The organism is Amycolatopsis sp. CA-128772 (genome assembly GCF_002904295.1).
In the GTDB taxonomy this organism is placed as follows: domain Bacteria; phylum Actinomycetota; class Actinomycetes; order Mycobacteriales; family Pseudonocardiaceae; genus Amycolatopsis.
In genome coordinates this window covers 171,205-228,260 of the sequence record NZ_PPHG01000087.1, presented here as the reverse complement: position 1 = coordinate 228,260, position 57,056 = coordinate 171,205, and the positions used below count along the sequence as shown (strand labels likewise).

Annotated in this window: 49 protein-coding genes (1 of these 49 running past the window's edge); 23 read left to right on the top strand and 26 right to left on the bottom strand. The window is 72.7% G+C overall.

Translation table 11 applies throughout. The features are described from left to right. Window positions 1–187: the final stretch of an amidohydrolase family protein gene (locus C2L59_RS38660; protein WP_103354542.1), read on the top strand. 995 nt of this gene lie to the left of the window's left edge; only the last 187 of its 1,182 coding nucleotides appear in the window; its start codon lies beyond the left edge, outside the window; its stop codon occupies window positions 185–187. A gap of 89 nt (window positions 188–276) precedes the next feature. On the opposite strand, the gene C2L59_RS38655 is transcribed toward C2L59_RS38660, so the two are convergent. Then, complete coding sequence (locus C2L59_RS38655) at window positions 277–1,740, bottom strand: MFS transporter (protein WP_103354541.1); 1,464 nt, start codon at window positions 1,738–1,740, stop codon at window positions 277–279. 189 nt (window positions 1,741–1,929) lie between these two features. On the opposite strand from C2L59_RS38655, the gene C2L59_RS38650 reads away from it, so the two are divergent. Further along, window positions 1,930–2,664, top strand: coding sequence for a hypothetical protein (locus tag C2L59_RS38650; RefSeq protein ID WP_103354540.1), 735 nt, complete (start codon window positions 1,930–1,932; stop codon window positions 2,662–2,664). 457 nt (window positions 2,665–3,121) lie between these two features. Here C2L59_RS38650 and C2L59_RS38645 read toward each other — a convergent pair whose 3' ends face one another. Continuing rightward, window positions 3,122–4,762 (bottom strand): FAD-dependent oxidoreductase, encoded by a 1,641-nt coding sequence (locus tag C2L59_RS38645; protein ID WP_103354539.1) that lies wholly within the window; start codon window positions 4,760–4,762, stop codon window positions 3,122–3,124. 210 nt (window positions 4,763–4,972) lie between these two features. Between C2L59_RS38645 and C2L59_RS38640 the strand changes: the two genes are divergently transcribed. From C2L59_RS38640 to C2L59_RS38595, 10 genes are read left to right on the top strand one after another with little or no spacing between them, the layout of a single operon-like run. Further along, window positions 4,973–5,797: a type 1 glutamine amidotransferase domain-containing protein gene (locus C2L59_RS38640; protein WP_103354538.1), complete on the top strand. Its 825-nt coding sequence runs from the start codon at window positions 4,973–4,975 to the stop codon at window positions 5,795–5,797. 25 nt (window positions 5,798–5,822) lie between these two features. Further along, window positions 5,823–7,439: a thiamine pyrophosphate-binding protein gene (locus tag C2L59_RS38635; RefSeq protein WP_103354537.1), complete on the top strand. Its 1,617-nt coding sequence runs from the start codon at window positions 5,823–5,825 to the stop codon at window positions 7,437–7,439. 13 nt (window positions 7,440–7,452) lie between these two features. After that, on the top strand, window positions 7,453–8,085 hold the full coding sequence (locus C2L59_RS38630; RefSeq protein WP_103354536.1) for a DJ-1/PfpI family protein: 633 nt from the start codon (window positions 7,453–7,455) through the stop codon (window positions 8,083–8,085). A gap of 46 nt (window positions 8,086–8,131) precedes the next feature. Then, a complete protein-coding gene (locus C2L59_RS38625) occupies window positions 8,132–9,952 on the top strand; it encodes an AGE family epimerase/isomerase (protein WP_103354535.1) in 1,821 nt (606 codons plus the stop codon). 27 nt (window positions 9,953–9,979) lie between these two features. Further along, window positions 9,980–10,315: an STAS domain-containing protein gene (locus tag C2L59_RS38620; RefSeq protein ID WP_003077073.1), complete on the top strand. Its 336-nt coding sequence runs from the start codon at window positions 9,980–9,982 to the stop codon at window positions 10,313–10,315. 26 nt (window positions 10,316–10,341) lie between these two features. Continuing rightward, window positions 10,342–12,477 carry a glycogen debranching protein GlgX gene (gene glgX / locus C2L59_RS38615; protein WP_103354534.1) on the top strand — a complete coding sequence of 712 codons (2,136 nt, stop codon included), beginning with the start codon at window positions 10,342–10,344 and terminating at the stop codon, window positions 12,475–12,477. A gap of 7 nt (window positions 12,478–12,484) precedes the next feature. Then, window positions 12,485–12,817: an STAS domain-containing protein gene (locus tag C2L59_RS38610; protein WP_103354533.1), complete on the top strand. Its 333-nt coding sequence runs from the start codon at window positions 12,485–12,487 to the stop codon at window positions 12,815–12,817. Further along, window positions 12,817–13,299, top strand: a complete 483-nt coding sequence (locus C2L59_RS38605; RefSeq protein WP_103354532.1) for an ATP-binding protein — start codon at window positions 12,817–12,819, stop codon at window positions 13,297–13,299. Before C2L59_RS38610 ends, C2L59_RS38605 begins: the two co-directional genes overlap by 1 nt. Beyond that, a complete protein-coding gene (locus tag C2L59_RS38600) occupies window positions 13,268–14,497 on the top strand; it encodes a PP2C family protein-serine/threonine phosphatase (protein WP_103354531.1) in 1,230 nt (409 codons plus the stop codon). The genes C2L59_RS38605 and C2L59_RS38600 overlap by 32 nt, the downstream gene beginning before the upstream one ends. Further along, window positions 14,494–15,681, top strand: a complete 1,188-nt coding sequence (locus C2L59_RS38595) for an FAD-dependent monooxygenase (protein ID WP_103354530.1) — start codon at window positions 14,494–14,496, stop codon at window positions 15,679–15,681. Before C2L59_RS38600 ends, C2L59_RS38595 begins: the two co-directional genes overlap by 4 nt. 175 nt (window positions 15,682–15,856) lie before the next feature. Here the strand turns inward: C2L59_RS38595 and C2L59_RS38590 are convergent, their stop codons facing one another. The 3 genes from C2L59_RS38590 to C2L59_RS38580 form a co-directional block, all read right to left on the bottom strand. Then, window positions 15,857–18,889: a type I polyketide synthase gene (locus tag C2L59_RS38590; protein WP_103354529.1), complete on the bottom strand. Its 3,033-nt coding sequence runs from the start codon at window positions 18,887–18,889 to the stop codon at window positions 15,857–15,859. Window positions 18,890–19,112: 223 nt separating this feature from the next. Then, the gene (locus C2L59_RS38585) at window positions 19,113–19,919 is read right to left on the bottom strand and encodes a helix-turn-helix transcriptional regulator (RefSeq protein WP_103354577.1); all 807 of its coding nucleotides are present in this window, start codon (window positions 19,917–19,919) and stop codon (window positions 19,113–19,115) included. Between the two features lie 208 nt (window positions 19,920–20,127). Further along, window positions 20,128–22,143 carry an ATP-binding protein gene (locus tag C2L59_RS38580; protein WP_103354528.1) on the bottom strand — a complete coding sequence of 672 codons (2,016 nt, stop codon included), beginning with the start codon at window positions 22,141–22,143 and terminating at the stop codon, window positions 20,128–20,130. A 258-nt stretch (window positions 22,144–22,401) separates the two neighbouring features. On the opposite strand from C2L59_RS38580, the gene C2L59_RS38575 reads away from it, so the two are divergent. Genes C2L59_RS38575 through C2L59_RS47630 form a run of 3 tightly spaced genes read left to right on the top strand, consistent with a single transcriptional unit; the run spans window position 22,402 to window position 26,359 of the window. Next, window positions 22,402–23,424, top strand: a complete 1,023-nt coding sequence (locus tag C2L59_RS38575; protein ID WP_103354527.1) for a hypothetical protein — start codon at window positions 22,402–22,404, stop codon at window positions 23,422–23,424. A 35-nt stretch (window positions 23,425–23,459) separates the two neighbouring features. Next, window positions 23,460–24,695 (top strand): transposase, encoded by a 1,236-nt coding sequence (locus C2L59_RS38570; protein WP_103354526.1) that lies wholly within the window; start codon window positions 23,460–23,462, stop codon window positions 24,693–24,695. A 5-nt stretch (window positions 24,696–24,700) separates the two neighbouring features. Then, a complete protein-coding gene (locus C2L59_RS47630) occupies window positions 24,701–26,359 on the top strand; it encodes an ATP-binding protein (RefSeq protein WP_158263136.1) in 1,659 nt (552 codons plus the stop codon). On the opposite strand, the gene C2L59_RS38550 is transcribed toward C2L59_RS47630, so the two are convergent. Further along, a complete protein-coding gene (locus tag C2L59_RS38550; protein ID WP_103354524.1) occupies window positions 26,325–26,924 on the bottom strand; it encodes a TetR/AcrR family transcriptional regulator in 600 nt (199 codons plus the stop codon). The two genes, C2L59_RS47630 and C2L59_RS38550, sit on opposite strands and share 35 nt — an antisense overlap. A gap of 76 nt (window positions 26,925–27,000) precedes the next feature. Between C2L59_RS38550 and C2L59_RS38545 the strand changes: the two genes are divergently transcribed. Beyond that, complete coding sequence (locus C2L59_RS38545) at window positions 27,001–27,369, top strand: DUF1330 domain-containing protein (RefSeq protein ID WP_103354523.1); 369 nt, start codon at window positions 27,001–27,003, stop codon at window positions 27,367–27,369. After that, window positions 27,369–28,115: an alpha/beta fold hydrolase gene (locus tag C2L59_RS38540; protein WP_103354522.1), complete on the top strand. Its 747-nt coding sequence runs from the start codon at window positions 27,369–27,371 to the stop codon at window positions 28,113–28,115. Before C2L59_RS38545 ends, C2L59_RS38540 begins: the two co-directional genes overlap by 1 nt. 3 nt (window positions 28,116–28,118) lie before the next feature. On the opposite strand, the gene C2L59_RS38535 is transcribed toward C2L59_RS38540, so the two are convergent. The 9 genes from C2L59_RS38535 to C2L59_RS38500 form a co-directional block, all read right to left on the bottom strand. Continuing rightward, entirely contained in the window at window positions 28,119–29,444 is a 1,326-nt protein-coding gene (locus C2L59_RS38535; protein WP_103354521.1) for a cellulose binding domain-containing protein, read from the bottom strand. A 162-nt stretch (window positions 29,445–29,606) separates the two neighbouring features. After that, on the bottom strand, window positions 29,607–30,167 hold the full coding sequence (locus C2L59_RS38530; RefSeq protein ID WP_103354520.1) for a maleylpyruvate isomerase family mycothiol-dependent enzyme: 561 nt from the start codon (window positions 30,165–30,167) through the stop codon (window positions 29,607–29,609). Between the two features lie 2 nt (window positions 30,168–30,169). After that, window positions 30,170–30,658 carry an SRPBCC family protein gene (locus C2L59_RS38525; RefSeq protein WP_103354519.1) on the bottom strand — a complete coding sequence of 163 codons (489 nt, stop codon included), beginning with the start codon at window positions 30,656–30,658 and terminating at the stop codon, window positions 30,170–30,172. Next, complete coding sequence (locus tag C2L59_RS38520; protein WP_103354518.1) at window positions 30,655–31,014, bottom strand: helix-turn-helix transcriptional regulator; 360 nt, start codon at window positions 31,012–31,014, stop codon at window positions 30,655–30,657. Before C2L59_RS38520 ends, C2L59_RS38525 begins: the two co-directional genes overlap by 4 nt. Before the next feature lie 113 nt (window positions 31,015–31,127). Beyond that, complete coding sequence (locus C2L59_RS38515) at window positions 31,128–32,528, bottom strand: cellulase family glycosylhydrolase (protein ID WP_103354517.1); 1,401 nt, start codon at window positions 32,526–32,528, stop codon at window positions 31,128–31,130. Window positions 32,529–32,625: 97 nt separating this feature from the next. Continuing rightward, entirely contained in the window at window positions 32,626–33,111 is a 486-nt protein-coding gene (locus C2L59_RS38510; RefSeq protein ID WP_103354516.1) for a hypothetical protein, read from the bottom strand. Then, a complete protein-coding gene (locus C2L59_RS47625) occupies window positions 33,090–33,236 on the bottom strand; it encodes a hypothetical protein (RefSeq protein WP_158263135.1) in 147 nt (48 codons plus the stop codon). The genes C2L59_RS38510 and C2L59_RS47625 overlap by 22 nt, the downstream gene beginning before the upstream one ends. A gap of 28 nt (window positions 33,237–33,264) precedes the next feature. After that, window positions 33,265–34,938, bottom strand: coding sequence for an alpha/beta fold hydrolase (locus C2L59_RS38505; RefSeq protein WP_103354515.1), 1,674 nt, complete (start codon window positions 34,936–34,938; stop codon window positions 33,265–33,267). Between the two features lie 150 nt (window positions 34,939–35,088). Continuing rightward, a complete protein-coding gene (locus C2L59_RS38500; protein WP_103354514.1) occupies window positions 35,089–35,607 on the bottom strand; it encodes a hypothetical protein in 519 nt (172 codons plus the stop codon). A 125-nt stretch (window positions 35,608–35,732) separates the two neighbouring features. On the opposite strand from C2L59_RS38500, the gene C2L59_RS38495 reads away from it, so the two are divergent. Beyond that, window positions 35,733–36,755, top strand: coding sequence for an LLM class flavin-dependent oxidoreductase (locus C2L59_RS38495; RefSeq protein WP_103354513.1), 1,023 nt, complete (start codon window positions 35,733–35,735; stop codon window positions 36,753–36,755). A gap of 33 nt (window positions 36,756–36,788) precedes the next feature. On the opposite strand, the gene C2L59_RS38490 is transcribed toward C2L59_RS38495, so the two are convergent. The 3 genes from C2L59_RS38490 to C2L59_RS38480 all read right to left on the bottom strand — a co-directional run bounded on the left by C2L59_RS38490 (window position 36,789) and on the right by C2L59_RS38480 (window position 40,421). Beyond that, a complete protein-coding gene (locus C2L59_RS38490) occupies window positions 36,789–37,556 on the bottom strand; it encodes a polysaccharide lyase family 7 protein (RefSeq protein WP_103354512.1) in 768 nt (255 codons plus the stop codon). A gap of 142 nt (window positions 37,557–37,698) precedes the next feature. Beyond that, a complete protein-coding gene (gene katG / locus C2L59_RS38485; RefSeq protein WP_103354511.1) occupies window positions 37,699–39,972 on the bottom strand; it encodes a catalase/peroxidase HPI in 2,274 nt (757 codons plus the stop codon). Further along, on the bottom strand, window positions 39,969–40,421 hold the full coding sequence (locus C2L59_RS38480; protein WP_103354510.1) for a Fur family transcriptional regulator: 453 nt from the start codon (window positions 40,419–40,421) through the stop codon (window positions 39,969–39,971). The genes katG and C2L59_RS38480 overlap by 4 nt, the downstream gene beginning before the upstream one ends. A gap of 108 nt (window positions 40,422–40,529) precedes the next feature. Here C2L59_RS38480 and C2L59_RS38475 point away from each other — a divergent pair, with 108 nt between their 5' ends. From C2L59_RS38475 to C2L59_RS38460, 4 genes are all read left to right on the top strand, one after another. Beyond that, window positions 40,530–41,327 carry a thymidylate synthase gene (locus tag C2L59_RS38475; protein WP_103354509.1) on the top strand — a complete coding sequence of 266 codons (798 nt, stop codon included), beginning with the start codon at window positions 40,530–40,532 and terminating at the stop codon, window positions 41,325–41,327. Next, on the top strand, window positions 41,324–41,782 hold the full coding sequence (locus C2L59_RS38470) for a dihydrofolate reductase (RefSeq protein WP_103354508.1): 459 nt from the start codon (window positions 41,324–41,326) through the stop codon (window positions 41,780–41,782). Before C2L59_RS38475 ends, C2L59_RS38470 begins: the two co-directional genes overlap by 4 nt. A gap of 98 nt (window positions 41,783–41,880) precedes the next feature. Next, on the top strand, window positions 41,881–43,509 hold the full coding sequence (locus tag C2L59_RS38465; RefSeq protein WP_103354507.1) for a GMC family oxidoreductase: 1,629 nt from the start codon (window positions 41,881–41,883) through the stop codon (window positions 43,507–43,509). Next, window positions 43,506–45,080, top strand: a complete 1,575-nt coding sequence (locus tag C2L59_RS38460; protein WP_103354506.1) for a succinic semialdehyde dehydrogenase — start codon at window positions 43,506–43,508, stop codon at window positions 45,078–45,080. The genes C2L59_RS38465 and C2L59_RS38460 overlap by 4 nt, the downstream gene beginning before the upstream one ends. A gap of 3 nt (window positions 45,081–45,083) precedes the next feature. Here C2L59_RS38460 and C2L59_RS38455 read toward each other — a convergent pair whose 3' ends face one another. The 7 genes from C2L59_RS38455 to C2L59_RS38425 form a co-directional block, all read right to left on the bottom strand. Beyond that, window positions 45,084–46,541, bottom strand: a complete 1,458-nt coding sequence (locus tag C2L59_RS38455; protein WP_103354505.1) for a phosphatidylserine/phosphatidylglycerophosphate/cardiolipin synthase family protein — start codon at window positions 46,539–46,541, stop codon at window positions 45,084–45,086. Window positions 46,542–46,632: 91 nt separating this feature from the next. Continuing rightward, a complete protein-coding gene (locus C2L59_RS38450) occupies window positions 46,633–47,550 on the bottom strand; it encodes a PDR/VanB family oxidoreductase (RefSeq protein ID WP_103354504.1) in 918 nt (305 codons plus the stop codon). Beyond that, complete coding sequence (locus C2L59_RS38445; RefSeq protein WP_103354503.1) at window positions 47,550–47,708, bottom strand: hypothetical protein; 159 nt, start codon at window positions 47,706–47,708, stop codon at window positions 47,550–47,552. The genes C2L59_RS38450 and C2L59_RS38445 overlap by 1 nt, the downstream gene beginning before the upstream one ends. Beyond that, on the bottom strand, window positions 47,705–48,736 hold the full coding sequence (locus C2L59_RS38440; protein WP_103354502.1) for an aromatic ring-hydroxylating dioxygenase subunit alpha: 1,032 nt from the start codon (window positions 48,734–48,736) through the stop codon (window positions 47,705–47,707). Before C2L59_RS38440 ends, C2L59_RS38445 begins: the two co-directional genes overlap by 4 nt. A gap of 70 nt (window positions 48,737–48,806) precedes the next feature. Beyond that, complete coding sequence (locus tag C2L59_RS38435; protein ID WP_199199489.1) at window positions 48,807–49,571, bottom strand: IclR family transcriptional regulator; 765 nt, start codon at window positions 49,569–49,571, stop codon at window positions 48,807–48,809. Between the two features lie 23 nt (window positions 49,572–49,594). Beyond that, entirely contained in the window at window positions 49,595–50,536 is a 942-nt protein-coding gene (locus C2L59_RS38430; RefSeq protein ID WP_103354500.1) for an acyl-ACP desaturase, read from the bottom strand. Between the two features lie 85 nt (window positions 50,537–50,621). Continuing rightward, on the bottom strand, window positions 50,622–53,204 hold the full coding sequence (locus C2L59_RS38425; protein WP_103354499.1) for an alpha-glucuronidase family glycosyl hydrolase: 2,583 nt from the start codon (window positions 53,202–53,204) through the stop codon (window positions 50,622–50,624). 165 nt (window positions 53,205–53,369) lie between these two features. Between C2L59_RS38425 and C2L59_RS38420 the strand changes: the two genes are divergently transcribed. Then, window positions 53,370–56,702 (top strand): TM0106 family RecB-like putative nuclease, encoded by a 3,333-nt coding sequence (locus tag C2L59_RS38420; RefSeq protein WP_103354498.1) that lies wholly within the window; start codon window positions 53,370–53,372, stop codon window positions 56,700–56,702. Here the strand turns inward: C2L59_RS38420 and C2L59_RS47620 are convergent. After that, complete coding sequence (locus C2L59_RS47620) at window positions 56,657–56,815, bottom strand: hypothetical protein (protein WP_158263134.1); 159 nt, start codon at window positions 56,813–56,815, stop codon at window positions 56,657–56,659. The genes C2L59_RS38420 and C2L59_RS47620 overlap by 46 nt on opposite strands. Between the last annotated feature and the right edge of the window lie 241 nt (window positions 56,816–57,056).

Here is a 57,056-nt window from a genome sequence, read left to right as displayed (position 1 = left end):
GGCCCTGGTGGCGGCGACCTCGGCCCCGGCCCGGCGGTTCGGGCTCGCGGACCGCGGGGAGATCGTGGTGGGGAAGAGGGCGGACCTGGTCCTGGTGGCAGGCAACCCGCTGGCCGAGATCGAAGCGACCCGGCGGGTGGTCGGCGTGTGCCGGGAGGGCGTGCTCCGGGCGGCGGGGGCCGGCTGACTGCTGCTTTCCCACCTCCCCAGGCAAAGAAGGAGGCGCCCGCCGGTCCCTGGGAAGACCGGCGGGCGCCTGCTCGGGGGGTGATCGGCTCAGTCGTTGACGCCCGCAGGGACCGGGACCGTTGCGGTCGCGGTCCGGCGGCCGCGCAGGAAGATCGTGGCCACCGCCGCGCCGAACAGCGCGATCAGGGCCGCGGTCAGCAGGCCCGCGTGCAGGCCGCTCGTCGTGGCCGCCACCGTGTCGCCGGTGACCTGCAGGCTCGCCGTGCGGGCCGTGACCACCGCCGCGAGCACCGGCAGCCACACCGCGCTGCCCAGCTGCTGCGCCGTCTGCGCCAGGCCGCCGGCCAGGCCCTGCTTGTCGTCCGGCAGCCCGGACGTCACCGTGATGTTGAACGCGATGACCGCCGTCACGTGGCCGAAGCCGAGGCCGATGTTGGTCAGCACCAGCAGCGTGAAGTTGCCGCTCTGGGGCAGCAGCACCATCAGGCCGGTCGACACCGCCTGCAGCAGCAGCCCGCAGACGAGCGCGCGCGGCACGCCGAGCGCGCCGATCGTCCTGTTCCCGATGAGCCCGCCGATCACCGCGGAGCCGCCGAGGGGGATCAGCGACAGGCCGGTGCGCATCGGGCTGTAGCCCAGCACGTCCTGCATGTAGAGCGTCTCGAGCACGGTCGCGCCGCCGCACATGCCGAACGTGATGAACCCGGCCAGGCCGCCCCACTTCACCGACCGCCGCCGCAGGACGTCCAGCGGCGCCAGCGGGGCCGGGTGTTTCGCCTCGGCGTAGAGGAACAGGCCGAGGAACACCACCCCGGCGGCGAGCGTGCCGATCGTCGCCGGGCTGCCCCAGCCGGCGCTGTCGCCGGTCGAGATGCCGTAGACGAGCGCCAGGATGCCGGCCGTCGCGAGCACCGCGCCGGGCACGTCGAGCCGGGCGGCGTTCGCGTCCTTGCTCTCCTCCAGCAGCGCGATCGCGGCGACGAACACGACGGCGCCGATGATCGCCAGCAGCAGCATGGTCCAGCGCCAGCTGAGGGCGCCGGTGATGATGCCACCGCTGATCACGCCGACGATGAAGCCGAGCATCAGGACCGCGCCGTTGACGCTGAGCGCCTTCTGGCGTTCCGGGCCCTCGCGGAAGGACGTCGTCAGCAGCGACATCGCCGACGGGCCGACCATCGCCGCGCCGATGCCCTGGCCGGCGCGGGCCAGGATGAGCAGCCACGGCGTTTCGGCGAGGCCGCCGGCGAGCGAGAACACCGTGAACAGCGCGACGCCGATGAGGAACAGCCGGCGGCGGCCGAACAGGTCGGACGCCCGCCCGAACAGCAGCAGGAACCCGGCGATGAACAGGATGAAGGCCGTCATCACCCACTGCAGGTCCGCGGTGGAGGTGAAGCCGAGGTCACGCCCGATGGCGGGCAGGGCCACGCTGACGATCGAAAAGTCGAGCGCGACCATGAACTGCGATGCGCAGAGCATGATGAGGAGGAGCCAGCGCCGGGCGCCGAAGCGCGTGGGCGGGTCCGGCCGGGATGCGTCAGTAGCCATGGGACCAGCCTGGGGCACCGATCGCGCGCGTGGAGAGCCTGAACCAGTCGTGGTATTGGCAGTACCAGCATGAGCCGGTTCTGGTTGACCGCGCCGGCCGGGGCGCATGCTGGCTCAGGGTCGTGCCGTCGCGGGGGTTCCCGCGCCCGGCCCCCGTCCCCCCAGCCCGCCTCCGAGAAGGAGACAGCCATGCATTCACTCGACGTCGCCGCGGCGACCGAGGACCCGATCCGCCGGATCCCGTCCGGCTTCATGCTCGGCAGCAAGACCCTGGCCCGCGGCGCGGAACTGGGGTTCGTCGAGTCGGACTTCTACTTCGTCGGCCGCGGCGGGGTACTGGGCGACGTCGACTCCGACGTGGTCGCGGCGGGGTTCACCTTCGTCAACGCCGAGTCGCTGCGGGTGGTGTGGGAACGCAGCCGCGACGTCCTGCCGCGCCAGGAGGCGTCGATCGAATTCGCGGCGTGCGCGGCCGGCTGGGCGCAGGAGCACATCCCGGACGAGTTCGACGCGGCCCGCCTGGCCGAGCTCCTGGACCCGGTGGTCGCCGCGGCGGGCCCCGAGCTGGCCCCGGTGTTCGCGGGCTGGCGGGCCCTGGAGGTCCCGGCCGAGCCGAAGGCGCACGCCCTGCACCAGCTGAACGTCCTGCGCGAGCTGCGCGGAGCCCGCCACATGGTCGCGGTCCTGGCCGGCGACCTGGCCCCGCAGGACGCGCTGCGCTACCACTCGCCGTCGGTGATCTGGGACCTGTTCGGCTGGCCCGGCCAGCTGGAGGCCTCGAGGGTCCGCCAGGTCGGCAAGCGCTGGCAGAGCGCGATCGACGTGACGAACCAGCTCCTGGCCCCGGTGTTCGACGTCCTGTCCGACGCCGAGCGCGGCGAGCTGGTGACGCTGCTGCAGTACCTGCTGACGGTGACGTCCTGACCTCACCGGAAGCGCGGAAAGGCCACCCGGGTCGCCCGGGTGGCCTTCTTCGTGGTCAGGATTCGGTGGATGAGCGAAGCGGCCATGCGCCTTCGCCGGCCTCGGTGAGCGGCTGGCTCGACGGAGCCCGCCGGGGCAGCGGCGAACATGCCGGCTCCAGCCGACCTCGGGAGCGGTCGGCCGGGGCGAGCTGCCCTGCGTGTCTCCGGCGGCGAACACGCCGGCCTCGGCCGACCTCGGGAGCGGTCGGCGGAGCCGAGCCGGCCTGCGTGTCTCCGGCGGGGAACACGCCGGCCTCGGCCGACCTCGGAAGTGGTCGGCGGAGGCGAGCCGGCCTGCGTGTCTCGGGCGGGGAACACCCCAGGCTTGTGCCGGCCCGGGAGCGGTCGACTTGACCGACCCCGCGCGACCCCGGGCCCGGCCACGCTTTCCCCAGCGAAACAGCCGGCGGCCGTGGTCAGGATTCGGCGCGGTAGCGGTGGATGAGCGAAGCGGCCATAGCCCCCTCACCCACCCCCGACGCGATCCGCTTCACCGACCCCGCCCGTGCGTCCCCGGCCGCGAACACCCCCGGCATGTTCGTCTCCAGCAGGAACGGGCGCCGCGGCAGGTCCCAGTTGTCGTCCGATGGCAGGTCCGGGCCCGTCAGGAGGAACCCGTGGCCGTCGCGGGAGACCGCGTCCGCCAGCCACTCCGTGCGGGGCCGGGCGCCGATGAACGTGAACAGGTACTCCGCGTCCTCTGTGGATACCCGGCCGGTCCGGCGGTCGCACAGGGTCAGGCGGCGGAGGCGGTCGTCGCCGTCCGCGGCCACCACCGTGGTGTCCAGGCGGACGTCGATCGCCGGGTGGCGGCGGATCTCGTCGACCAGGTAACGCGACATCGAAGCCTCCAGGGACGACCCGCGCACCAGCAGCGTCACCCGTGACGCGTGCTCGGCGAAGTGCAGCGCCGCCTGACCCGCCGAGTTCGCCCCGCCGACGATCCACGCGTGCCCCTGCGCGCACGTCGTCGTCTCCGAAGTCGTTGCTCCGTAATAGATCCCGGCGCCTTCGAACCGCTCGGCGCCCGCCGCCTCCAGACGCTGGTACGCCAGGCCCGTCGCCAGCAGCACCGCGCCCGCCGTGACTTCGCGGCCGTCGGAAAGGCACAGCACCCGGGCGCGGCCCGCCGCGCGCAACGCGACCGCCGAAACCGGCGCCAGGATGTCCGTGCCGAACCGGCGGGCCTGCGCCACCGCGCGCCGGGTCAGCTCCGCGCCCGACACGCCGGCCGGAAAGCCCAGGTAGTTCTCGATCCGGCTCGACGTGCCCGCCTGCCCGCCCGGCACGTAGGCGTCCACCAGCAGCGTGCTCAGCCCCTCCGACGAACCGTAGACGGCCGCCGCCAGCCCGGTCGGGCCGCCGCCGACGATCACCGTGTCGTAGTGCGGGCGGTCCACGGCCGGCGCGAGCCCGAGCACCTCGGCCAGCTCGCGGTGCGTCGGCTGGGACAGCCGGGTCCCGTCCGGCAGGTGCACGAGCGGCCACGCCGCCCCTTCGACGTCGTCGCCGCGAGCCGTCGTGACGTCGACGAAGCGGAACGGCTGCTGGTGGCGGGTCAGGAAGTCGCGCAACCGGTGCGTGGCCGGCGCGAACGGGTGGCCCACCAAGCGGATGCCGCCGTAGGGCGGGCAATAAGCCGCCTCCCACGACGCGAGCAGGTCGTCCAGCACCGGGTAGAGCCGCTCTTCCGGCGGCTCCCACGGCTTGACGAGGTAGTGGTCCAGGCGCACTTCGTTGATCGCGGTGATCGCGACGGAGGTGTCCGCGTACGCGGTCAGGAGCACCTTCTTCGCCGCGGGGAACCGCTCCCGGGCGTGCCCGAGGAACTCGGTGCCGGTCATCTCCGGCATCCGCTGGTCCACCAGCAGTAACGCCGCTTCGCTGCCCCGCTCGCGCAGCGTGTCGAGGATGCCCAGCGCCGCCCGGGGCGTGCCGGTGGCCAGGACGCGGTACCGGTCGCGGTAGCGGCCGAGGTCGCGCCGCAGCGCACTGAGCACGGTCGGGTCGTCGTCGACGACCAGCAGGGCGGGCGCGGACTGCTTGGCGGTCACCATGATCGCAGTGTCCGCACCGCACGCGCGCGGGTGCGATCCCGACGTCACGAAGTCCGCCGAGGTACCCCCGAATCGACGTCCGGGCGCCGGCCCGACTTGTCGAAGTGACGGTGCCGTAAGGCTTTTCCCTGGCTCCGCGGCGGATCCGGTTGCTTCACTGGGAAGCAGCCCGGATCCCGGGAATTCCACAGCACCAGCACGGGAGTGCCGATGTCCAAGAAGATCCTGTACGTGCTCTCCGAGTACGGCTACTGGGGTGAGGAGCTGCTCGGCCCGGTGACCGCCACCGATGCGGCCGGCTACGAGAGCGTGTTCGCCACCCCCAACGGGAAGCGGCCGCAGGCGCTGCCGCCGAGCCTCGACCCCGGCTACGTCGACCCGCCGCTCGGCCGGTCGGTCACCACGCCGGAGGTCGCCGTCGCCGCGCGCGAGCTCGACGAGTCCGCCCGGCTGGACGACCCGCTGAGCCTGGCCGAGCTGATTCCGGAGCGGCCGTACCACAGCGAGCCCGGGTTCCTGCGGCTGATCGAGGCGTACTACCGCGATCTGTCCACTCTGGACACCGAGGTCGCCCGCTACGACGCGCTGGTGATCGTCGGCGGCAGCGGCCCGATCGTCGACCTGGCCAACAACGGGCGGCTGCACGAGCTGATCCTCGCCTTCGTCCGGGCGGACAAGCCGGTGGTCGGCGAGTGCTACGGCGTCGCGCCGCTGGCCTTCGCCCGCGACTGGGAGGACCGGACCAGCATCATCCGCGGCAAGCACGTCACCGGCCACTGCAAGGAATACGACTACAAGGACGGCACCGGGTTCGTCGGCGTCGACTTCAACATGGGGCCGCCGCCGTACCCGCTCGAATACATCCTGCGCGACGCCACCGCCCCGGACGGGCGCTACCACGGCAACGTCGGCAAGGAGACCTCGGTGATCGTCGACTACCCGTTCATCACCGCCCGGTCCACCCCGGACTCCTTCCTCGCCGGCCAGAAGCTGGTCGAGGTGCTGGAACAGGGCCTGCGCCGCTTCGGCTGGTAGTCAGTCAAGAACAAAGGAGAGCACGATGACCGCACGCGCGGGCCGGGTGGCGATGCTCGAGCAGTTCGCCGCCGACGGCATCACCCGGATGTTCGGCAACCCGGGCACGGTGGAACAGGGCTTCCTCGACGAGCTCGGGAACTTCCCCGGCATCGGCTACGTGCTGGGCCTGCAGGAGGCGGCGGTCGTCGGGATCGCCGACGGGTACGCCCGGGCCGGCGGCCGGCCGGCGCTCGTCCAGCTGCACACGGGCGTCGGCCTCGGCAACGGGATCGGCATGCTGTACCAGGCCATGCGGGGCCATTCGCCGCTGGTCGTGATCGCGGGCGAGGCCGGCGTCCGCTACGACGCGCTGGACGCGCAGATGGCGGCCGACCTGGTCGCCATGGCGCGCCCGGTGACGAAGTACGCGACGCGGGTGCTGCACCCCGGCTCGCTGCTGCGGGTGCTGCGGCGGGCGGTGAAGATCGCCATGACCCCGCCGCGCGGCCCGGTGTTCGTCTCGCTGCCGATGGACGTGCTCGACGAGCTGACCACCGAGCCGGCGGTCCGCACGGTCGTCCCGACCCGCGCGGTGCTGCCGGTGCCGGGCGAGCTCGACCGTGCGGCCGCGCTGCTGGCGTCGGCGCAGCAGCCGATCGTCCTGCTCGGCGACGGCGTCTCGGTGTCCGGTGCCCAGGCCGAGCTGACCCGGGTGGCCGAGCTGCTCAACGCGCCGGTGTGGGGGGTGAACGACTCCGAGGTCAACATGGACACCACGCACCCGCTCTACCGCGGGCAGCTCGGGCACATGTTCGGTACGCACAGCGCGAGCGTCGTCGGCGGGGCCGATGCGGTGCTCATCGCCGGCACCTACGTCTTCCCCGAGGTGTTCCCGGAGCTGCGCAGCCCGTTCGCGCCGGACGCGAAGATCGTCCACGTCGACCTGAACGACTACGAGGTGGCGAAGAACTTCCCGGTGGACGTGCCGCTGGTGGCCGACCCGAAGCCGACCCTGGCCGCCCTCGGCGACCTGCTCGCCGACGAGCTGCCCGACACCGGCTGGACCGAGCTGGCCCGCGACACCTGGAGCGCGCCGGAGGTCGGCGACGACAGCCCGCTGGTCGAACGGTTCGCCGCCGCGCTGGCCGCGCAGGCCGGCCCGGACCTGGTGGTGTTCGACGAAGCGCTGACCGCGTCACCCGGGCTGGTCAAGCACCTCCCGCCGCGCACCCCGGGGAACTACTTCCTCACCCGGGGCGGTTCCCTCGGCGTCGGCATCACCGGCGCGATCGGCGCGAAACTGGCCCGGCCGGAGGCCGAGGTCGTCGGGTTCACCGGCGACGGCGGCAGCATGTACACCCCGCAGGCGCTGTGGACGGCCGCGCGCTACGGCATCGCCGCCCGGTTCGTCGTCTGCAACAACGGCCGGTACCGGCTGCTGGACCACAACCTCGACCAGTACCGGGCCGAACGCGGCATCGAGCCGCACGAGTACCCCGGCGGGTTCGCCCTCGGCGACCCCGAGATCGGCTTCGTCGAGCTCGCCGCGGCGATGGGCGTCGACGGCGTCCAGGTGGCCAAGGCGTCCGAGGTGGACGAAGCGGTGGCACGGATGCTGGCCGCCACCGGGCCGTTCCTGATCGACCTGGTGACGGCGTGAGCGGGGGAGCGCGATGAAGGAGCTGGTGCCGCGCGAAGGCGGCGTGCTGACCGGGCGGACGATCGCGATCCTGCTCGAAGCCGACTACGTCGAGCCGGAACTGCACTACTACGAACGCCGGTTCGCCGAGGAGGGCGCCACCGTCCGCTGGCTCACCCGGCTCTGGGGCCAGGACTCGCTGACCTTCACCGGGCACGAGTTCGGCCTCCCGGTGACCGTCGACGACGACCTCGAGCGGGTCGACGACGACACCCTCGCCGGGTTCGACGCGCTGATCGTGCCCTCCGGGATGGTCTCCGACCGGCTGCGCTACACCGAGGACGCGGGCCGGCTCGCGCCGGCCGTGGACCTGCTGCGCCGCGCGTTCGGCATGCCGGGGGTGCTCAAGGGCGTGATCTGCCACGGCATGTGGCTCGTGTCGCCGATCCCCGAGCACGTCCGCGGCCGCCGGGTGACCGCGCACGTGAACCTGCTCGGCGACGTGCGCAACATGGGCGCGGTCTACACCGACCAGGACGTCGTCGTCGACGGCGACCTGGTCACCGCGCGCAGCGCCGACCACTGCCACCTGTTCGCCCGCGCGATCATCGACCTGGTCGCGGCGCGCTCGGCGCGGCGGCCCCGCCGGTGGCGCCGCGCGGGCTGACCGAGGAACTGTCCACATCGGATCTCAGGCCGCGGGAGCGCCGACCATGACCAGTCCCGACTTCCCCTACTCCGACCTGGTGGCCGCGCGCGTCACCGGCTACGACCGCCGCACCCGGGTGGCCGACCTGCGCACGCACGACGGCCGGCCGGTCCGCGCCGAGCTGACCCCGACGACGTCGGCCCGGTTCCTGCGCAACCTCGGCGAGCCCGGCGCCGACGCCACCGGCGAGCTCGACGAGCTCCTGGAGCCGGGCCGGCCGCTGTTCGCCTACGGCGTGTTCTACCCGGATCGCGGCGGGCACGTCTTCGAGGCCAAGGACATCGTGTTCTGCGGCCGGAGCGCCACCGGGTACGCGTTCGAACAGCGCGGGTGGTGGGTCCGGCAGCTCGCCGAGCTGGCCCGGTTCTACCGCCGGGCCCAGTTCGGCTCGGCCGGGCACGCGGACTTCGCCGACTACCGCACGGTCCTGCGCCTGGGCGGGGACAAGAGCGACCACCACGTGCAGGAGACCGACACGATCTCGCGGCTGGTCTACGGGATGGCGTCGGCCTTCCTGCTCACCGGCGAAGAGGACTACCTGCGAGTTGCCGAGAGCGGCACCGAGTACCTGCGCGAGCACATGCGGTTCGTCGACCGCGACGAGGACGTCGTCTACTGGTACCACGGGATCGACGTGCGCGGCGGCTACCACGAGAAGCTGTTCACCTCCGAGTTCGGCGACGACTACCACGCCATCCCGGCGTACGAGCAGATCTACGCCCTCGCCGGCCCGACGCAGACCTACCGGATCACCGGCGACCCGCGGATCGCCGAGGACGCCGAAGCGACCCTGCGGCTGTTCCGGCGGTTCTTCCGGGACCCGGAGCACGGCGGGTACTTCTCGCACATCGACCCGCTCCGGCTCAGCCCGCACGAGGCGTCGCTCGGGCCGAACCGCGCGCGCAAGAACTGGAACTCGATCGGCGACCACGCGCCGGCGTACCTAATCAACCTGTTCCTCGCGACCGGCGACGAGCGGCACGCGGACATGCTGGAGGAGACGTTCGACCTGATCGTCGAGCACTTCCCGGACGAGGGCAGCCCGTTCGTGCGCGAACGCTTCCACGCCGACTGGACCCCCGACTCCGGCCACGGCTGGCAGCAGGACCGCGCGGTGGTCGGGCACAACCTCAAGATCGCCTGGAACCTGATGCGGATGAACGCGATCCGCCCCAAGGCGGCCTACCGGGAACTGGCCGCCCGGATCGGCAAGGCCCTGCCCGAGTACGGCGCCGACCTCCGCCGCGGCGGCTGGTACGACGTCGTCGAGCGGACGCCGGCCCCCGGGCACGGCCGGCACCGGTTCGTCTGGCACGACCGCAAGGCGTGGTGGCAGCAGGAGCAGGCGATCCTCGCCTACCTGGTGCTCGCGGGCAACGGCGGCGACCCCGCCTTCCTCGACCAGGCACGGCAGGCATCGGCGTTCTACAACGCTTTCTTCCTCGACCACGACGAGGGCGGCGTCTACTTCAACGTGCTCGCCTCCGGCGTCCCCTACCTGCTCGGCACCGAGCGGCTCAAGGGCAGCCACTCGATGAGCATGTACCACGCCTCCGAGCTGTGCTACCTCGCCACCGTGTACCAGCGGCTGCTGATCGGCGGGGAGCCGCTGTCGCTGTGGTTCCGCCCGCGCCCCGACGGGTTCGCCGGCCGGGTGCTGCGGGTGGCGCCGGACGCGCTGCCGCCGGGGCGGGTCCGGCTGGACTGGGTCGAGGTCGACGGCCGCCCGTACGCCGCCTACGACCCCGACCGGCTGCTGGTGCGCCTGCCCGACAGCGCCGGCGAACTGACCGTGTGCGCCCACCTCTCGCCGGTGGACCGCTGATCGCCCGATGGAGACCGGAGAACCGCTATGGAAGTCGCGAAGTACATGCAGGGCGCGGTCACCGTGATCGCGCTGGACGGGGAACTCGACAGCAGCACCGCCCCCCGGGTGCACGAGCAGCTCGGCGACCTGGTGCCGCCGCGCGGGCTGGTGCTCATCGACCTCGGCCGGACGTCGTACATGTCCAGCGCCGGGTTGCGGGTGCTGCTGCTGGTCTACCGGCAGGCGCAGGCCAACGGCGCCCGGCTGGCGCTCGCCTGCGCCCCGCCGGACGTCCGCGAGGTGATGGCGGCGACCGGGTTCCTCGGCTTCTTCACCGTGACCGACACGCTCGCCGAAGGGCTCGCCGCACTCGAGCCGTGAGAAGCGAACCGGACGCAGGAGGTGTGATGAGCTGGACGTCGTTGCCGGCGCGGATCGACGCGTACCCGACCCACCGCATCGGCGGGTTCGAGGTCCGCGCCGGGCAGCCGCTGCCCTTCGGGGCGACACCGGTGCCCGGCGGGGTCAACTTTTCGGTGTACTCGAACAACGCCACCGCGATGACCCTGGTGCTCTTCCCCGTGGGGGAGGACGAGCCGCTCGCGGAACTGCGCTTCGACGAGTCCTTCCGGATCGGCGGGGTGTACGCGATGACGGTGTTCGGCGTCGACCCGGAGGCCATCGCCTACGCCTACCGCGCGGACGGCCCGTTCGCGCCGGCCGAAGGCGACCGGTTCGACGGCCGGGCGCTGCTCGTCGACCCGTACGCGACCCTGCTGTCGGGGCGCGAGCGCTGGCGGTGCGGGCCGGACCGGCCGTGGCGCTCCCGGATCGCGCCCGCCGACTTCGACTGGGAAGGCGACCGGCCGCTTCGGATCCCGCCCGAAGACCTGGTCGTCTACGAGACGCACGTGCGCGGGTTCACCGCGCACCCCAGCTCCGGTGTCGGCGCACCGGGCACGTTCGCCGGGCTGGTGGCCAAGATCCCGTACCTGGTCGAACTCGGCGTCACCTGCGTCGAGCTGATGCCGGTGTTCGAGTTCGACGAGCGCGACAACGTCCGCACCGACCCGAGCACGGGCGAGCCGCTGGCGAACTACTGGGGCTACAGCACGGTCGGCTTCTTCGCGCCCAAGGCCGGCTACGCCGCCACCGGGCGGCACGGCATGCAGGTCGACGAGTTCAAGCACACGGTCAAGGAACTGCACCGGGCGGGCATCGAGGTGATGCTCGACGTGGTGTTCAACCACACCGCCGAAGGTGACGAACGGGGCCCGACGCTGTCGCTGCGCGGGCTGGACAACCGCACCTACTACATGCTCACCCCCGACGGGCACTATTTCAACTTCAGCGGCACCGGCAACACGCTCAACTGCAACCACCCGGTGGTGCGCGGGTTCGTGCTGGACTGCCTGCGCTACTGGGCGTCGGAGTTCCACGTCGACGGCTTCCGGTTCGACCTCGCCGCCATCCTCGGCCGCGCCACCGACGGCGTCCCGCTGGCCAATCCGCCGCTGCTGGAGGCCCTCGCGCACGACCCGGTGCTGCGCGACTGCAAGCTGGTCGCCGAGGTGTGGGACGCGGGCGGGCTGTTCCAGGTGGGCAGCTTCCCGGACTACTGCCGCTGGGCGGAGTGGAACGCCGGCTACCGCGACGCGCTGCGGCACTTCCTCAAGGGGGACGTCGGCAGCGTGGCCGAGCTGGCCACCCGGTTCGTCGGCTCGCCGGACCTCTACGCCCGCCGCGGCGCGGTGGCCTCGGTCAACTTCGTCACCGCGCACGACGGCTTCACCCTGCGGGACCTGGTGTCCTACAACGACAAGCACAACGAGGCCAACGGCGAGGACAGCCGCGACGGCGAGAACCACAACATCTCGTGGAACTGCGGGCACGAGGGCCCGGTGGACGGCGGCCCGGTCGCCCGGCTGCGCGACCGGCAGGTCCGCAACGCGCTGCTGATCCTGCTCACCAGCCACGGCATCCCGATGCTGCTGGCCGGCGACGAGGCCGGGCGGACCCAGCACGGCAACAACAACGCCTACTGCCACGACGACGAGCTGTCCTGGTTCGACTGGACGCTGGTCGAGCGCAACGCCGGGCTCGTCCGGTTCACCCGGCACCTGATCGCCTTCCGCCGGGCGCACCCGTGCCTGCGGCGGCGGCGCCAGCCGACCGGGCGCAGCCAGGGCCTGTTCCCGGACGTCAGCTGGCACGGCGTGCGCGCGTGGACGCCGGACTGGTCGCCGCACAGCCGCGTGTTCGCCGCGATGCTGTGCGCCCGCGACGCGAGCGGCGCCGACGACTGCGTCTACGTGGCGGCCAACGCGCACTGGGAGCCGCACGAGCTGCAGCTGCCCGGGCTGCCGCCCGAGCTGACCTGGCACCGGTTCGCCGACACCGGCGCCGGGCCGGGCGCGGACAGCCACGCGCCCGGCACCGAACCACCCCTGCCCCGGCAGGACTCGGTCCGGCTGGCCCCGCGGTCCGCCGCGGTGCTGCTCGCCCGGCCGGGCCCGGCCGCGGCGCGATCGCACGAGGAGTGAACCACCGATGAGTGTTCCCACGGACTTCCAGGCCAAGCTCGACGTCGACGACGGGACCGCCACGGTGTGGCTGTCCGGCGAACTCGACTCGCGCTCGGCGGCCGTGCTCGACGAGCTGGTCACCAGCGCCGTCGAACAGCGCGTCCGCCGGATCGTCCTGCTGGCGGGCGAGCTGACCTACCTGTCCTCGGCCGGGTTGCGCTGCCTGGTCTTCGCGCACCAGAAACTGGGCCGCAGCGGCGACATCGTGCTGGTCGGCGCCCGGCCGGAGGTGGCCGAGACGATCCGGCTGACCGGGTTCGACCGGGCGATCGTGATGCAGAGCCGGGCGGAACCCTGATGGCCGCGCGCAGGCTGCTGGTCAACAGCGGTGACGACGTCAACGGCGTGCTGGCCGGGCTCGTCGCCGAACTCGCCGCGCAGGGCGGGCTGGCCGCGCCCCAGGCGTACCGGCTGCGCCTGGCCGCGGACGAGATCACCACGAACATCGCCTGCCACGGCTACCGCGGCGAGCCGGGGGTGATCGACCTCGGCGGCTACGCGGCCCACGGGCGGGTGTGGCTGAGCATCGAGGACGACGCGCCGCCGTTCGACCCGCGCGGCCACCACCCCGACCCCCGGCTGTCGGCCGAGCCGCCGCTGCGTGCGGCGGGCGGCCTCGGCCTGCACCTGGCCCTGACCGTCGTCGACGAGTTCGGCTACGAGCACGTGCGCGGCCGCAACCGCAACGTCCTGGTGCTGCACCGGGAACGCCGCGGGCACCGGGGCGTCCCGACCGACGGAGGAAACGATGAGCGGTACGACCGCGCTTCTCGTCGCTGACAGCGAAGACCCCGCTCCCGAGCTCGAGCGGGTCCTGCGCGCGCAGGACATCGGCCTGACCAAGGTCAGCGCGGCCGGGTTCGCCGACCGGCCCGGCGGCCGGCTCGACGCCGACGTGCTGCTGGTGTCGGCCTCGCTCGGCCTGCAGCGGGTCGCGCTGATCGCGCAGCAGGTCGCGGTGACCGGCGCCTCGGCCACGCTGCTGGTGTTCCCGGAAGGGGAGGACTTCGGGTCGCTGGAGGCGTGCGCGCGCGGCGGGTTCGACTTCGTCGTCCCGCCCTACCTGCCGGGGCTGCTGCGGAGCCGGATGACCTCCTGCTGGGAGCGCTGGCAGCTGACCATGACGGTGGAGGAGATGGCGGCCGCGGCGAGCGTGCGCGAGTACGAACGCGACCTGAGCATCGCCCGGGAGATCCAGTCCGGGTTCCTGCCGCAGGAGCTGCCGTCGGCGCCGGGCTGGGAGTTCGCGTCGCGGTTCCGCCCGGCGCGGCAGGTGGCGGGTGACTTCTACGACGGCTTCGAGCTGGTCAACGGCCGCCGGCTGGGGTTCGTCGTCGCCGACGTCTGCGACAAGGGCATCGGCGCCGCGCTGTTCATGGCGCTGATCCGGACGCTGCTGCGGCACACCGCCGAGCACACCGGCACGCTGAGCCCGGTGGACGCCGTCCCCGACGTCGTCGCCGGCGGCCCGGCGCTGCCGCCGCTGCTGTCCCTCGGCGCCGGCCCGCTGATCCAGGCCGTGCTCGGCACCAACCGGTACATGGCCCGCAACCACCTCCGGCAGGGGTACTTCGCGACCGTGTTCTTCGGCGTGCTCGACCCGGATTCCGGGGCGCTGCTGTACATCAACGGCGGCCACAACCCGCCGGTGCTGGTGCGCGCGGACGGCGGGCACGAGCTGCTCACCCCGACCGGGCCCGCCGTCGGCATGATGCCGGGCAGCGCGTACACGCTCGGCCACACGAGCCTGCAGCGCGGCGACACGCTGTTCCTCTACACGGACGGGGTGGTCGAGGCCCGCGACCGGGCGGGTGCCCTCTTCGGCATGGACCGGATGACCGCGGTGGCCGGGCGGGCGGGGACGGCGGCCGAGAAGCTGCTGCTCGAAATGGAGGACGACCTGTCCCGGTTCGTCTCCGGCGCCGAGCAGTCCGACGACATCACCATGCTCGCCCTGCACCGGCGGAGCCGCCCGTGACGCCGTTCCCCGGCGGGAAGGTGCGCGGCAGCAGGGTCGCCGTCGTGGGCGGCAGCGTCGCCGGGTGCGCCGCGGCGATCGCGCTGGCCCGCGCGGGCTGCGCGGTCACCGTGTTCGAACGCAGCCGCGGCGTGCTGGCCGACCGCGGGTTCGGCATCGGGCTGGCCGGGCCCGCCTGGCAGGAGTTCGTCGACGCCGGCTACTTCGCCGCGGCCATGCCGGCCCTGACGTGCCGGTCGCGCTGGTGGGTCGTGCCGGACCCGGCGGCGGCCGAGACCGGGCGCCTCGCCTGGCGCCAGCCCCTGGACCTGCGGCTGACGAACTGGGGCCTCGCCTGGCGCGGCCTGCGCGAGCGCGTCCCGGACGCCGTCGCCTGGCACACGGCGACGGTGACCGGCGTGCGTGACACGGTCGCCGGCGTCGACGTCACCGCGGACGGCGCGACCGGCCGGTTCGACGTGGTGGTCGGCGCGGACGGGTACGCCTCCCTGGTCCGGCGCGTCGCCGGCGGCGGTCGTCCCGGGTACGCGGGCTACGCGCTCTGGCGCGGCAATTACCCGGTGTCGCGCCTCGGGAGCCTGCCGCCGGCGTTGCGCGGGGCCGGGGTGTCGGTGATGTTCCCGGGCGGCCACGCGGTCTGCTACCTCATCCCCGGCCTGCCGGGCGCGCAGACCCGGGTGAACTGGGCGGTGTACCTGCCGTTGCCGCGACCGGCCGGGCTGCTGTCCCTGCCCCCGGGCACGGTCGGCGACGGCCTCGCGGCCGCACTGGACCAGGTCGTCGAGACCCACTTCCCGCCGGCGTGGGCCCGCGTGGTCCGCGCGACGACCCGCGCCGAGCTGGCCCTGCAGCCGATCTACGACCTGGCTGTGCCCCGCTACGCCAAGGGCCGCCTGCTGCTGGCGGGTGACGCGGGAGCTTTGGCCCGCCCCCACGCGGGCGGCGGCGTGACGAAGGCGATCCAGGACGCACTGGCCCTGGAGTCGGCCTGCCACGAGCACCCCCGCTGGGACACGGTCCTGCCGGCGTACGACACGGCCCGCACGGCGAAGGGAGCGGAGCTGGTAGCCCTCGGCCGCCGGCTCGGCGCGGCCCAGGTGGGCCGGACCCCGGAGTGGACGACGATGGACGAGGAGGGCTTCCGCCGGTGGTGGCACTCCACGCTGGACGGCCGGCCCCGGTGACCGCCGGCGGCTCCCACCCGGAGCGGCGGCGGTTCAGAGGGGCGGCCCGCTCGGGGTGGATGATCTCCGCCGGGGCACCCGGATCCCGGCAGCCCCGCAGTGAGCCCACCGCAGTGGGCCCACCGCAGTGGGCCCGTGGCGGCCACCCGTAGGGGAGGCGGCCGCCACGGGCCGGTCAGGATGCCTGGTCTGCGTCGACCGGCTCCGGCATGCGGTGGTGGATCAGCTCGGCCAGCTCCGCGATCGAGGCCGCCTGCAGGAGCTCGCGCACGCTGATCGCGATGTCCAGCTCCGATCGCAGCCGGTAGGCCAGCTTCACCGCGAACAGCGAGTTCAACCCCAGCTGCGTCAGCGGCACGTCGAGCTGGACCTCGCCGGTGTCGATGCCGAGCAGGGCCGTCGTCCGGCGGAGCAGGTCCTCCGCGCACTCCTCCGGCGTGCTCGGGCCGCGGCGGGGGCGGTCTCGCGGCTCGTCGAACCGCTCCGCGGCAACGTGCCGGTGGGGCAGCGCGATCACCGGGGACGTCCACGCCCCGGCGCCGTCGTCGACCCAGTACCGCTCGCCCTGCCAGGGGTAACCCGGCAGCGGGACGAACGCGCCGCCTTCGGTGAGCCGCGCCCAGTCCGGGTCGCAGCCCGCCGCGTACGCGGTCGCCAGCGCCTGCAGCATCGTCGCCACTTCGGGCCGGTCGCGCTCGAGGGAGCCGGTGACCGTGGCGGCCGCCGCGCCCGCGGCCTCGATGCCGTCCTCGATCGCCGCGTGCAGGATCGGGTGCGGGCTGATTTCGACGAACAGCACCGGCCGCGGGTCGGCGAGCACCGTGCCGACCGCGTCGGCGAACCGGACCGGCAGCCGCAGGTTGTCCGCCCAGTAGCGGCCGTCCAGCTCGGCGCCGCCGACCACGCGGTTGCGCACGGTCGAGTACAGCGGCACCCGGCCTTCGCGCGGGCGCAGCCCGGCGAGCGACCGTTCGATGTCCGGGCAGAGCCCGGCCACCTGCGGCGCGTGCGACGCGTAGTCGACCTGCACCTGCCGGCAGTGGACGCCGGTCGCGCGCAGCGGCGCGACGACCTCGGCGAGCGCGCCGGGATCGCCGGACAGCACCGTCGCGTGCGGGCTGTTGACCACCCCGACGCAGACCCGGTCGGCGTGCGCACCGATGGCGCGGACCGCCCGGTCCTCGCCCAGCTGCACCGCCCACATCGCACCCGGCGTCCGGCGGCGGGCCAGCAGCCCGCTGCGCCGGCAGATCACCGCGGCACCTTCGGCGACGGTCAGCGCGCCGGCGGTGACCGCGGCGGCCACCTCGCCCATGCTGTGCCCGATCAGCAGCTCCGGTTCGACGCCCCGGCTGCGCCAGGACGCGGCCAGCGCCACCTGCACCGCCCACAGCACCGGCTGCACTTCGTCCATAGTGGACAGTGGGTGACCCGACTCCAGGGCCGCCAGCACGGAGAACCCGGCCTCGGCACGCACCGCCCGGTCGCACTCGGTCAGCCGCGCGGCGAACACCCGGTCGGTGCGCAGCAGCTCGCGGCCCATCCCGGGCCACTGCGAACCCTGCCCCGGGAAGACGAACACGACGCGGGGCGCGTGCACCGGCGCCGGCGGGGCGCCGTGCCCGCCGGCCACCGCGATCAGCTCGTCGGCCAGCTCGGCCCGGTTCCGGCCCACCACCGCCACCCGGCGTTCGTGGTGGGTGCGCCGGCTGCCGGCGGTGTGGCAGACGTCCGCTGCGGACGGCCCGTCGGGGGCGCTGAGCAGCTCGGCGGTCGCCGCGGCGAGCGTCCGCAGCGCGGTCGGATCCTTGGCGGACAACGGAAGCAGGTACGCCGGCGCGCTTTCGTCGTCCCGGGCCCGGCGCGGCGCGGGCACCGCCGGTGCCTCCGCCAGCACGGCGTGCGCGTAACCACCCGAGAGGCCGAAGGCGCTTACTCCGGCGAGGGCCGGGCGGCCGATCGGCGTCAGCGGTGTCCGTTCCCGCGCCAGCCGCAGCGGGCTGCCCGGCTCTTCGAAGACCGGCAGCGGCGTGCGGACGTGCAGCGTCTGCGGCAGCTCGCGGTGGTAGAGCGCCAGGGCCGCCTTCAGCAGCCCGACCACCCCGCCCGCGCCCTCGAGGTGACCGACGTTGGACTTGGCCGAGCCGACCAGGCACGGCCGGGCCGGGTCGCGCTGCTCGCCGAGCACCGTGGCCAGCGCGGCCAGCTCCACCGGGTCGCCCGCGGGGGTGCCGGGCCCGTGCGCCTCGACGAAGTCCACATCGGCCGGTGAGACACCGGCGTCTTCGTACGCCGCCCGCAGCATGGCTTCCTGGCCTTCGATGCCCGGCGTGGTGAGCGTGCCGCCACTGCGGCCGTCGCCGCGCACCGCGGTTCCGATGACCGTCGCGTAGGTCCGGTCGCCGTCGGCGTCCGCGTCCTCCTGCCGCTTGAGCACCAGCACCACGGCGCCTTCGCTGCGCACGTAGCCGTCGGCGTCCCGGTCGCCGAACCGGCAGCGCCCGGTGGGGGAGAGCATTTCCGCCTCGCTGAGCGCGAAGTACAGGTCGGGCGAGAGCAGCAGGTTCGCGCCGCCGACGATGGCGAGATCGATTTCGCCGGAGCGCAGCGCGCGGCCGGCCACGTGCACCGCCAGCAGGGCGGTGGCGCAGGTGGACTCCAGCGCCATCACCGGGCCGCGCACGTCGAGGTGGTAGGCGATCCGGCCCGCGGCCATTCCGCCGGCCTCGCCGCCCATCGCCGCGTGCAGGTCGTGGCGACCGGCCGCGCGCAACACGTCCCAGTATCCGGAATTGCACATGTTCACGTAGACGCCGGTATTGGAGCCGGCCAGTTCCGGCGCGGTCCGCCCGGCGTCTTCCAGGGCCTGCCAGGTGACTTCCAGCAGCATCCGCTGCTGCGGGTCCATTTGCTCCGCTTCGTTGGGCAGAATGCCGAAGAAACGTGCGTCGAATTGGTCGATCCGCTCCAGGAAGCCGCCGCTGCGGCTGCGGATGGTGTGCGGCTTTCCCATTTCGGGTGAGAACCACCGGTCGACGTCGAAACGGTCGTCCGGAACCTCGGTGACGGTGTCCTGCGCGGTCCGCAGCACCTCCCAGAACTGCTCCGGAGTTCCGGCGCCGGGCAACCGGCAGGCGGCTCCGACAATGGCGACACCCTGCTCGGCGGGAGTTTGCCGGGCACGGTTCCTGCTCGTCCGCAAGATCATAACTTCCCCTCGTGCTGCCGCGGGACACCAGTTGCGATCCCGGAATGGCGGGCATGACCTTTTGTGTTTGTCGTTCCCCAGTCGGCGGATCTGCTGCTCGTGGCCGTAACCGCCAATGGCGGTCCGTCGACACTGAGCAGGATCGGCGCACTGCGCACAGCCTGTCGCGCCGACCGACCGGTGGTCAACGACCAAATAACGGAATGCCGAAACGCCGTGGCCGCTATTCCGTCGCGGCAGGCAGGTGCAGGACGACGCCGGAGGGAATGAACTCCGGTGACTGCAGGGGGACGATGCGCATGGCCTGCACGCCGAGGTGCCCGTGGCGGAACAGCCGCACGGCCGACCGGTGCTCCAGGACTTCGTGACTTTCCCACCACTGGGCGAAAGCCGGGCTCAGCCGGGTGAACTCGGCGATGCGCGCGCGGATGTGCGGGTCGTCGGGGTGGCGGGCGCACTCGGCGCGCCAGCGGGCGACCGAGTCCCGCGTGACGACCTCCCAGTCCACCAGCCGTTCGCGCGCCAGCGGCGAGGAGAGCAGCCAGTGCAGGATGTTGCGTTCCGGCGGCGGCAGGACGGCCCAGTCGTCGTACCACTCGCAGGCCGCCTGGTTCCACGCGATCAGCGCGCAGTACTGGTCGGCGGCGTAGACCGGGTACGGGCTGTCGTCGAACTGGGCCACGATCTGGCGGATGAGGTCGGCGGCGGTGACGTCCGTCGTCAGTGGAGCGGCCTGGATGACCGAGCCGTGCGCGAGGCTGTGCACGTACCGGCGTTCGTCCTCGGTCAGCCGCAGCACCCGGGCCAGGCTGTCGAGGACTTCGCGCGACGGCTGGATCCCGCGGCCCTGTTCGAGGTAGGTGTACCAGGTGGGACTGAGTCCGGCGAGGACGGCGACCTCCTCGCGCCGCAGCCCGACGGTCCGCCGTCGTGGCCCGGCGGGCAGCCCGACTTCGTCCGGCGTGATGCGCTCGCGCCGGCTGCGCAGGAACTTGGCCAGTTCCCGGCGGCTATCGCCTGCCGTGGGCATGCCGACCTCGGGCGCGCGGAACGAACGGACGAAAATCCCCCAGGCAATGGGCCATTCGGACAGCATACGGGCCGCGCCCGTCGCATCCGGGCGGCCACGGCGGTCCGCTGGTGTGAACTTTCCGCCGATTTCCGGCGAAACGACCTAACAGGACTATTCGCCAGGCGGGCGTCCGGTCCGGAAAGCGGCCGGGTGGTCCTTTCTTCGATCAGCGTTTCGTGCTGGAGGACACGTCCGCGGCAGCGGTTCGTGCGGCGCCGGTCAACGCGGCCATCGCGACGGCGACCTTCCACCCGCAGTCCGGCGCGGCGGCGTGGAACTCGCCGGCCAGCGAGGTCGCCTCGGTGATCCGCCCGGCGAGCAGCAGGGCATCGATGAGGTAGGCCCGCAGATAGGGCGCCATCCACGGGAGAACGGCCCGATCGGCTTCGGCGAGCACGAGCGCCCGCCGCAGGTGCGAGATGGCGGCGGCCCCCCGGCCGAGATCGAGGTGCCCGATGGCCTCGGCGGCATGGGCGAAGAGGGCGGCATGCCGGTCCCGGTGGTGCGTGAGACCGGAGAGGACATCGGCGGCCTCCGAGCGCCGCCCGGCCACGGCGAGCAGCCAGCCCCGGTAGGCGCGCAGCCGTTCGCGGTGCGGGGAAGCGGCGGCCGCGGCGGCGAGCAGGGCATCGGCTTCCCCGGGGTCCTGACGCCCGAAGGCCAGGCACATCGCGCGGAGCAGGACGGGATGCGGATCATCGGGATGGTGGCGCAAGGAGTTGCCGGCCGCGGCGTGGCCGGGCCGGGGACCGGTGGCGGGGTTTTGCGGCGGCTCGCCGGGAGCGGAGGTGGCGGGGCTGCGCCCCGGCCGCGCACCGCCGGGTTCGGCATGGTCGAGAGCAGGACGGCGGCCGGTACCGCCGAGGTCGGCGCGCTCGAGGGCACGGTCGGAACCGGTGCTGGGGGGTTCGGTGTGGTCTGGGGTCGCGCCGGTTTCTTTGCCGCTGCGGTAATCGGTTTCCGGCCGTGCCCCGCCGCCGGTGCCTGCGCCGCGGCGGTGATCGGTTTCCGGCCGTGCCCCGCCGGGGTCGACGTGGCCGAGGGGCGCGCTGGCGGAATCCTGCTGGTGGCCGGGTGTTGCGCCGCCGGGGTAATCGGTTTCCGGCCGCGCCTCTCCGCCGATTCCTGCGCTGCCGCGGTGATCGGTTTCCGGTCGTCCGCCGCCGGGCTCGGCGTGGCCGAGGGCTGCGCCGGAGCCCGCCTCGCCGCGGTGATCGCTTCCCGGCCGACCGCCCGCAAGCCGGCCGCCGGTCGGCCGAGCGTGGTGGCTCGCCCCGCCGCCACGGGCCGGCTGGTCCAACGCCTCGAAGGCCTCCGCCGCGCGGCCCCGCAGCAAGTGCACCGCCGCCTTCACCAGCGCCACCTCCGCGCCCGCTCCGCTCCACGCCGCCAGGCGGCACAGGTCCTCCACCTGGTCCAAGGCCAGGGATTCCCAAGCGCGCGCCACCGCCGCCAGCAGGTGGGCGACGCCGCGGCACGTCAACGCCGGGCCCTCGGCCGGGGGTGCGTCCGTGAGGCGCCAGCGTCCGCCCTCGTGGATCATGCGCGTGCGCAGCTCCTGCCGGACCACGATGTCGTGCAGCAGGCCCGGGTTGCCCGCCGTGGCCGCGTGCAACGCCTCCGTCGTCGCCGAGCGGACCGGGCCGTCCATCAGCTTCGCCAGGACCGCGCCCACCTCGTCGAGCGACAGCGGGGGCAGCCGGACCGTCTTGATCCCGCGTTCGTAGCGCAGGCAGTCCACCGGGTCGCCGCCGCCCGGGCGGGGCGCCGGGACCGGGTGGGTGAGCAGCAGGAACGCCCCCGCGTGCCGGTTGAGGTGCTGCAGCACCAGCATCGTCGCGTGGTCGGCCAGGTGCGCGTCGTCGGCCAGCAGCACCGGGCGGCGGCCCGCGGCCAGCGCCCGCACCGCGTCCGCGACCTCCCGGACCGCGTCGCGGCCCGCCGGCGGGGCCGCGCCCGCCGGCAGCAGGTGCCGCAGCGACGAGAACGGCTCGTGCCCGCCCGGGCGGACCTCCAGCAGCGCGTCCCGCCCGGGATCGAGGCCCGCCAGCGCCTTGCGCACCACGCTGGTACGGCCGATGCCCGGCTCCCCGACGACCACGAGCGGGTCCGGCTCGCGTTCGGCGAGGCGGGACCGGATCCGTTCGAGGTGCTCGGCGCGGCCGACGAAGTGCCAGTCCATCGGATTCCCCTTTCCGCTGGTGGATGAGTGTTCACGCTCGCCCGGACAGCGGAACCGGTCAAGATCGAGCTGACGGAGTGTGACCAGTTCCGTCACTCAACCGAGTGCAGGCATTCCCAGTACCACTACAAGCCGGTTCTGTTTGGTGAGCGCTCACCGGAGCAAGCTCGAAGAACAGAACGGACTGGAGGCCGGTGGGATGAGCGGACGCGTGCGGCACGGCGGAGATCCACGGCGACACGGGACGGTGGTGCTCCGGTGATCCCGGCGGTCCTCCTGCTCGCCGGGGTCGCCCTGCTCGTGCTGACGTGGCTGAGCGTGCTGCGCACGGTGTTCACCCCGCGCCAGCGGTCCGGCCGGCTGATGCGGGTGGCCGTCCGGGGCGTCGGCGGCGGGGGAGCCGCCCTCGCCCGGTGGCTGCCGCCCGGTGGCCGCGAGCGCGTGCTGGACCTGTGCGCCCCGCTCGCGTTGATGCTCGTCGGCGGTGGCTGGGTCGTGGCCACCTTCGCCGGGGCCGCGCTGCTTTCCCCGGCACTGGCCGGGATTCCGCCGACGCCGGGCGGGATCGCCCGGTTCATGGTGCTGCGCGACGACTCCGGGGCGGCCGTGCTGGCCGTCGCGGGCTGGCTCGCCGTGCTGCAGGTGCTGCTCGTGTTCGGGCTGCACCTTTCGCGGATCATCGCCGCCTACAGCCGTCGCGAACGGATGGTCGCCGCGCTGTCCACGCACAGCACCAAGCCGTCCGAAGCGGAGTTCCTGCTCGCCGAGCACCTGCGGTTCGGCTCGCGGGAACACCTCGACGACCTGTTCCGGCAGTGGACCGCCTGGCTGGCCGACATCCGGGCGACCCACACCGGGTACCCGGCGCTGACCTGCTTCCGGCCCGCCGGCGAGCTGTGCTGGCTGGACGCGGCGGTGCTGGTGCTCGACGCCGCCGCACTGACCCACGCCGTCGCGCCCGCGTGGGCCCCGCACAGCGCGCGTTCGGTGCTCGACGCCGGTTCGAGCTGCCTGCCGGCCCTGGCGCGGCAGCTCGGGATCGACCTGCCGCGGCCCGCGGTGAGCCTCCAGGGGAGGGAGGAACGCGGGTTCGAACACAGCGTCCGCGTGGCCGTGCTCGCCGGTCTGCCCGAGCAGCGCGGCTACGGCGAGGCGTGGGCGCACTTCCAGGACTGGCGCACGCGGTACGCGCCGCAGGCCGCGGCGATGCGTGTCCGGTTGCACTACGCCCACGGCGAGGACGAGCTCGCCGTGGGCCGGGTCGGCCGCGCCGCGGCCTGATCCACGGCACCAGAAGCAAACCGTCTGGGGGAACCATGACCACTGCCCGCATCGAGAGCTTCGTCCCGGTCGCACCCGCCGATCCGGTGGACCTGTCCGCCTTCTGCCAAGAGCTGTTCGCCTCCTTCGCCCGGTCCGACCAGCGCCGCTGGGGCGAGGTGTACGTCCGCGGGCTGTACTCCCTACCGGGCCGCAAGACGATCCGCCGGATCTCCGACCACGTCGTCGGCTGGCGCGCCGACCAGTCGCTGCAGCAGTTCGTCAACCAGAGCCCGTGGCACTGGGCCCCGGTCCGCGGCGCACTGGCGCGCGCGGTCGCGGGCACGCTGCGGCCGCGGGCGCTGGTGATTTCTGAAGCGGTGTTCCCGAAGAACGGCGCCAGCTCGGTCGGCGTGGCCAAGCAGTTCGCCCCGAGCTGCCAGCGGGTGCTCAACTGCCAGCTGGGCCTCTCGGTGTTCCTCGCCTGCGACGAAGGCAGCGTGCCGGTCGACTGGCGGCTGCAGCTACCGAGGGAGTGGGACGAGGACAGCGCGCGCCGGACGCGTTCACGGGTGCCCTCGGGCGAGCGGCACCGGCCGCGCTGGGCGCACGTCATGGAGATGCTGGACGAGATGCTCGACGGCTGGGACCTGCCCGCGCTGCCGGTGCTCGTCGACGCCCGGCACGAGCGGCACGTCGAGGCGTTGCTGCGCGGGCTGGAACGCCGGGGCCTGCACTACGTCGTGCAGGTTTCCGAGGACACCCCGGTGGCGGGCGCGGTGCCGGCGGCGGCACTCGGCGCGCCGCAGCCCCGGACCGCGGGCGAGCTGGTGCGCCAGGCCCGCCGGCTCGGCCGGATGACGATGAACTGGCGCGAAACCGCGCACGGGCAGGCGAGCATTTCGCAGTTCGTGCTGGCCCCGCTGGCGCTCACCGGCCGCGGCCCGGCCCCGGCGCGGCTGCACCGCGGCACCCGGCAGCTGCTGGCCGAGCGGGTGTCCGGGCGGGCGCAGCCGGACCTGATCCACCTGACCAACATCACCCAGGCCCGGATGCCCGACCTGGTGCACCTGGTGCGCCGGCACCGCGGCGTCGCCGAGGACCTGACCCGCCTGCACGACGAATCGGGCCTGGCCGACTTCGAGGGCCGGTCCTTCCGCGGCTGGCACCACCACGTGACGCTGGCTTCGGTGGCGCACGCCTACCGGATCCTCCAGGAGAACGCCTACCGAGGCGTTCCGGAGGCCGCCCGGACCGCGGCCGGCGACGCGTGGCTCCGGCCGTACGCGTGAATCCCGTGACGGGAGCCCGGTTGCGCGGCATCGAGCTGTTCGCGGGGCTCGACGCCGGCCGCCTGGACTGGCTCGCGGCGGCCGGCACGCACCAGGTCCTGCGCGACGGCGAAAGGCTGTTCGACGACGGCCAGCACGCGGAGCACTTCTACGTGTTGCTGTCCGGAGAACTGCTGCTGAGCAAGCGGATCGACGGCCGCGAGCAGATCGTCGGCCGCCACTTCGCCGACCCGGCGGCGGCACCGCACGCGGCCGACAAACCGCCGGCCGCCCACCAGTACACGGGCGAGCTGCCCCTGCTGGCGGGCGGCGGTTACGTGGCGGCGGCGACGGCGGTCGGCCCGGTGGAGCTGCTCACCTACGACCGGGACACGTTCCTGCGGATGCTGGTCCGCTGCCCGGAGATCTGCCGGGTGCTGCTGCCGGTGCTGGTCTGGCGCATCCGCTCGTACGAGGCCCAGGCGGGCCGCCGCACGATGGTGGAGGGCCTGGGAACCCTGGCGGCGGGCCTGGCGCACGAGCTGAACAACCCGGTCGCGGCGGTGGTCAGAGCGGCCGCGGAGTTCGACCGGACGGCCACGGAGACGATCGAGGCGGCAACGGCCTGGGGCACGACGGCACTACCGGAGGAAAGGGCGGCGATCGACCGGCTGGTGAGTGCGGCGGAAGGGGATCCGGACCCCCCGGCCGGCGAGCGGCCGGGGCGGGATCGGCCGGCGAATCCCGCGTCGGTGCAGCCGGAGCCGTCGGCGGCAACCGGCCGGGGCGCCACGGTCGGCGAGCGGCCAGGGCTCGACGGGGTGGTGAGCCCGGCGGCTGCGCGCCAGGGGCCGTCGGCCTCGCCGGCAACCGGCCGGGGCGCCACGGCCGCCGAACCGCCGCCGCTCGCCGAGCCGGATCCCCTCGCCGTCGCGGAAGCCATCGATGCCGTCGCCGACTGGCTCGACGCGGCCGGCGTCCCCGGCTCCGCCGACCTTTCGCCCGCCCTCGCCGGGGTCACCACCGCCGGCCTCGACACCCTGGCCGCGGCCGTCCGCCCCGCGGTGCTCGACCTCGCCGTGCGCCTGCTCGCCGGGCGGCTCTCGGCGCGGGCCCTCGCCGCCGACGCGCAGGCTGCGGGGCGGGCGATCAGCGCGCTGGTCGCCTCCGCGGCCGCCTATTCCGACCTCGGCCGCGCCCCGGACCGCGAGGTCGACGTCGTCGAGGGTGTCGAAGCCACCCTTCAGGTCCTGGCTCCCACCCTCACGGGCCTCGACGTCGTCCGCGACTTCGCGCCGCTGCCGCGGGTGACCGCGGACCTCGGCGAGCTCAACCAGGTCTGGACCCACCTCCTCCGCAACGCCGCGGAGGCCATGGGCGGCCGGGGCGAACTGCGGCTGACCACCCGCCGGGAAGGCCCCTGCGCCGTCGTCGAAGTCCGCGACAGCGGGCCCGGCATCCCGCCGGACCTGCTGCCGCGGCTCTTCCAGCCCTTCTTCACCACCAAGGACATCGGCCACGGCACCGGCCTCGGCCTGCACCTGTGCCACGAGATCGTCACCGTCCGGCACAACGGCTCGATCGAGGCGGTGTCCGTGCCGGGGGACACCCGGTTCGTCGTCCGGCTGCCGGTGTCCGCGCGGCCGGGCGTCAGCTCCGGAGGGCCCGGCGCCAGTAGCCGGTGACGCTCCGCCGCAGCGCCTCGGGGTCGACGCTCGCCGGATCGAGCAGGCGTTGCAGCGCGATCCCGCGCAGCTGCCCGACGACGGCGGTCGCGACCTCGTCCGCGCGGACGTCCGGGTCGACCGTGCCGTCGGCGATCCCGGCCTCGACGTCTTCGCGCAGGTCGGCGCGGAAGGCCGCGTCGCGCTCGCGGAAGATCGGCGCCAGCTCCGGCTGGGTGGCGGCTTCCGCCCACAGCACCAGGAACGCCTGGGTGAACACCCCGATCCGGCCGAGCTCGCCGAGGTAGCCGCCGATCAGCCGCAGCAGGCGGTCGAGCCCCGGCGGCACGTCCTCGAGCCCCGGGACGAACCCGGCCTGCGTGGCCCGCGCGAGCCGTTCGACCAGGGCCTGCTTCCCGCCGAAGTGGTGGGTGACGATCCCGCGGCTGTACCCGGCGCGTTCCCCGACGCGGGCCAGGGTCAGCGAGCGCACGCCCTGCTCGACGACGAGCTCGGCGGCGGCGGTCAGCAACGCGGCCTCGGCCTGGTCGCGGCGTTCCTGCTGGGTGCGGCGTGCGCTCGGCATGCCGGGAGTCTAGCAAAGTAACTTGCGTGTCGACCAACAAGTATGTTTAAGCTGAAGGCGGAAGAGAGAGGTCCTGATGATCGAAATCGAAGAACGCGCCCTCGACACGCTGCTCGCCGACGACCCGGGCGGCCCGGTCGTGATGCTCAACCTGCTGCGGTTCCGCCCGGACGGCGGCCGCGAAAGTTACCGGCGCTACGCCGAAGCCCTGAACCGCGGGGTGAACGCCCGCTACGGCCTGACGGTCGAGTACCTCGGCCACGGCGGGCCGGCGCTCGTCGCCGAGGACGGGCAGGCGTGGGACATGGTGGCGCTCGTCCGCTACCCGGACCGGACGGCGTTCGCGGCCATGGTCCGCGACCCCGAATACCGGGCGATCGCCCACCTGCGTACCGAAGCGCTGGTGGAATCCGTGCTGCAGCCGACCACACCGGCGGGTCTTTGATGCCCGCGGTGTTCGTCCACGGGAACCCCGAAACGGCGGCGGTGTGGGACCCGCTGCTCGCCGAGCTCGGACGCACCGACGTGGTCTGCCTTTCGCCGCCCGGCTTCGGCGCGCCGCTGCCCGCCGGATTCGACGCGACCCCCGCCGGCTACCGCGACTGGCTCGTCGCGGAACTGGCGGCGTTCGGCGAGCCGGTGGACCTGGTCGGCCACGACGTCGGCGGCGGGCACGTCGTGAACGTCGTGCTGAGCCACCCGGAGCTGGTCCGCAGCTGGGTCAGCGACGCACTCGGCGTCCACGACCCCGGGTACGAGTGGCACGAACTCGCCCGTCGCTGGCAGACGCCGCGTGCCGGCGAGGCCGACGTCGCGGCGCGGTTCGGCGGGCCGGCCGGGGACCGCGCGGCGGTGCTGGTGGAGCGGGGGATGGGTGCCGCCGTCGCGGCCCGCGTCGCGGCGGGGCAGGACGCGGCGATGGGCCGCGCGGTGCTCAGCCTGTACCGGGCCGCCGCCGCGGCGGGCGCTCCCGGCCTGGGCGTGGCGCTGGAACGCGCGGCGACCCGGCCGGGACTGGCCATCCTGGCCACCGCCGACCACGTCGTCGGCACCGAAGCCCAGCGCCGCCGGTCGGCCGCCCGCGCGGGCGCGCGGGTCGCCGTCCTCGACGGACTGGGCCACTGGTGGATGACCCACGACCCGGCCCGCGCCGCCGCGGCGCTGACCGGGTTCTGGGCGACGATCCCCTGACGGTCAGCGGGCGGCGCAGGCCAGCCCGGACAACGGCTGCGCGGTCCCGGACACGACGGCGCCCCAGGTCGTCGTCGCCCCGGCGCCCAGTGACCCGTTGTAGGACTGGCCGGCCGCCTGCACCTGCCGGCCGGTCTGGGTCAGCGCGGCGTTCCAGGAGTTGGTCACCTGCTGGGTGTCCGCGAACGAGAACGACGTGGTCCAGCCGGAAACCGGCGTCGATCCGCTGTTGCGCACGGTGAACTGCAGCTGGTGGCCACCGTTCCAGGTGGACGTGACCGCGGCGGTCGCCGTGCACGACACCCCGGCCGGGCTGGTCGGCGTGGTCGTCGGCGTCGTGGGGGTGGTGGTCGGACCGGTGGGTGTGGTCGTCGGCGTGCCGCTGCCGGTCGTGTAGCTGATGGCGGTGTAGGCGGGTGAGCACCCGGACAGGCACTGGTCCGGCAGCGTGAAGCGGTAGACGCGGCCGTCGTTGACCAGCGCGTCGCTCGAGTCGCGGACCCGGATCGCGTAGGCGGTGCCCGCCGTGGCGGTCGGGCCGATGACGAAGGCCTGCCCCAGATCGCTGTCCGGCTGCGCCTGCTGCCAGGTGCCGTCCGCGCCGAGGAATTCCACGCCGTGGACGCCGTTGGGCAGGTGCGACACGGCGATGGCCGTCCAATACCGTTGCGCGCCTTGGAGGAAGCCGAGGTTCAGGTCGCCGGTGTAGCCCGGGGCCGGCACGTAGGACCACGAGACCTGCCGGTTGTTCCAGTGCGCCGGGTTCATGTCCCCGACCGAGGCGCCGTTCTTGACGAACCGGTTCAGCGACGCGGTCGAGAGGTCGAGGTGGCCGGGATCGTCGCGGCACCAGGCGTTCGCGTCGCCGCAGCTGTCCGCGACGACCATGGTCAGCTGGGCGCCGGCGTAGCCGTCGGTCACCCAGGAGCCGTTGCGGCAGAACGGTTGTCCCGGCGCGCCGTCGTTGACGCCGGTGCAGTAGCCGCCGATGGTGACCTGCACGAATCGCCCGCAGTTGCGGCCGTTGTCCCACAGCCCGATTTTGGCGGCCTGCGCCGGCGGGATCGGCCGCGGGTAGAAGCTGTAGTCGCCCGGGGTCCGGTAGACGTTGAGGGCCACGAAATCGGGCGAGTCGAGCATTTCCTGGGGCAGGCCGCAGCCGCCGTAGGGCGCGCCGAGCGCGTCGAAGTGGGTGGCGTTGCCGGTGACCGGCGTCGCCGGCGCGGCGCCCGACGGCCACGGCCACAGCACGGAAACACCCAGCACCAGCAGGGCGACCGCGGCGAGCACGGCCGGCCGCGCGGCACCCCGGCGGGAGGCGGACCCCATGGACTCTCCTTCCGCCTTTCGTGCCGGGGCAGGCGGAAGCGACCCCGGTGGCGACTTCTGGAAGCGCTCCCAGAGTCCTCCGGGGCCGGGCGGTTTGTCAATCGCCGGGTGCGCCCACGCGCCCGGGCCACCGCCGCGGCCCGGGCGCGAGCCGAGGTCCGCTCAGGGCCGCCAGGCCGGGTCGCGGCCGAGGAAGCCCATCAGCCGGTCCTGCGCCGAGGCGTCCTCGGCGACCGGCACCGCCGGGCCGAACTGCGCGCTGCCGCGCAGCACCTCCTCCATCGGCCGCATCCCGGCCAGCGTGGCGGCGCAGCGTTCTTCACCGAGGTCGGGCTCGCGGCCGAGGGCTTTGGCGAGATCCCAGCTGTGGAGCCAGATGTCGTTGGTGTAGAACTGGTCGAGCGCCTCGTCCACCGGCCGGTCGCCGGTGTGCGGGTTGCTCAGCACCCGCCCGGCGGGGTCTTCGACGATGGCCTGGATGTCGGCGACGTGCTGCTTCCAGGCGGCCGCCGGGTCGGCGTCGACGGCCAGCGCGGGCAGCTCGATCCCGGCGCCGCCGAGGAAGGCCCGCGACCATTCGACGAGGTGCTTCACGACGTCGAGCGCCGTCCACTCCGCGACCGGGCTGGGCCGGGTCCAGTCGCCGGCCGAGGCCGACTCCGTCAGCTCGGTGAAGCGGGCCGCGTCCTGCGCGTGCCGCTGAGCGGGTCCGGTGGATGTCATTCTCACGCCTCCTTGGCGAGCAGTTCGTCGAGCTTGGCGTAGCCCTCGGTGAGGCCGGTGTTCATCCCGCTCGCCAGCATGCCGTCGCGGGTTTCGAAGTCCTGCACCACACTCAGCACCCGCAGCCGGGTGCGGCCGCCCGGGAGTTCTTCGAGGGTCAGCGTTTCCAGGGCGACGCCGTCGGGCTCGCCGTCGTAGGTGAACGTCCACACGATCCGCTCGTTCGGCCGCACGTCGTGGAAACTGCCGTGGAAGGCGGCGATCTCTTCGCCGTTGCGGTCGTTGGCGAACGCCCACGCGCCGCCGACCCGCGCGTCCCACCGGGTGATCCGCGTGGTGACCGAGTGCGGCCCGATCCACTGCGCGTAGAGCTCCGGGTCGACGTGGGCGCGGAACACGAGCTCGGGCGGGGCGTCGAACTCCCGCACGATCCGGATCGTCGGGACCCGCCCGTCGGCCTGGATCTCGGTTTCGCGCTTCGTCATGGTCATGATGCGTCCTCGCGGGCTCGGGCCGGGTCGCCGGCCATCCGGCCCAGCAGGGAATCGAGGCGCCGGTAGCGTTCCTCGGCCTGCCGCCGGTACCGGTCGATCCACTTGGTCATCAGGTCGAACACCTCGGCGTCCAGGTGCACCGGCCGGCGCTGCGCGTCCTTGCTGCGCGTCACCAGGCCGGCCTCTTCGAGCACCTTCACGTGCTTGGAGACCGCCTGGAGGCTCATGTCGTAGGGCTCCGCCAGCTCGCCGACGGTCGCGTCCGCACCGGCCAGCCGGGCCACCAGGTCGCGCCGGGTCGGATCGGCCAGGGCCGCGAACACCCGGTTGAGCCGTTCGGTGCCTTCGTCCACCTGTCTTCTCAACTCCTCGGTTGAGCACGACGCTAGAGCCCGGCGCGGTCGTTGTCAACCGAGGAGTTGAGAAGCGGGCGGGGGTGCCGCGACCGGCACCCCCGCCCGTGCTTTCAGAAGCTGTCCGGAGTGCTGATGCGGCTCCGGACCAGTGCGCCGGACGCGGTCAGCGTGCCGGTGCCGTAATCGGTGCCCGCGCAGGTGCCGGGGCGCAACGCGGCGCTGCTTTCGTCCGCGTCGGAGTACGTCCAGTTCGCGTAGCTGATCTTGAGCTGGTCGAGCAGGTCGAGCCAGGTGGTGGTGCTCGCCTGGTCGAGCGTGCCGCCGCCGGTGGCGGTCACCGTGCCGAACTCCGTGACGAACAACGGCAGCTTCGCGGCCGCCCGGCTCACCGCGGCGCGGTAGTTGTCCTTGTGGCTGGCGGCGTAGAAGTGGAACGTGTACATGATGTTCGTGGCGTTGACCGGGTTGGTGACGATCTCGGTCTCGTTCGACCCGTCGGAGACGCCGAGGGACGACCAGCCGCGGGTGCCGACGATCACCACGGCGTCCGGGTCGGCGGCGCGGATCACCGGGATGACCTGCTCGGCGTAGCTCTTGATGCCGGCCCAGCTGACGCCGTTGGGTTCGTTGGCGATTTCGTAGATCACGTTCTTGCGGGCCGCGTTGCGCGCGGCCACCGCGGCGAAGAACGTCTTGGCGCGGTCGAGGTTGTAGTTGGGGTCGCCGGGCGTGAGGGTGTGGAAGTCGACCACCGCGTACATGCCGCGTTCCTCGGCCTCGCCGACCAGCGTGTTGACCCGGTCGGTGAACCAGGCCGGATTGGTCTCGTACCCCTTTTCCTGCACGTACATGGCGATGCGGAGCAGATCGGCGTGCCAGTCGCCGGCCAGCGCGTCCAGCGACCGGTCGTTGTAGCAGCTGTCGAACCACTGCAGGCCGTGGGTGCTCATGCCGCGTAGCTGGATCGCCCGGTTCGCCTCGTTGCACAGGTGGACGCCGCAGACGTGCAGCTGCCCGTTCGCCGCCAGCGGCGTGCTCCCGGGGGACGGCGTGGTGGGGGTCGTGGTGGGCGTGCTCGGCGTCGTCGTCACCGGGCCGGTGGACCCGGTGCAGGTGACGCCGTTGAGCGTGAACGCCGCCGGCACCGGGTTCGCGCCGGTCGTGGTGCCGGTGAAGCCGAGGTCGGTGGCGCTGCCGGTGGCCAGCGTGCGGTTCCAGTCGGCGTTGGCGGCCGTCGCGGTCGCGCCGGACTGCGACCAGGTGGCGTTCCAGCCCTGGGCCACCTTCTGGCCGCTGTCGGGGAAGGTGAACTGCAGCGACCAGCCGGTGATCGCGTCGCCCAGGTTGGTGACCTTCACCCCGGCCTGGAACCCGCCCTGCCACTGGTTGATGATCGTGTAGTCGACCCGGCAGCCCTGCGCCGCGGCCGAAGCCGTCGGCATCAGCAGCAGGCAAGTCGAGCCGAGAACCGTCGCGCCGGCGGCCGCCAGCGCAGCGATGGAGCGCTTCATCGAACTCCCTATGGTCTGAGTTTCGAATGTTTCACCAGGCTGGGAGCGCTCCCAGCCATGAGAACATCCGGCGTGGGGGTCCGTCAAGGGCGGCCGGTCAGCCGAGCCGCGGCAGTTCGCCGCGCGGCCCGGTACCGAGCGGCGACCACGCCGGCGAGCTGTCGGAGGTGGTGCCGACCAGGCGTCCCGGACCGATGCTCACCTCGCCGGTCGGTCCGGACGCCACCTGGTTCAGGCTGGTGGACAGGTCGGCTTCGACGCCGCCGGGCAGTTTCAGCCGGACCAGGAAGGGGAGGAAGAAGCCCAGCCACAACGTGATCAGCAGGCCACCGGCCACCGCGATGATCATCGCGCTGCCGGCGAGGCTGTTGCGGGTGATGGCCAGACTCTGCTCGGCGAGCGTCATCACCCGCCGCGCCTCGATGTGCTCGGGATCGTGGTGCAGGGCGCGCCGGCGGTAGAACGGCCGCGCCTGGGCTTCCGGCCCGCTTTCCCCGGCCTTGTAGGCCGCGACGCCGGCGACGTAGTGCGGGAACCCGGCGCGTTCATCGGCGTAGCGGACTACACCGGGCGAGGTGCCCACCGGCGGCTGGAGAGCCGGATCGTGACGAAGTGGTGCGCGGTGCGCTGCACCTTCCGCAGGGCCGGCGCCGACCGGCCGTACGAGGAGCCCACGTCCGGCAGCGAGGTGTTTTCATTGCTGCGCACCAGCCCCTTGCGGCCGGCGCGAACCGCATCACGGCTCCCGGTTGACCGAGCTGATCCCGTCCTGCAGCCGCTCCCGGACCCCCGACAGCGAATCACGCGCCGCAGGAGCCGGTGCTGTGGCCGGCTGGCCCGCCGGGCCCGGGACCGGGAACACCTGGTGCTCGCCGGGCAGGGGGACGCCGGGGCAGATGGTGGCCGGCGGGCGGGGGCTGCCGAGGAAGTAGGCGTTCACCAGCTTGTCCACACAGGAATTGCCGCTGACGGCGTACTGGCCGTGGAACGGGGAATCCGCCACCGAGATCATCGGGATCCCGGCCGCGCGCGCCGCCGCCTCCGCCTGTTCGTAGCCGGTCTGCGGGTCGAATTCGCCCTGGACCACCAGGATGTTCTTCGCCGCGCGTGACGACAGCGTCGGCAGGGGGTGCTGGGGCGGGTCGGACCAGAAGCCGCACGCTTCGCTGAGGCCGTACGCCCAGCCGAACAGCGGGTAGGCCGGCCCCTGCAGGTCGCTGAGCAGCTTGTACCAGCTCGCCGTCCGCGTCGGCTGGTCGCCGCACGCCACCGCCAGCCGCGTTCCCGGGACGTCGGCGTAGTCGGGCTCCGGCGGGTCCTCCGCGACGTCTTCGGCCGTCAGCCGGTCCGCCGGGCGGCCGAAGACGGCCCGGGACGCCCGGTCGAGGTCGTTCCGCAGCGCGGCGGGCGCCGGCGACGGCGTGGTCTTGCCGTCGAGCGCCGCCGCGCCCTTGGTGAGGATCAGGGCGCCGGTCATCCACTGCCGGGTGCTGCCGTTGCCGACGAAGACCGAGTCGAAGACGTCGGGCGGCACGCCCTTGGTCTTGAAGAACTTCCGCAGCTGCTCCCACTTGGCCCGGACCTCCGTGGCGGTCTTGCCGAGCTGGTCCGGGAACCGCCGCGCCAGCCACGGCGCGTAGACGCGGTCGAACTGGCGCTGGTCGATCTTCGGGAACGCTTCGAACGCGGCCTGGAGGCGGCCTTCGAAGTTGACGCTGGAGTCGAGGACCATCCGGCCGGTGTGCTCGGGGAACAGCGACGCGTACTTCGCGCCGAGCCAGGTGCCGTAGGAGAAACCGAGGTAGTTCAGCTTCTCGTCGCCCAGCAGCGAGCGGATCAGGTCCATGTCGTGCGTGGTCTGCCAGGTGGTGACGAACGGCGCGAGCGCGTCGCTCTGGCACGCCTCGGCCAGGACGCGCGGGGTCCGCTGGTGCACGCTGATGCTCTGCGCCGAGCGGTCGCGGGCGTCGAGGTCGTCGTCGTCCTGCGGCAGCCGCCCGAGCGGCACGCGGCAGACGTACCCCTTGTCTTCGCCGCCTTCCTGGCCGGTCCCGCGGGGGTCCATGCCGATGACGTCGTAGTGCTCGTTCAGCCCCGGCTCCAGGCCGGCCAGCGCGCCCGCCAGCGAGGTGCCCTGGCCGCCGGGCCCGCCCGGGTTCACCAGGATCGCGCCTTGGCGGGTCCCGGTGGCCGCCGCGCGGCTGATCGACACCTTCAGGTCGGTGCCCGCGGACGGCGCCGCCCAGTCCCGCGGCACGGTGATCCGCGCGCACTGCGCGGCCCGGGCGTGTCCGCCCTGCTTGAAGGGACAGGCACCCCAGGCGACCTGCTGGCCCCGGTAGGGCGCGAGCGGGTCGGGCGTGGTCGCGGCGGCGGGCGCCGTGGCCGCCACCAGGACCGAGACGGCCACCGCCAGCCCTGCTCGGGACGTTCGCACCGCAGTTTTCCTTCCTCGCGCACCGGCCGGGCGAAATCCAATCACGCCCGGTGGGGGCACGGCAGCGAAAAGTCGCGGCTCGCCGCCCGGATTCCCTCGATCCGGTGAACGCGGCGGCGCAGGTCAGGTGCGGTACGGGCCGTGGTTGCCGAGATCGGGCGCCACCCGCGGGTGCGGGCCCTCCTGGCCGGGGACCGGGGTGACGGCGGGCCGCCACGCCGGGTCGGTCGACGCCGGCTCGACGATCACCTCGGTGGCCGGCCGGACGTAGGTCTCGGTCATCCGCGGCTCGTTCTCCCGGTCCTGGAAGTGCTCTTCGACGAGCCGGTCCTGCCGGCGGCGGGAGAGCACGGCCAGCGTCAGCACGTGGGCCACGGCCATCAGCAGCAGGAAGACGCCGAGCCGCCCGACGAGCGCGGCCGTCGAGCCCGACCACTGCGGGCCGACGACCGAGAGCAGCGCGAGCACGCCGAACGAGACGAGGTGGAAGACGGTCACCACCATCCAGGCCATCGACCCGGTGCCCTCCGCGCCGTCCGGCCCGCTCAGGTACCGCCGGCCGCCGCGGTAGAGGACCTGGCCGTCCGCCACCACGAACACCAGTCCGATGATCAGGAACCCCGTGAGGTCGTTGTCGGGCATGCGTCTCCTCCTCGTTTCCGGCGGAGTACCCGGCCCGGCCGGGCCCGGGCAGTGATTCACCGGAACGAGCGAACGACCAGCTCACACCCGGGAATCATTCCCGGCCGCCGGACGCTGGAGGGGACGTGAAGAAGATTGGCTTCCTGTCGTTCGGCCACTGGTCGCCGGGCGCGCACTCCGGGACGAGGTCGGCCGCCGACTTCCTGCACCAGTCGATCGACCTGGCGGTCGCCGCCGAGGAGCTCGGCGTGGACGGCGCCTACTTCCGCGTGCACCACTTCGCGCGCCAGGCGGCCGGCCCGTTCCCGCTGCTTTCGGCGATCGGCGCCCGTACGTCGAAGATCGAAATCGGCACCGGCGTGATCGACATGCGCTACGAGAACCCGCTGTACATGATCGAGGACGCGGGCGCGGCCGACCTGATCTCGGGCGGCCGGCTCCAGCTCGGCATCAGCCGGGGATCCCCCGAGCAGGTGATCGACGGCTGGCGGTACTTCGGGTACGCCCCCGGCGAGGGCGAGACGGACGCCGACATGGCCCGTCAGCACACCGAGGTGTTCCTCAAGCTCCTCGAAGGCGACGGCTTCGCGCAGCCGAACCCGCGGCCGATGTTCGCCAACCCGCCGGGCCTGCTGCGCCTCGAGCCGCACTCCGAGGGCCTGCGCGACCGCATCTGGTGGGGCTCCGGTTCGAACGCGACGAGCGTCTGGGCGGCGAAGCTGGGCATGAACCTGCAGAGCTCGACGCTCAAGGACGACGAGACGGGCGAGCCGCTGCACGTCCAGCAGCGCAAGCAGATCGAGGCCTATCGCGAGGCGTGGACCGAAGCCGGCCACGAGCGGGAGCCGCGGGTGTCGGTGAGCCGCAGCATCTTCGCCCTGACCAACGAGCAGGACCGCGCCTACTTCGGCCGCGACCGCCACTCGCGCGACCAGGTCGGCATGATCGACGAGAACACGCGCGCGATCTTCGGCCGCTCCTACGCCGGGGAACCCGACGAGCTCGTGCGGCAGCTCAAGGAGGACGAGGCGATCCAGGCCGCGGACACCCTGCTGCTCACCATCCCGAACCAGCTCGGCGTCGACTACAACGCGCACGTGCTGGAGAGCATCCTCACCCACGTGGCCCCGGAGCTGGGCTGGCGCTGAGGAACGGCGGCCCGGTGGCGGCCGGGCCGCTCGTCAGCCGTGGGAGACGTTCAGGCCGTAGAACGCGACCCGCGCGCCCTTCGTCGTGCTGCTCGAAGAGGACTGGTTGTACGAGCCCGCCTTGAAGTACTGCTTGTACGCCTTGAACGACGACGGGATGCCGTAGTGCGTGGTGCTGCCGTTGACCGTGAGGTCGATGGTGTTCCCGCCGGAGATGCCGATCGTGTACGTCCACGTCTTGCCGACCGAGACGTGCCCGACGGTGTGCGCCGTCTGCCCGCCGTCGGGGGAGTTCTCGGTGCCCAGCACGATGTCGCCGCCGGCCCGGTAGTACAGCTCCAGCAGCGGTTTCGTCGACGAGCCGCCGGTGCCGAGGTGCACCTGGCCGACGCACACGTTCGACGTCACCGAGACCACGCGCAGGGTCGCGCTCAGCTTGTGCGACCCGCTCAGCGACCAGTTCGCGGCGGAGCCGTCGCGGTTCATCTCGCGCAGCTCCGACCGCGCGTAGTTCGAATTCGGCGTGGTGACGCCCTTCTCCGGCGCCCAGAAGGTCATCGCGCCGTCGCGGGTGTCGGTGTAGAAGTAGCTGTCCTGGAAGCCGTTGGCCCCCTGCAGCCGGGACGACGAGATGGTCGTCGGGCTGCCCGGTGAGCCGACCGGTTCCTGCAGCTGCCAGACGGAGAGGTCGAAGTTGCCGCCCGGAGCCACGGCCGGGTTCGCCGCCAGTGCGGGGAACGCGGTCGCCGCGGCCAGGGCCGGGACCGCCAAGAGGACGAGCAAAGCACGAACACGCGTCATCGGGTGTCCTTTCACGGTAAATGGTCTGGACAACCCGGCGGCGTGGAACTCACGGTAGGTCGGCCTTCACCCCTTGTCAAGATCGCCGGACACGCGAAACGGGCCCGGCCGGAAATCGGCCGGGCCCGTCTGCGGTGGTGACTCAGGCGAGGTCGAAGCGGTCGAGCTCCATGACCTTCGTCCACGCGGCGACGAAGTCCGCGACGAACTTTTCGCGGGCGTCGTCGCTGGCGTAGACCTCGGCCAGCGCCCGCAGCTGCGAGTTCGACCCGAAGACGAGGTCGACCGCGGTGGCGGTCCACTTGACCTCGTCGGTCGTGACGTCGCGGATCTCGTAGACGTTCTCCGCCGACTCCGACGCCTTCCACTTGGTGCCCGGCGCGAGCAGGTTGGCGAAGAAATCGTTGGTGAGCACGCCCGGCTTGTCGGTGAGGACGCCGTGCGCGGCACCGCCGTGGTTGGTGCCGAGCGAGCGCAGGCCGCCGACGAGAACCGTCATCTCCGGCGCGGAGAGGCCGAGCATGTAGGCACGCTCGAGGAGCAGCGTCTCCGGCTGCAGCTTCTCGCCGGAACGCAGGTAGTTGCGGAACCCGTCGGCGCGCGGCTCCATCACCTTGAAAGAGTCGACGTCGGTCTGCTCCTGCGAGGCGTCGGTGCGGCCCGGGTGGAACGGCACGGTCGTCTCGACGCCGGCGTCGCGCGCCGCCTTCTCGACGGCGGCCGAGCCGGCCAGCACGATCAGGTCGGCCAGCGAGATCTTCGCGCCGCCGGCCTCGTTGAACTCGCGCTGGACGCCCTCGAGGACCTCCAGGACCTTGCCGAGCTGCTCGGGCTGGTTGACCTCCCAGTTGCGCTGCGGCTCGAGCCGGATCCGGGCGCCGTTCGCGCCACCGCGCTTGTCGGTGGAGCGGAAGCTGGCGGCCGACGCCCACGCCGTGGAAACCAGTTCCGCGACGCTGAGCCCCGAGTCGAGAACCTTCGCCTTGAGGGCGGCGATGTCGGCGTCACCGACGAGGTCGCCCTCGACGGCCGGCACCGGGTCCTGCCACAGCTGCGGCTCGGCGACCCACGGGCCGAGGAAGCGGCTGACCGGGCCCATGTCGCGGTGCAGCAGCTTGTACCAGGCCTTGGCGAAGGCCAGCGCGAACTCGTCCGGGTTCTCCAGGAACCGGCGCGAGATCGGGCCGTAGACCGGGTCGAAGCGCAGCGACAGGTCCGTCGTGAGCATCGTCGGCTTGTGCTTCTTGTCCGGGTCGAACGGGTCCGGGATGATCTCCGGGGCGTCCTTGGCGACGTACTGCTTGGCGCCGCCGGGGCTCGTGGTGAGCTCCCACTCGTAGCCGAAGAGGATCTCGAAGAAGCGGTTGCTCCACTCGGTCGGCTTGTCGGTCCACGTCACCTCGAGGCCACTGGTGATCGTGTCCGCGCCCTTGCCGCTGCCGTGGGTGCTCAGCCAGCCGAGGCCCTGCGTCTCGAGGTTCGCGCCCTCCGGCTCCGGGCCCACGTGGTCGTCGGCGATGCCGGCGCCGTGGGTCTTGCCGAAGGTGTGGCCGCCGGCGATGAGGGCGACGGTCTCCTCGTCGTTCATCGCCATCCGGCCGAAGGTCTCGCGGATGAAGTGCGCCGCGGCCTCGAAGTCCGCGCTGCCGCGGGGACCTTCGGGGTTGACGTAGATGAGGCCCATCTCGGTCGCGCCGACCTCGGGCGCCATCTCCGAGTCGCTGACGTAGCGCTCGTCGCCCAGCCAGTCGTCCTCCGGGCCCCAGATGATCTCCTCGGGCTCCCAGACGTCGACGCGGCCGAACCCGAAGCCGAAGGTCTTGAAGCCCATCGACTCCAGGGCGACGTTGCCGGCGAGCACGAGCAGGTCGGCCCAGGAGATCTTCTGGCCGTACTTCTGCTTGACCGGCCACAGCAGGCGGCGCGCCTTGTCGAGGTTGGCGTTGTCGGGCCAGCTGTTGAGCGGGGCGAAGCGCTGGTTGCCGTCCCCGGCGCCGCCGCGGCCGTCGTGGATGCGGTAGGTGCCCGCGGCGTGCCAGCTCATCCGGATCATCAGGCCGCCGTAGTGGCCGAAGTCGGCGGGCCACCAGTCCTGCGAGGTGGTGAGCACCTCGGTGATGTCGCGCTTGAGCGCGTCGACGTCGAGCTTCGCGAATTCCTTGGCGTAGCTGAACTTTTCGCCCAGCGGGTTGCCCTTGGGAGAGTGCGCGTGCAGCACCGACAGGTCGAGCTGGTTGGGCCACCAGTCCTTGTTCGTGCGCGGACGTCCGCCCGTCTTCGGCTCCGGCGAGTCGATGGCCGGGTTTTCGCTCTCGCTGCCGTGCGAGGTCACCGAGTCGTGCGCGACCGGGCAACCGGCCGCCGCCTTCTTGTCCACGCCCTGCGCGCTGGACGGGTTGTCCTGGGTGGAGCTCATTTACTTCCTTCCGGGAGCGGCGAATCTTTTCGGGGACGGTCGGCCGCGCAGTCGGGGCAGGTGCCCCAGTAGACGACCTCCGCCTGGTCGATCACGAAACCGTGGTCGTCCGAAGCGGTGAGACAGGGGGTGTGGCCGACGGCGCAGTCGACGTCGGCTATCGCCCCGCACGAACGGCACACGACGTGGTGGTGGTTGTCACCCACCCGGGCTTCGTAGCGGGCGTTCGCACCGGCCGGCTGGATGCGCCGGACGAGCCCGGTGTCGGTGAGGGCCCGCAGCACGTCGTAGATCGTCTGGTGCGACACCGTCGGTTGCTCGGCGCGCACCAGGTCGATCACCGTTTCGGTGTCGACGTGGGGATGGTCCCGCAGCGCGGCCAGCACGGCCAGCCGGGGCCGCGTGACCCGCAGCGAGACCGCCCGCAACTGCGCTTCGAAGTCTGACATCACCACCGACCCTAGGATCTTTTCTGGAATGGGTCAAGTTTTGGCGTCCATCCGTGTGGCCCAGCCGGGGTTCACGCTGAGTCAGCGGCACGGGTTAGAGTCCCGGGCATGCCGGACACGCAGTACGAAGACCTCCTCCACCACGTCCTCGACACGGGCGCCCGCAAGGGCGACCGTACCGGCACCGGCACGAGGTCGATCTTCGGGCACCAGCTGCGGTACCGCCTGTCCGAGGGTTTTCCCCTGATCACCACGAAGAAAGTCCACTTCCGTTCGATCGCCTACGAGCTGCTGTGGTTCCTGCGCGGCGACGCGAACGTCTCGTGGCTGCAGGAGCACGGCGTCACGATCTGGGACGAGTGGGCGGCGGCCGACGGCGACCTGGGTCCCGTGTACGGCGTGCAGTGGCGCTCGTGGCCGACCCCGGACGGCGGACACGTCGACCAGATCGCCGAGGTCCTGCGCACGCTGCGTGAGAACCCGGACTCCCGGCGGATCATCGTGTCGGCGTGGAACGTCGCCGACATCCCGCGCATGGCGCTGCCGCCGTGCCACGCGTTCTTCCAGTTCTACGTCGCCGACGGCGAGCTGTCCTGCCAGCTGTACCAGCGCAGCGCGGACCTGTTCCTCGGCGTGCCGTTCAACATCGCCAGCTACGCGCTGCTCACGCACATGATCGCGGCGCAGGTCGGGCTCGGCGTCGGCGATTTCGTCTGGACCGGCGGGGACTGCCACATCTACGACAACCACGTCGAGCAGGTCCGCACGCAGCTGGCCCGCGACGCGCGGCCGTTCCCGGAGCTGGGGCTGAAGCCGGCCGACACCCTCTTCGACTACACCTACGAGCACTTCTCGCTCGAAGGCTACGACCCGCATCCGGGCATCAAGGCGCCGGTGGCGGTGTGATCGGCCTGGTCTGGGCGCAGGCGGCGAACGGCGTCATCGGGCGCGACGGTGTGCTGCCGTGGCACCTGCCGGAGGACCTCAAGCACTTCCGCGCGGTGACCTCGGGGTCGGCGGTGCTGATGGGCCGGCGGACGTGGGAGTCGCTGCCGCCGCGGTTCCGGCCGCTTCCGGGCCGGCGGAACCTGGTGCTGTCATCGGCGCCGCAGGAGGGCGTCGAGACGTTCGCCGACCTGCCTTCGGCGCTGGCCGCGGTGCCGGGGGACGTGTGGGTGATCGGCGGCGCGGCGGTGTACCGGGCGGCGCTGCCGTTCGCGGACCGGATCGTCGTCACCGAGCTGCAGGAAGCCTTCGAAGGGGACACCCACGCACCCGAGGTCGGCCGCCCGGCGGACTCCGTGGGGGAGTGGCTGGAGTCCTCGACCGGCCTGCACTACCGCATCCTGACCTGGGGCTGACGGCCCGGGCCGTTGCGCTCGCCGGGGTCGGCGCTATACGGTTGGCTTGAACTAGAACACGTTGCAGTTCTAGTGGCCGGTCGTACCGAGGAGCGAGTATGGCGAAAAGGGCGGCGCGCAGCGACGAGGCCGACTACGTCGTCGTCGGGTCGGGCAGCTCCGGGGCGGCGATCGCCGGGCGGCTGGCCCAGGCCGGGGCCAGCGTGATCGTCCTCGAAGCCGGGAAGAGCGACGAGCAGCTGCTCGTCAAGAAACCCGGGCTCGTCGGGCCGATGCACGCCGTCCCGCAGCTGAAGAAGCCGCTCGACTGGGGCTTCTACGGCGTGCCGCAGAAACACGTTCTCGATCGGCGGATGCCCGTGCCGCGCGGGCGGGTCGTCGGCGGCTCCAGCTCCATCAACGGCATGGTCTACGTCCGCGGCAACCGCGCCAACTTCGACTCCTGGGCCGCCGAGGGCAACACCGGCTGGGACGCCGACAGCGTCAACGCCGCCTACAAGCGCATGGAGGACTTCGAGGACGGCGAGAACGCCTTCCGCGGCGCCGGCGGCCCGATCCGGGTCACCCGCGCGAAGAACCCCCAGGAGGGCTCGCTGCAGTTCGTCGACGCCACCGCCGACGCGCTCGGCTGCAAGATCCTCGACGACTACAACGCCGAGTCCCAAGAGGGCGTCAGCCGGATGCAGCAGAACGCCGCCGACGGCCTGCGCTACAGCGCCTCGCGCGGCTACCTCCACCACCTCGCGTCCCCGGCGCTGCAGCTCCAGGACCGGGTCCTGGCCGAGAAGGTGCTCATCGAGAACGGCCGCGCCGTCGGCGTCGAAGTCCTCGACCGCGGCCGAAGGCGCACCGTCCGCGCCGGCAAGGAGGTCATCCTCTCCGCCGGCGTCATCGGCTCCGCGCAGCTGCTCATGCTGTCCGGCGTCGGCCACGCCGAGCACCTCGGGGAACACGGCATCGACGTCGTCGCCGACCTGCCCGTCGGCGACAACATGCACGACCACATGTTCCACGCCCTGACGTTCCACGTGTCCACCAGCAAGAACAAGGGCACGGCGCCGTACTTCGCCCGCGGGCTGGCCCGCGAGCTGCTCCGGCCCGGCACCACGTTCCTGGCGAACTCGGTCTTCGAGGCGGTCGCGTTCCTGCGGACCTCGCAGGCCGGGGCCGTCCCCGACCTGCAGCTGCACCTGCTGCCGTGGGCCTACGTCTCGCCCAACCAGGACGCGCCGATCCGGCACGACGTCGACAAGCGCCCCGCGCTCACCGTGCTGACCACCCTGATCTACCCGAAGAGCCGCGGCACGCTGCGGCTCGCGTCGGGCGATCCCGCCGCGGCGCCGCTCATCGACTTCCGGTACCTGTCCGACCCGGCCGACCTCGAGCTGCTCGGCGAGGGTTCGGAGATGGTGCGCGAGATCTTCGCGTCGAAGGCGTTCAAGGGCGCGGTGAAGGAAGAGATCCACCCGGGCGAGGACCTGAAAGGCCAGGCTTTGCGCGACGCGATCCTCAACCGGGCGACGTCGGTCTACCACGGGGTCGGCACTTGCCGGATGGGGGTCGACGAGCTCGCCGTCGTCGGCCCGGACCTGCGCGTGCGCGGGGTCGAGGGCCTGCGGGTCTGCGACGCCTCGATCATGCCGTCGATCACCGGCGGCAACACCAACGCGCCCTGCATCATGATCGGCGAAATGGGCGCCCAGCTCGTCCTCGGGAGCCGGTCATGACGCTCACGCCGCTCGGGCTCACCCGCCCCGCGTCGGTCACCGACGCGTTCCTGCAGCAGCTCGTGGCCCGGGTGCCCGGCTCGTCCGGCGAGACCTGGAAGCTCACCGAGGTCTACACCGGCGACGTGCTGGTCGAGCTGCCGCAGTCGACGGCCGGCGACATCGACCGGGCGTTCGCCGCCGCGCGCGAGGCGCAGCGGAAGTGGGTGGCCACGCCGCTCAAGCAGCGGCTGGCCGTGTTCAAGCGGGCGCACGCGCTGTTCGTCGAGCACGCCCGGACGATCGCCGACCTCATCCAGGTGGAGAGCGGCAAGAACCGCCGGATGGCGATCGAGGAGACGTGCGACCCGCCGATGGTGATGAGCCACTACCTGAAGCGGGCCGCGAAACTGCTGGCGCCGACCAAGCGCGGCGGACCGGTGCCGCTGCTGACGACGTCGACCGAGGTCCGGCTGCCCAAGGGGGTCGTCGGCATCATCGCGCCGTGGAACTTCCCGTTCGCCACCGGCGTTTCCGACGCGGTCCCGGCGCTGATGGCCGGCAACGCGGTGGTGCTGAAGCCGGACAACAAGACGGCGCTTTCGCCGCTCTACGGCGTCCGGCTGCTGGAACAGGCGGGCCTGCCGGAAGGGCTGTTCCAGGTGGTCTGCGGCGAGGGCCCGGACGTCGGGCCGCCGCTGATCGACCGCGCGGACTACGTGATGTTCACCGGTTCGACGGCGACCGGCCGGGTGATCGGCGAGCGCGCAGGCCGCAACCTGATCGGCTGCTGCCTCGAACTCGGCGGCAAGAACCCGATGATCGTGCTGGAAGATGCTTCCCTCGAGGAGGCCGTGCAGGGCGCCATCTTCGGGGCGTTCGGCAATACGGGCCAGATCTGCATGCACATCGAGCGGATCTACCTGCCGGCGTCCCGCTACGAGGAGTTCAAGACGGCGTTCGTGGCGGCGGCCTCGGCCCTCGACGTCCGCGCGGCGTACGACTTCGGCCCCGACATGGGCTCCCTGGTTTCGGTCGACCACATGCGCCGCGTCAAGTCCCATGTGGACGATGCCGTGGCGAAGGGCGCGACGGTCCTCTGCGGCGGCAAGCCCCGCCCCGACCTGGGCCCGGCGTTCTTCGAGCCGACGATCCTCGAGGGCGTCACCACGGACATGCTGTGCGGGGTCACCGAAACGTTCGGCCCGGTGGTGGCGCTGCACAAGTACCGCACGGTCGACGAAGCGGTGGCGCTGGCCAACGACACCGACTACGGCCTGAACGCGTCGGTCTGGAGCGGCGACGTCGCGGCGGGCTGCGCGCTGGCCGCGCGGATCGAGTCGGGCAACGTCAACGTCAACGACGTCCTGGCGACGGCCTACGCGGCCAAGGGAACTCCGTCCGGCGGGGTGAAGAACTCCGGCGTCGGGGCTCGCCACGGTGACCAGGGGCTGCTCAAGTACACCGACGTGCAGAACCTGGCGGTGCTGAAGAAGCAGGTCATGGGACCGCGGCCGGGGCAGGGGTACGACAAGTACGTCGAGAGCATGCTTTCCGGGCTGAAGCTGATGCGGAAGCTGCGGATCCGGTAGCGCTCAGCCGTCCACGAGCAGCCCTCGCAACGGCCCCTGCAGCCGGGCCGCGCGGCGCGACGCCCCCGGCAGCAGCACCAGCCGGTGGGTCCGCTGCTCGCCCCGGCGTTCCCGCTCGGCCTGCTCCTCGGCCAGCGGCCGCCAGAGGTTGTCCACGACGTCCGCCGGGTCGCGGTCCGCCAGTTCCGCCACCGGGTGCCCGAGGTGTTCGGCCCACAGCCGCAGCCGGGCGGTCCGGGCCACCTCCGGGTCGTCGGTCACCAGGTTGACCTCGGTGTCGTTGAAGAGCGAGTGCTCGTTGAGGTTCGCCGAGCCCACGGTCAGCCACTCGTCGTCCACGATGCCGAGCTTCGCGTGGACGTACACCGGGGCCGACTCGTCGCCGTCGTGCGCGCTGATCGTCGCGGCCAGGAGGCGGTGGGCACCGTCGTCGGCGTCGAGCAGCCGGCCCAGCTGGCCGCGGGTGGTGTCCGAGCCGTTGCTGGGCTTGCGCGGCAGCAGCAGGACCACGCGGAACTCGTCGCACGGCGGGTTGCGCAGTTTGTCCAGCAGCACCTCGGCGATCTCCGGCGACCACAGGAACTGGTTCTCCAGGTAGACCAGCCGCCGCGCCGACCTCAGCGCGCGCAGGTAGCCGTCGAGGACGGTGAACTCGCCCTTCGGCTGGAAGTCGTAGGTGTTGTTCGGGACGGTTTTCTGCAGCTGGACGCGGCTGGTGCCCGCCGGCTCCGGCACCGCCGGTTCGGGCAGGGCCTCGCCGGCCACCTCGGTCCAGCGCCGCCGGAAGTGCACGGCGACGTCGGCAACGGAGGGCCCTTCGACCCGGGCCATCAGATCGTGCCACCCGATCGACCGCGGCGGGTGCTCCGGGCTGTCGTGCCGGTCGCCTTCGAGCGCGGTGAAGTCCACGCCGCCGACGAAGGCCACGGCGTCGTCGACCACGACGAGCTTCTCGTGGTGGCAGTGCATGGTCCGCTCACGGGCGTCCAGCACACAGCGCACGCCGGTGCCCTCGGTGAACTTCCGCTGTTCGGACCGGGCCAGCTTCCGCGAGGGCTGGAAGGCGGGGAACGGCGGCCCGGCCCACAGCAGAACCCGGACCTCGACCCCCCGCCCGGCGGCCTCGGCGAGCAGTTCGCGCAGGGTGGGCGACCCGGGTTCCCGCGTCAGCCGGAAGTCGGCACTGGCGTGCCAGTTCGCGAGGTGAATGTGCGATTTCGCCCCCCGGACGGCCTCGGCTACGGCGGGCAGCGACTCCTCGCCGTCGATCAGCACCTCGACGCGGTTGCCGTCCCGGACGGGAGCCCGGCCGCCGAGCCGGTCCTGAGCGCCACCGGGGTCGAGCACGTCACCCCAGCCGAGCCCGCGCAGCCGCCGCCGGTGGTGGGCGCACAGGACGCTCTCGAGCCCGTCACCGAGCCGCTCGTCCACCTTGTCCACGAAAGACTGAAAGGTCTTCACCCGTCTCATATCACTACAGATCGGCGCGGTTCGCCGCGCAGTGACGCTCCGCAACGGCGTGTGTCGTAACAGTGGAGATGCTCTGACTCCGTCAGAGGTCGAGCACCAGCCGCGGTGAGCACGCCCGTGACACACAGAGCATCATGACCTCGCTCTCCAGCCGCTCCTCCGCTGTCAGCACCGAATCCCGATGATCCGGCTCCCCGCCGAGCACTCCCGTCTCGCACGTCCCGCATGTCCCCTCGCGGCACGACGACAGCACCTGCACCCCCGCCTCCTCGACCACCTCCAGGATCGAGCGGTCCGGCGGCACCGGCAGCACCCGTCCCGATCCGGCCAGTTCCACCTCGAACGCCGTCCGGGGGCCCTCGTCCGGCGCCGCGGTGAAGCGCTCGACGTGCAGGTCGGGCGGCCCCAGCGCCTCCACCGCCGCCAGCAGCGGTTCCGGGCCGCAGCAGTACACCGCCGTTCCCGGCCCCGCCGCGGCCAGGATCGCCGGGAGGTCCAGCAGGCCGTGTTCGTCCTGGGGCCGGACCACGACGCGCTCGCCGTGGCCGGCCAGGTCGGCGGTGAACGCCATCGATGACGAAGTCCGGCCGCCGTAGACCAGCCTCCAGTCGCGGCCCGAGCGGGCGACGCTCTCGAGCATCGGCAGGATCGGTGTGATGCCGATGCCGCCCGCCACGAACAGGTACCGCTCGGCCTCCACCAAAGCGAAGTGGTTGCGCGGTCCGTCGACCGAGACGCGGTCCCCGGGCCGCAGCGAGTCGTGCACGTACGCCGATCCGCCACGGCCCTCGGGCTCGCGCAGCACCGCCACCCGGTACGCCGACGCGTCCGCCGGGTCGCCGCACAGCGAGTACTGGCGCACGAAGCCGGGCAGCACCAGGTCGATGTGCGCCCCCGGCTCCCACGACGGCAGCGGCCCGCCGTCCGGGGCGCGCAGCGTCAGGCGGACGACGCCGTCGGCCAGTTTCTCCTTGCGGTCCACCAGGAGTTCGAGCGTCATCAGTGTCCTTCGGGGTGGGCGAGCAGCCAGTCCCACAGCTGCACGGGGTCTTCGAACTCGCGCTCGGCGCCGCAGTGGCAGACCGCGCGCAGGCGATCCGTGCCGAGCACCCAGTGGATCCGGTTGACGCGGTCGCCGGTCAGCATCGGCCCGGTCACGACGCCGCCAGGCGCTGCAGCATCCGGCGGGCCGCCAGGCCGCCCGTGTCGATGTTGACCGACAGCTCCTGGTAGCCGTCCGGTTCGGTGGCGATCACCCGCTCGAGGACGTCGAGGGCTTCCACGTCCTGCAGCACCACCGTACGGTTGTTCTCCGCGAGGAACGCCGACACGCCTTCGTCGTCGAGGGCGAAGTCGCGGGCCACCGCCCAGAAGTCGTGCGTGGAGTGCTCGGTTTCCGGCGTGATCGCGTACACGACCTCGACGTGGAAGGCGTCCGGGTCGCTGCCGTCCGGGTTCGGCACGGAGCCGACCGGCGCGATGCGGCTGTGCAGCTTGTACAGGCACGGCGGCGTGTACTCGATGTCCTGCCAGCGCGTGATGCGCCCCTCCAGGCCGGTCGACTTGGCGTAGAACGGCGGGCAGGCCGCGTCGGCCATGTGCCGCGAGACGTAGACGACGCCGGCGTCCTCGTCGACCTCGGTGGTGATCGGCGTTTCGGCGACCTCCGGGGTGCCGATGTAGCCGCCGTGCAGGTACGTCTCGTGGGACAGGTCCAGCAGGTTGTCCACCAGCAGCGAGTACCGCGCCTTGAGCGGTTCCCTCCCGCAGACCGTCGTGTAGCCCGGCGAGTCGAGCCAGGGCGCCCGGGGGATCGCGGCCGCGTCGGCCTTCGCCGGGTCGCCGATGAACACCCAGACGAAGGAGTCCTGCTCCACCAGCGGGTAGCGCGTCAGCCGCGCGGTCCGCGGCACCCGGGTCTGCCCGGGCACGGCCACGCACTTGCCGTCCACGCCGTAGGTGAAGCCGTGGTAGCCGCACACGACCTGGTCGTCGACGAGCCGCGAAGGCGCCTGCGACAACGGGAACCGCCGGTGCACGCACCGGTCGGCCATCGCGGTGACGCTCCCGTCGCGGGTCCGCCAGAACAGGATCGGCTCGCCGCAGATGGTGCGGCCGAACAGTTCGGTGCCGATCTCGGCGCCGTAGGCGGCGACGTACCACTGGTCGCGGGGAATGGCGCTCATCGAGGTCGTCCTTTCGTGGTGGGCCGGGTCACAGCCTGCGGGACCGGCCCGGACGCCACGAAGGGCTATTTCATAAGACGGAAAGCGCGCGGGAAATCGCGCGGGCGCTGGTCATGACGAGCGGAGCGAGCGCGTGCGGGGCCGCGCTCCCGTACCGCACGACCAGCGACACGGCCGCGACGACCTGGCCGCGCGCGTCGTGGATCGGCGCCCCGACCGACAGCGCGTCGAGGGTCACCTGCCGCTCGCTGATCGAAAACCCGTGCGTCCGGACGTCGGCCAGCATGTGCCGCAGCCGGTCCGGGTCGGTCACCGTCTCGCTCGTGTACCGGTCGATCGGGCGGCCCAGGACGTCCTCCTGCACGTCGGCGGGGGCGTGGGCGAGCAGGACGAGCCCGACGCCGGTGGCGGTCAGGGCGAACCGGCCGCCGACGCGGGTCAGCACCGGCACCGCGCCGGTCCCGGCGATCCGCTCGATGTACACGACCTCGGTGCCTTCGCGCACGGCGAGCTGGACGTTCTCCCGGGTGATCTGCGAGAGGTCCTCCAGGAACGGCAGGGCGAGTTCCCGCAGGCCCAGGCCCCGCGGCGCGAGCGAGCCGAGCTCCCACAGCCGCAGCCCGACGCGGTAGACGCCGTCCTCGTCCCGCTCCAGTGCGCCCCACGCGCAGAACTCGCGCAGCAGCCGGTGCGCGGTCGCGGCCGGCAGCCCGGCCCGGCGGGCGACCTCGCTCAGCCGCAGCGCCGGCCGGTCCGGCGAGAACACCTCCAGGACCCGCAGCGCGCGGCCCAGTACCGGCCCGGTGGCGCCGGGAACGCGACCTCGGTGCGGCACGGCGGCCTCCGGCGGGGTGCGGCTCAGGCGTCCACGATGCCCCGCGCGGCCCGGCGCGCGGCGGCGGCGTCACGGCGTTCCTCGAACCGGGACGCCTGCGTGTCCAGGCCCTTGATGAAGGTCGCGAGTTCCTCCCGCGCGGCTTCGCCGGCCGCGCCGAGGCCGGTCAGGTCGAACACCTTCCAGTACCGCAGCAGCGGCTGGACGACGTCGTCGTGGTGGATGCGCAGGTCGTAGATGCCGGCCTTGGCCATCAGCGCCGCCTTGCGCTGGAAGCTCGGGATGACCGCGCCCGGCATCGCGAAGTTCAGGACTTCGTCGGTGATCGCGCGCATCATCGCGTCCGGCGAGATCTCCAGCGCGGCCTTGACCAGGTTGCGGTAGAAGACCATGTGCAGGTTCTCGTCCGTGGACACCCGGGCCAGCAGCTTCTCGGCCAGGGGGTCCTGGGTGTAGCGGCCGGTGTTGCGGTGCGAGAGCCGGGTGGCCAGCTCCTGGAACGAGACGTACGCGCAGACGTTGAGCAGCGGCTTGTCGCCGGTGTCGTAGCCGGCCTGCATGGTTTCCATCCGCATCCGCTCCAGCTCGACCGGGTCGACGGCGCGGGTGACCAGCAGGTAGTCGCGGATGCAGATGCCGTGGCGGCCCTCCTCGGCCGTCCACCGGTGCACCCAGGTGCCCCACGCGCCGTCGCGGCCGAACGCGCGCTCGATCTCGCGGTGGTAGCTGGGCAGGTTGTCCTCGGTCAGCAGGTTGACTTCGAGGGCCGTCCGGGCGATCGGGCTCACCCGGGACTGCTCCGGGTCCCACGCCTCCCCGCCGAGGTCGGCGAAGTCGCGCCCCTGGCTCCAGGGGACGAACTCGTGCGGCATCCACTCCTGGGCGGCGGCGAGGTGGCGGTTGAGGTTCTCTTCGACCGTGCCTTCCAGTTCGTGCAGCAGGCGGGTGGTTTCGGGGACCGGCATCGGGCAACGTCCTTCCGTACCTACGCGACCGTAACTTACGGTGCCGTAGGAAACGACAACGGACGCGGCTACCGGGAGGTTCCCCTCAACGCGTGAACTCGAACACGTAATCTTTCAGGATCGGCCCGAAGAAGCTCATCGAGGTGACGCGGACCACCGCCCGCCCGGGCACGCTGTGCGCCTGGGAAAGCACTTCGCACCTTGCCGCCGGATCGGCCGGCGCCACCTTCGTGATTCTCGGCGACGACCCGGCCGCCACCGGGACGGTGGCCGACGCCGCCCCGGCGTCGAAGCCGCCGAGCAGCCGGCCGCCCACCACGATCTTGATCGACAACGGCCCGGCGGTGGGGATGGCCCGGCCGTTGAAGCCCTGCCAGTACTGCACGCAGGTGTCGCGCCAGCTGCCCGCGTCGGTCTCGTGGGCGGCGAGCTTGGCCTTCACCTCGGCGAAGCGCCGGGCGTCGACGTGCGGTTCGAGCGCGTCCCACGCCCGCCGCATCCAGGAGACGTAGTGGACGCCGGTCTGGTAGCGGTACACCAGTTCGTCCCAGAAGATCCGGCCGTTGTGCAGCCGCCGGTCCCACGGCACGTGGTGGAACCACATCAGCAGGTTCTCGGGCGTCGTCCCGATATCGGCGTACCGGGCCGCGAGCACCGGGAAGTACTGCGCGGTGAAGCCGCTGCCGGTGGGGGAGCGGTCGTAGCCGAGCCCGGCGGCATCGGCCTTGTTGTAGTACACCGGGCTCCAGTCGTCCCGCGCCAGCCGTTCGGCCGGGTTGGGGCCGTAGTGGTCGCTGGACCGGAACTGGTGCGCGACGCCGAGCGGGGTCTGGTAGCTGACCAGCGCTTCCCGCGAGCCCAGCATCATCGCCACGATCGTCCGGACGACGAAGTCGCGGTTGCCCCAGGTCAGCCGGACCCAGTCCTCGGCGATGCCCGCGGCGTCCAGCGTCCAGTCCCAGGCCAGCCGGCCGAAGGCGTACAGGTTCGCCTGCGCGAAGTGGTGCCCGGTCAGGTTGTCGGCGTTGCCGAAGTTGGCCACCCCGACGATGGCGCTGTCCGGGTGGCCCTGGGCGGTGCCGTCCACCACGTGACCCACCAGGCGGTGCGGCAGCAGCCGGCCGTCCGGGCCGGTGGCGTACGTGTCGGACTTCAGGACCTCTTCCCACAGCGGGCCGAGGTAGCAGAGCATCGTGTTCTGGCCGGTGTACTCCTGGGTCACCTGCAGCTCGATGGCCTGGTTCGTGTGCTCCAGCCGGCCGAAGAGCGGGTTGGCCGGCTCCCGGGCCTGGTAGTCGAGCGGGCCGTTCTTGGTCTGCAGGAAGACGTTCTTCGCGAACCGGCCGATCGTGCCGTCGGGCTGGCGCTCTTCGTCGATGGGCCCGAACTCGAGGTAGGCGCGCTTGAGCCGGTCGGCGTCGACGTCGGCGTTGTAGACGAAGGTGCGCCAGAAGATCCGCATCCCGAGCGGCGCCACCGCCGCCGCCATCCCGTTGGCGCCGTCACCGTGATCGTAGCCCAGGTCCTGCGGGCCCGGCTGGCCCTCGGAGTTGGCTTTGACGGTGAAGCCCATGAAGTCCGGGATGGCCGCCTGCAGCTGACGCGCCCGGCGGGTCCACCAGTCCCGGAACACCGCGCTGTAGGGGTCCAGCTGCTCCCTGGTGAGGGTGTCGGGCGCGAACCGGGCGTCCGTCGGGGCCGCGTAGTTGATGGAGACGGCCAGCTTGATCCCGTACGGGCGCAGCGCGTCCGCCAGCGCGGCTTCCTGCTCGATCGCGGCCGGGGTGAGGTAGAAGCTGTTCGCGTTGACGTTGTTGATCGTGATGCCGTTGATGCCCAGGGAAGCCATCGCCCGCGCGGCCACGAGGTACCGGTCGAGGATCACCGGCAGGTTCAGCGCGGCGGCCGCGCCGGTGGCGGTGAAGTCGAAGATCGCCCCGTTCTCGCCGTCGAGCCCGCCGGTGCCCGCGGGGTTGTTCCCGGCGTAGAGGCGTTCGGTCTCCCAGTAGTTCAGGTACCGGTGGTTGATCCGCGGAACCGAAGAAAGTTTCAGGTCGGTGATGGGGTGCCCGGCCTGGAGCCGCCGGAGGAACGCGAACGTCCCGTACAGCGCGGCGACATCGGTGTTGCCGGCGATCACGATCGACCGGTGCCCGTCCCGGGACAGCGACCGGATGAGGTAGCCGTCGGCGCCGAGCGGCGCGAGGTCGTGCGCGGGAACGAGCCGGTGCACCAACGGCGAGCTGTCCGGAGTGCCCACGACTACCGCGCGGTCGGGGTACCCGTTCCGCACCGGCACGGGCCGGCCCAGCAACCCGCCGAGGCCGCGGGCGAGTTCGTCCCGCGCCACCGCCAGAGTGCTCTCCACCAGGTGTTCGGTGGAACCGGGAGCCATGCTCAGGTTCGCCGTGTGGCGGTGCACCTTCGTCCGGTCGGCGTTCTCCACGACGATCGCGCCGAGGGCGGCCCGGTACCGGGCGAGGAGGCCGCCGTCGGCGACCCGCTCGTAGCGCAGCCACAGGTCCGAGCCGTCATAGCCGCCCGGGAAAGCCGGCGCCGGCGGGCTCGCGTGCGCCGTGGTGGCGCCGAGCACCGAGGTGGTCAGGACGGCTCCGCCGCCGATCAGGAATGCGCGCCGCCGCAGCCCGTTCTCGTCGCTGAGAGACAAGGTTCCCCCACGTGATCGCCGGGTATCCGGTTCGGTTCCCGCACTATCGCGGGCCGGGTTCCGGGCTGTCAAGAATTGGCGATATACCGGGAAATCCCGAAAGTTTCGGCGTGTCGGGACAACGTGCTCCGGCCCCGAAGATCGGCCGTGCCAGACTTCGCGGCGATGCTCACCCCAGCCGATCTCGCCGACCTGCTCGAATGCGAGCACCGCAGCATCCTCGCCCAGGCGCTGGCCGCCGGTCTGCCGGGAGCGCCGCGGCCCGCACCGGGCGGCGCCGCCGAGGTCGACGTCGAAGACCTCGCACTCGCCGCGAAGGCGACCGAGGAAGCGCTGCGGTCCGGCGTCCCGGTGATCGGCCGGGCGGTCTTCCTCGACGGCCGGTTCTCGGCGCAGGCGGACCTCCTGGTCCAGGACGGCGAAGGCCGTTACGAGGTCCACGACGAGCAGCCGGTCCGGCAGGTGACGCCCGCGGCGGTGGTCCGGCTGACCGCGTGCGCGGACGCGGTGGGGCGCGCCGGCTGGCCCGTGGGGCCGCACCTGCACCTCCGGCTCACCGACGGCGGCACCCGGACGCTGCGCGTCGAAGACTTCCGGCCGCTGGTGGACCGCCTGCGGGCCCGGCTGGCCGGACGGCCGCCGCGGCTGCCGGTCCCGCTGTGGGCCGACGAACGCCCCGCCTGCGCCGGCTGCGGGTTCGCGCAGCACTGCGCGTCGGCCCGGGAAGCCGACCGGGACCTCTCGCTGGTCGCCGGGATGCGCGCCGACCAGCGCCGCAAGCTGGTCGACGCCGGGCTGGGCTCGATCGACGCGCTCGCCGCGGCCGGGCCGGCCGACCGGCCGCGGGACCTGTCCGTGACGTCGTTCGCGGCGCTGCGCGCCCAGGCCGCGTTGCAGGTCCGGCAGGACGCCACCGGCGAGGTCGCCTACGAGGTCGTCGATCCCGGCGCGCTGGCCGCGCTGCCGCCCCCGGCACCGGGCGACGTGTTCGCCGACCTCGCCGGCGACCCGCACGCCCTCGCGGGCGAGGGCCTGGAGTACCTGTTCGGCGCGGTCGGCGACCGGGAGTTCACGGCGTTCTGGGCGCACAGCCGGGCCCAGGAGCGGCGCGCGTTCGAGGAGTTCGTCGACTTCGCCGCGGCGCGGGTCGCCGAGCACCCGGGCTCGCACGTGTACCACTACGCGCCGTACGAGGTCACCGCGATCAAGCGGCTCGCGGCGGTGCACGGCACCCGCGAGGAGACCGTCGACCACCTGCTGCGCAGCGGCGCCGTCGTGGACCTGCACGCGGTCGTGCGCAAGGCGCTGCGGGTGTCGCAGCGGTCGTACTCGATCCGGCACCTCGAGCCGCTCTACCAGCCGGGCGCCCGCACGAAGACCGCCGTGTCCGACGTCGACGCGTACGAGGAGTACCTGGCGCTCGCGCAGTCCGGGGAGCCGGAACGCGCCGACGAGGTGCTGCGCCGCATCGGCGAGAACACCGAGGACGACTGCGTCTCCGCGCAGCGGCTGTTCGAGTTCCTGCACCGAGTCCGCGCCGAAGCGGGGATCGACGTGCCGGAGCCGGCCGAGGAGTCCGCCGAGGACGCGCTGCTGCGCGCGGCCGAGGAGGACGTCGCCGCCGAGCGGCGCGCCGAACGGGCCGCGCACCTGGCCGCCCTCGTCGACCCGCTGCTGGACGGGCTGCCGGACGACCCGGGCGCCTTCACCGGCGAGGAGCGGGCCCGCGCGCTGCTCGCGGCGTCCGTCGGCTACCACCGCCGGGAGACGAACCCGGCGTGGTGGGAGTACTTCCGCCAGCTGGCCGCGCCGCTCGGCGACCTCGAGGTGGACACCGCCTGCGCCGTGCCGGTCTCGCTGGAAGCGGGGGAGTGGGTGCCGCCCGCCGGGCGGGTGCGTACCGCGAAGCGGACGTTGCAGCTGGCGTGCGACCCCGACCGGCCGCACCCGTTCGCCCCGGGCGACGACGTGCGGCTGCGCTACGGCGACACCGCCCGAGACGCGAAGGTCGTCGCCGCGTCGGCCGTGGAGCTGACCCTGGAGGAGAGCAGCCCGCCGGACGCGACCACGAACGACCGGCCGACGGCGGTGCTGCCCGGCAGCCCGGTCCGGCCCTCACCCAAGGACGACGCGGTCGCCGACCTCGCCCGCCTGGTCGTCGACGCGCTCCCGGAGCTGCCGCGCCACCCCGGCGTCGACCTGCTCCGCCGGACCCCGCCGCGGCTGCGCGGCGGCGCGGCGCTGCCGGAACCGGGGCCGGACCTGGTCGCGACGGTGATCGAGGCGGTCGACGAGCTCGACGGCTCGACCCTGGCCGTGCAGGGCCCGCCGGGCGCGGGCAAGACGTACCTGGCCGGGAAGCTGATCGCGCACCTCGTGCGGGCCGGGCGGACGGTCGCGGTGACGTCCACGAGCCACAAGGCCGTGGAGAACGTGCTGAGCGCGGCCAAGAAGAGCGCGCCGGACCTGCCGTGCGCCAAGCGCGCGAAGAGGACGCCGGACCCGGCGGCGCCGTGGGAGCAGCCGAAGAGCAACCCGGCCCTGGTGAAGTGGCGCGAGGAGCACGACACCGGGCACCTGGTGGGCGGGACGGCGTGGACGTTCGCCAACGCGGCGGTCCGCGAAGAGCCGTTCGACCTGCTGATCATCGACGAGGCGGGCCAGTTCGCCCTGGCCGACGCGCTGGCGGTGTCGATGTGCGCGAAGAACCTGCTGCTGCTGGGCGACCCGCAGCAGCTGCCGCAGGTGGTGCAGGGCACCCACCCGGCGGGCGCGGAGGCGTCGGCGCTGGGGCACCTGATCGGCGAGGCCGCCATCATGCCCGCGGAGCTGGGCTACTTCCTCGACGAGACCCGGCGCATGCACCCGGCGGTGTGCGAGCCGGTGTCGAACCTGTCCTACGCCGGACGCCTGCACGCACACGCCTCCGCCGCCGGCCGGTCCCTGGCCGGTGTCGCGGCGGGGCTGTATCTGTCCGAAGTGGACCACTGTGGTAACACGACCCGCTCGGTGGAGGAAGCGGCCGAGGTCGTGCGCATAGTGTCCGAAGTGCACGGTCGCATGTGGACCGACCACGGCCCGCCCCGCCCCTTGGCCGACGCGGACATCGTGGTGGTGGCGCCGTACAACTTGCAGGCCAGGACGGTGACCCGCGCCCTGGAGGAGGCCGGCTTCCCGGGCGTCCGGGTGGGCACGGTCGACCGGTTCCAGGGCCAGGAGGCCCCGGTGGTGATCACCACGATGACGTCGTCGTCAGCGGTGGACCTGCCGCGCGGGCTGGATTTCCTGTTGTCCCGCAACCGCCTCAACGTGGCGTTGTCCCGCGCCCAGGCGCTGGCGGTGCTGGTGTGCTCGCCACGCCTGGTGGAGGCGGACATCCGCACGGTGGACCAGATGCGCCTGGTCGCGGGCACGATCGGCCTGATGACGGCGGCCTCCCCCTGGCCGGCGGGTCAGCCGGGCGGTTCGACCTCACCGGCGTCGTCGTCGACGTCCTGAGAGCCGGGCTTTTCCTTGTGGGTCTCGGGGACGGGGATGTCGAGGTCGAGCTCGGGGGTGCCGGGTGGGGCCGGGACGTCGGGGGTGAGCGGGGTCTGCTCGGATTCGGTCATGGCTGAGGGTTACCCCGGGAGCGGGTGACCAAAGCGCGGGGTGGCCGAGGCGCTCGGTGGATGGGGGTGGCGGCGGCGGTCGGCGGGTGTGGCGATTCGCCGCCGGAGGGTGGGTCGGGTTCGCCCGGCGGGCGTGGCGGGATCGCCGCCCATCAGCGGGCGCGGGATTGCCGGCCGGCGTGGCGCGGTGGCGGCCGGCTGGTTGAGTCGGATCGCCGTGCCGGCCCGCGGGTTGGGTCGA

Excerpts from the sequence above, each read along its gene's own strand:
- C2L59_RS38655 (WP_103354541.1), bottom strand. The coding sequence starts at position 1,740 with ATGGCTACTGACGCATCCCGGCCGGACCCGCCCACGCGCTTCGGCGCC.
- C2L59_RS38650 (WP_103354540.1), top strand. The coding sequence starts at position 1,930 with ATGCATTCACTCGACGTCGCCGCGGCGACCGAGGACCCGATCCGCCGG.
- C2L59_RS38645 (WP_103354539.1), bottom strand. The coding sequence starts at position 4,762 with ATGGTGACCGCCAAGCAGTCCGCGCCCGCCCTGCTGGTCGTCGACGAC.
- C2L59_RS38640 (WP_103354538.1), top strand. The coding sequence starts at position 4,973 with ATGTCCAAGAAGATCCTGTACGTGCTCTCCGAGTACGGCTACTGGGGT.
- C2L59_RS38635 (WP_103354537.1), top strand. The coding sequence starts at position 5,823 with ATGACCGCACGCGCGGGCCGGGTGGCGATGCTCGAGCAGTTCGCCGCC.
- C2L59_RS38630 (WP_103354536.1), top strand. The coding sequence starts at position 7,453 with ATGAAGGAGCTGGTGCCGCGCGAAGGCGGCGTGCTGACCGGGCGGACG.
- C2L59_RS38625 (WP_103354535.1), top strand. The coding sequence starts at position 8,132 with ATGACCAGTCCCGACTTCCCCTACTCCGACCTGGTGGCCGCGCGCGTC.
- C2L59_RS38620 (WP_003077073.1), top strand. The coding sequence starts at position 9,980 with ATGGAAGTCGCGAAGTACATGCAGGGCGCGGTCACCGTGATCGCGCTG.
- glgX (WP_103354534.1), top strand. The coding sequence starts at position 10,342 with ATGAGCTGGACGTCGTTGCCGGCGCGGATCGACGCGTACCCGACCCAC.
- C2L59_RS38610 (WP_103354533.1), top strand. The coding sequence starts at position 12,485 with ATGAGTGTTCCCACGGACTTCCAGGCCAAGCTCGACGTCGACGACGGG.
- C2L59_RS38605 (WP_103354532.1), top strand. The coding sequence starts at position 12,817 with ATGGCCGCGCGCAGGCTGCTGGTCAACAGCGGTGACGACGTCAACGGC.
- C2L59_RS38600 (WP_103354531.1), top strand. The coding sequence starts at position 13,268 with ATGAGCGGTACGACCGCGCTTCTCGTCGCTGACAGCGAAGACCCCGCT.
- C2L59_RS38590 (WP_103354529.1), bottom strand. The coding sequence starts at position 18,889 with ATGATCTTGCGGACGAGCAGGAACCGTGCCCGGCAAACTCCCGCCGAG.
- C2L59_RS38585 (WP_103354577.1), bottom strand. The coding sequence starts at position 19,919 with ATGCCCACGGCAGGCGATAGCCGCCGGGAACTGGCCAAGTTCCTGCGC.
- C2L59_RS38580 (WP_103354528.1), bottom strand. The coding sequence starts at position 22,143 with ATGGACTGGCACTTCGTCGGCCGCGCCGAGCACCTCGAACGGATCCGG.
- C2L59_RS38570 (WP_103354526.1), top strand. The coding sequence starts at position 23,460 with ATGACCACTGCCCGCATCGAGAGCTTCGTCCCGGTCGCACCCGCCGAT.
- C2L59_RS38550 (WP_103354524.1), bottom strand. The coding sequence starts at position 26,924 with ATGCCGAGCGCACGCCGCACCCAGCAGGAACGCCGCGACCAGGCCGAG.
- C2L59_RS38545 (WP_103354523.1), top strand. The coding sequence starts at position 27,001 with ATGATCGAAATCGAAGAACGCGCCCTCGACACGCTGCTCGCCGACGAC.
- C2L59_RS38540 (WP_103354522.1), top strand. The coding sequence starts at position 27,369 with ATGCCCGCGGTGTTCGTCCACGGGAACCCCGAAACGGCGGCGGTGTGG.
- C2L59_RS38535 (WP_103354521.1), bottom strand. The coding sequence starts at position 29,444 with ATGGGGTCCGCCTCCCGCCGGGGTGCCGCGCGGCCGGCCGTGCTCGCC.
- C2L59_RS38530 (WP_103354520.1), bottom strand. The coding sequence starts at position 30,167 with ATGACATCCACCGGACCCGCTCAGCGGCACGCGCAGGACGCGGCCCGC.
- C2L59_RS38525 (WP_103354519.1), bottom strand. The coding sequence starts at position 30,658 with ATGACCATGACGAAGCGCGAAACCGAGATCCAGGCCGACGGGCGGGTC.
- C2L59_RS38515 (WP_103354517.1), bottom strand. The coding sequence starts at position 32,528 with ATGAAGCGCTCCATCGCTGCGCTGGCGGCCGCCGGCGCGACGGTTCTC.
- C2L59_RS38500 (WP_103354514.1), bottom strand. The coding sequence starts at position 35,607 with ATGCCCGACAACGACCTCACGGGGTTCCTGATCATCGGACTGGTGTTC.
- C2L59_RS38490 (WP_103354512.1), bottom strand. The coding sequence starts at position 37,556 with ATGACGCGTGTTCGTGCTTTGCTCGTCCTCTTGGCGGTCCCGGCCCTG.
- katG (WP_103354511.1), bottom strand. The coding sequence starts at position 39,972 with ATGAGCTCCACCCAGGACAACCCGTCCAGCGCGCAGGGCGTGGACAAG.
- C2L59_RS38480 (WP_103354510.1), bottom strand. The coding sequence starts at position 40,421 with ATGTCAGACTTCGAAGCGCAGTTGCGGGCGGTCTCGCTGCGGGTCACG.
- C2L59_RS38475 (WP_103354509.1), top strand. The coding sequence starts at position 40,530 with ATGCCGGACACGCAGTACGAAGACCTCCTCCACCACGTCCTCGACACG.
- C2L59_RS38465 (WP_103354507.1), top strand. The coding sequence starts at position 41,881 with ATGGCGAAAAGGGCGGCGCGCAGCGACGAGGCCGACTACGTCGTCGTC.
- C2L59_RS38460 (WP_103354506.1), top strand. The coding sequence starts at position 43,506 with ATGACGCTCACGCCGCTCGGGCTCACCCGCCCCGCGTCGGTCACCGAC.
- C2L59_RS38450 (WP_103354504.1), bottom strand. The coding sequence starts at position 47,550 with ATGACGCTCGAACTCCTGGTGGACCGCAAGGAGAAACTGGCCGACGGC.
- C2L59_RS38440 (WP_103354502.1), bottom strand. The coding sequence starts at position 48,736 with ATGAGCGCCATTCCCCGCGACCAGTGGTACGTCGCCGCCTACGGCGCC.
- C2L59_RS38430 (WP_103354500.1), bottom strand. The coding sequence starts at position 50,536 with ATGCCGGTCCCCGAAACCACCCGCCTGCTGCACGAACTGGAAGGCACG.
- C2L59_RS38420 (WP_103354498.1), top strand. The coding sequence starts at position 53,370 with ATGCTCACCCCAGCCGATCTCGCCGACCTGCTCGAATGCGAGCACCGC.
- C2L59_RS47620 (WP_158263134.1), bottom strand. The coding sequence starts at position 56,815 with ATGACCGAATCCGAGCAGACCCCGCTCACCCCCGACGTCCCGGCCCCA.